We start from the raw sequence: 57,671 nt of genomic DNA, 5'->3' as shown, positions 1-57,671 counted from the left end.
GCAGCAAGCCGAAGGTCGTGCTGGGAGTCAGCGGTGGGATCGCCGCCTACAAGGCCTGCGAGCTGCTGCGGCGGCTGACCGAGTCGGGCCACGACGTCCGCGTCGTGCCGACCGCGTCCGCCCTGAACTTCGTCGGCGAGGCGACCTGGGCCGCGCTCTCGGGCAACCCCGCCTCCACCGAGGTCTGGGAGGCCGTCCACGAGGTGCCGCACGTACGGATCGGCCAGGAGGCCGACCTGGTGGTGGTGGCCCCGGCCACCGCCGACACGCTCGCCAGGGCCGCCCACGGCCTCGCGGACGACCTGCTGACGAACACCCTGCTCACAGCCCGCTGCCCGGTGGTCTTCGCCCCCGCCATGCACACCGAGATGTGGGAGCACCCCGCCACCCAGGAGAACGTGGCCACCCTGCGCCGCCGCGGCGCCGTGGTCGTCGAGCCCGCCGTCGGCCGGCTCACCGGCAAGGACACCGGCAAGGGCCGGCTGCCCGACCCGGACGAGATCTTCGAGGTCTGCCGCAGGGTCCTCGCCCGCGGGGCCGAAGCCCCCGACCTGGCCGGCCGGCACGTGGTCATCAGCGCCGGCGGCACCCGCGAGCCGCTCGACCCGGTCCGCTTCCTCGGCAACCGCTCCTCCGGCAAGCAGGGCTACGCCCTGGCCCGTACCGCCGTGGCCCGCGGCGCACGCGTCACGCTGATCGCGGCGAACACCGCGCTGCCCGACCCGGCCGGCGCCGACGTGGTCCGCGTGGGCACCGCCGTGCAGCTGCGCGAGGCCGTGCTCAAGGCGTCCGGCGACGCCGACGCGGTGGTCATGGCCGCGGCCGTCGCCGACTTCCGCCCGGCCGAGTACGCCACCGGGAAGATCAAGAAGAAGGACGGCGAGGAGCCCGCGCCGGTCGCCCTGGTGCGCAACCCCGACGTGCTCGCCGAGATCTCCGCCGAACGCGCCCGGACCGGCCAGATCGTGGTCGGGTTCGCCGCCGAGACCGACGACGTCCTCGCCAACGGCCGCAGCAAGCTGCTCCGCAAGGGCTGCGACCTCCTCGTCGTCAACGAGGTCGGCGAGCGCAAGACCTTCGGTTCCGAGGAGAACGAGGCGGTCGTCCTCGCGACCGACGGCACCGAGGTGCCCGTTCCGTACGGGCCGAAGGAAGCCCTGGCGGACGTGGTCTGGGACCAGGTCGCGGCCCGCCTCGCACCGCGGCGCGCCTGAGCCGGGAGCCCTTGTTCACCGGCCGCACCGGACGCCAGAATGGAGTGCCGCAGGTCACAGAGCTCCCAGAAGGCGAGACGGGTGCTCTCGTCGGCGGCCGGGCCCGATAAGCTGAACCTGGAACGTGACCGGGCGCAGCCCCCGGGTCGTACCGCCCAATGATCAGCCAGCAGCCGCTGCAACCCCAGGGAGCGATGTGTCCCGCCGTCTCTTCACCTCGGAGTCCGTCACCGAGGGTCACCCCGACAAGATCGCCGACCAGATCAGCGACACCATCCTCGACGCCCTGCTGCGCGAGGACCCCACGTCCCGCGTCGCCGTGGAGACCATGATCACCACTGGTCTGGTGCACGTCGCGGGCGAGGTGACCACCAAGGCGTACGCGCCGATCGCCCAGCTCGTGCGCGACAAGATCCTGGAGATCGGCTACGACTCCTCGAAGAAGGGCTTCGACGGCGCCTCCTGCGGCGTGTCGGTGTCCATCGGCGCCCAGTCCCCGGACATCGCCCAGGGTGTCGACACCGCCTACGAGACCCGCGTCGAGGGCGACGAGGACGAGCTGGACAAGCAGGGCGCCGGCGACCAGGGCCTGATGTTCGGTTACGCCACCGACGAGACCCCCGAGCTGATGCCGCTGCCGATCCACCTCGCGCACCGGCTCTCCCGCCGCCTGACCGAGGTCCGCAAGAACGGGACCATCCCGTACCTGCGCCCGGACGGCAAGACCCAGGTCACCATCGAGTACGACGGCGACAAGGCGGTCCGCCTGGACACCGTCGTCGTGTCCTCGCAGCACGCGGCCGACATCGACCTCGACTCGCTGCTCGCCCCGGACATCCGCGAGTTCGTCGTCGAGCACGTGCTCAAGGAGCTCGTCGAGGACGGCATCAAGCTGGACACCGAGGGCTACCGGCTGCTGGTCAACCCGACCGGCCGGTTCGAGATCGGCGGTCCGATGGGTGACGCCGGCCTGACCGGACGCAAGATCATCATCGACACGTACGGCGGCATGGCCCGCCACGGTGGCGGTGCCTTCTCCGGCAAGGACCCGTCCAAGGTCGACCGTTCGGCCGCCTACGCCATGCGCTGGGTCGCCAAGAACGTCGTGGCCGCGGGCCTGGCCTCCCGCTGCGAGGTGCAGGTCGCGTACGCGATCGGCAAGGCCGAGCCGGTCGGCCTGTTCGTGGAGACCTTCGGCACCGAGAAGACCGACGTGGCGAAGATCGAGAACGCCATCGCCGAGGTGTTCGACCTCCGCCCGGCCGCGATCATCCGCGACCTCGACCTGCTCCGTCCGATCTACGCCCAGACCGCCGCCTACGGCCACTTCGGCCGCGAGCTGCCGGACTTCACCTGGGAGCGCACCGACCGGGTGGACGCCCTGCGCGCCGCCGCGGGCCTGTAGGCCCCGGCACCACACGAGGCCTCCAACGAGGGCCCGGACCGTTCGCGGTCCGGGCCCTCGCCGCGTCCCGGGACGCAGGCAGCGCTGTCAGCGGTGCCTGCGAGAATGCAGCTGTGAGCAGCGAGAACGAACCCGAGGCAGCCGGCGGACCGCCCGAGCAGCTCGCGCTCATCCGGGAGATGGTCGCCGAAGCCAAGGCCAAGGCCCCCAAGGCCAAACCGCGGACCTGGCGCGGAGCCGCCCTGGCCAAGGAGCTCCCGGTCGCCAGGGTCCTGGTCAACAAGGGCGTCCTCCACCTGGACCGGCCCTGGGACTACGCCGTCCCGGAAGAGCTCGCCGAGGCGGCCCAGCCGGGCGTCCGGGTCCGGGTCCGGTTCGGCGCCGGGACGAACCGCGTCCACGGCGGACGCCGCGAGGGCGGCGGGCTCATCGACGGCTTCATCGTGGAACGCCGCGCCGACACCGACTACAACGGCCCGCTGGCCGCCCTCGCCCAGGTGGTCTCGCCCGAGGTCGTGCTCAGCCCGCGCATGCTGGCCCTCGCCAAGGCCGTCGCCGACCGGTACGCCGGCTCGCTGGCCGACGTGCTCCAGCTGGCCCTGCCACCGCGCAACGCCCGCGCCGAGTCCCGGCCCTCCCCGGCACCGCTGCCACCACCGCCCGCCCCCGACCCCGGCGGCTGGAGCCGCTACGCCGCCGGACCCGGCTTCCTCCGGGCCCTGGCCGACGGGAGCAGCCCCCGGGCCGTGTGGACCGCCCTGCCCGGGCCCGGCTGGGCCGGGGAACTGGCCCGCGCCATGGCGGCCGCGCTGGCCTCGGGCCGCGGCGCGCTCGCCGTCCTGCCCGACGGGCGGACCGCCGCCCGCGTCGACGCCGAGCTCACCGCCCTCCTCGGCGAAGGGCGGCACGCCCTGCTGACCGCCGAATCCGGACCCGAGAAGCGCTACGCGCAGTGGCTCGCCGTGCACCGCGGTTCGGTCCGGGCCGTGATCGGCACCCGGGCCGCCATGTTCGCGCCCGTCCGCGACCTCGGCCTCGTCGCCGTATGGGACGACGGCGATTCCAGCCACTCCGACGACCACGCCCCCTTCCCGCACGTCCGGGAGGTCCTGGAACTGCGCTCCGTCAGCGAGGGCTGCGGCTTCCTGGCCGGCGGCACCAGCTGCACGGTGGAGGCCGCCCAGCTCGTGGAGTCCGGCTGGGCCAGGCCGCTGGCCGCCGACCGCGAGACCGTCCGGGCGGTCGCCCCCCGCATCCGCACCGTCGGCGACGAACTCCTGGCCCGCGACGAGGCCGCCCGCGCGGCCCGCCTGCCCAGCCTGGCCTGGGAGACCGTACGGGAAGGGCTGGGGACCGGTCCGGTACTGGTCCAGGTGCCCCGGCGCGGCTACGTGCCGCGGCTGGCCTGCGAACGCTGCCGCACCCCGGCCCGCTGCCGGCACTGCGCCGGACCGCTCCAGGCCCCCGGCGAGCGGGACCTCGCCTGCGCCTGGTGCGGCCGCGCCGAGTCCTCCTGGCACTGCGAGGAGTGCGGCTCGTTCCGGCTCCGCGCCAGCGTGGTCGGCGCCCGCCGCACCGCCGAGGAACTCGGCCGCGCCTTCCCCGCCGTCCCGGTGCGCACCTCCGGGCGCGACCACGTCCTGGACCTGGTCCCCGACCGGCCCGCACTGGTCGTCTCCACCCCCGGCGCCGAACCGGTCGCCGCCGGCGACGGCTACGCGGCCGCCCTGCTGCTGGACGGCTGGGCCATGCTCGGCCGCCCCGACCTGCGGGCCGGGGAGGACGCCCTGCGCCGCTGGATCGGCGCCGCCTCCCTGGTCCGCTCCGACGGCACCGTGGTCGTGGTCGCCGAGCCCACGGAGCGCCCCGTCCAGGCCCTGGTGCGCTGGGACCCGGTGGGCCACGCCCTGCGGGAGCTCGCCGAACGCGCGCAGCTGGGGTTCCCGCCGGTGTCCCGGATGGCCTCCGTCGCGGGCCGGGCCGAAGCCCTGGAGTCCTTCCTGGCCGCCGCCGGACTCCCGCCCGACGCGGAGGTGCTGGGCCCGGTCCCGCTCCCCGGCCGGCGCGGGGAACCCTCGCCCGGCGAACGGGCGCTGATCCGGGTGCCCCCGGGCAGCGGGGCCGCCCTGGCCGCCGCGCTCAAGACCGCGCAGGCCGCCCGGCTGGCCCGGGGCGTCCCGGCGGCCGACGCCGTACGCGTCCGGATCGACCCGCTGGACATCGGCTGATCCGGGGATAGGCTTCGGCGCACGCCGTCGCACGGGCGCGACGCGCGAACCGGACCGGGCACACGGGGGTGGCCGCATGGAACCGAGGGACGACTTACCGAACGACGCCGGTCCGGTCCCCGCGCCGGCCCCGTCCGACCCGGCCGCGCCGCGCGACGCCTCGGTGGCCCGGGTGCTGAACGCGGACGGCGTGCCCGAAGGCGCCGGCTTCCGGGCCGGGCAGAACGAAGTGATCACCTGCGCCCACGTGGTCGCCCGGGTGCTCGGAGTGCCCGACGACACCGAAGCGGCGCCCGACGGCCGATTATGGGTGGACTTCCCGCTGGCCGCGCCCGGCGCCCGGGTGCCCGCCGAAGTCCGCTCCTGGAGCCCCGTCCGCGCCGACGGCTCCGGCGACATCGCCGTCCTCGCCCTCCTCGCCGACCCGCCGGCCAGGGCCCCCGTGGCCCGACTCGTCGAGGCCGACGGCACCGACCGGCGGGTGCGCTCCTTCGGCTTCCCCCGGGACCACGACGACGGGGCCTGGAGCGTCGGCTGGCTGCGCGGTGCGACCGGCGCCGGCTGGTACCAGTACGACACCGACCCCGCCAGCCAGCACCGGGTGGAGCTCGGTTTCTCCGGCGCACCGGTCTGGGACGTCGCCGAGGGCGGAGTCGTCGGCATGGTCGTCGGCGCCGACCGCCGCCCCGACGTCCGCACCGGCTACGTCATCCCCACCGCGACCCTCCGCGCCCAGTGGTCCACGCTCGCCGAGACGGCCCTGCCCGCCTGCCCGTTCCGCTCCCTGGAACCCTTCGAGGAACGCGACGGCGACGTCTTCCACGGCCGGGACGAACCCGCCCGCAGGGTCGCCGACCTCCTCCGCCACGCCCCCGCCGTCACCCTCGTGGGGCCCTCCGGCTGCGGCAAGTCCTCCCTCCTCCACGCGGGCGTGCTGCCCCTGCTGCGGCAGCGGGAGGAGCTGGAGATCGCCGTGTTCCGCCCGGGCAGGGTCGGCCGCACCCCGCTCGACGCCCTCGCCCTGGCCCTGCTGCCCCGCCTGGAACCCGAGCTGACCGAGACCGCCCGGCTGGCCGGACTTCCCGCCCTCACGGGCCTGCTGCGCGACGGAGGGCTCCCCGCCGTCGCGGACCGGCTGCTCGCCCGGCAGGGCAAGGACCGCCTGCTGCTCGTCGCCGACCAGTTCGAGGAGGCCCTGACCGGCGCCGGCCCGGCCGAACAGGACGAGCTGGCCGCCGCCCTCGGGCACTGCCTCGACCCGGGCTCCCGCGTCCGGGTGCTCGCCGCCCTGCGCGCCGACTTCCTCACCCCGGCCCTCGCACACCCCGGCCTCGCCGGGCTCCTCTCCGGGGACCGCCTGTTCACCGTGGGCGCCATGTCCGACCAGGAGCTCCGGGCGGCCGTCGAGCGGCCGCTGGGCAGTACCGGCGTCGCCTACGAGCCGGGACTGGTGGACCGGATCCTCGGCGACCTCGGCAGCGACCCGGCCCGGCTGCCCCTGCTGGAGTTCACCCTCACCCAGCTGTGGGAGCGCCAGCGGCACGGCCGGATCGGCCACGACGCGTACGAGTCGCTCGGCCGGGTCCACGACGCCCTGGCCACCCACGCCGAGCAGATCTGGACCGGCGCCCTCAGCGAACCGGAACGGGCCGCCGCCCGGGGCCTGCTGGTCCAGCTCGTCCACCCCGGCGACGAAGGCACCGAGCCCACCCGCCGCACCCTGGCCCGCTCCGAACTCCGCCCGGAGCAGTGGCGGTTGGCCCAGCGCCTCATGACCACCCGGCTGCTGGTCCCCGGCGAGGACTACCGGCCCGGAGCCGGCCCGCCCCAGGAGACCGTCGAACTGGCCCACGAGACCCTGCTGACCCACTGGCCGCGGCTGCGCCGCTTCGTCGAGCAGGACCGCGCCTTCCGCACCTGGCAGGAGGGCCTGCGCCGGCGCATCGCCGAGTGGTCCGCCGACCCGCGCCCGGCCCGCCGCCTGCTGCGCGGCCAGGACCTGCGCGACGCCCGCGGCTGGAGCAGGGCCCGGCCGCAGGACCTGCGCCCCGCCGAGTCGGAGTTCATCGCCGCCAGCGGCCGGGGCGCCCGCCGCCGGCTGACCGCCCTGACGGCGCTGGGGCTGGTGCTGGCGCTGCTGGTGGGGGGCGGCTCGTGGCTCTGGCGGGAGGACGTGCGGGACGACGCCGCGGCCAGGGCCGCCGACGTGCTGGTCCAGCAGTCCCGGGACATGAGGGCCCTGGCCCTCACGGGCGACCCCGGCATGGCGTACTCCGAGCTGCTCCTGGCGCTGCGGGCCTACCGCACCCACGACAACCCCCGCACGCGGGCCCGTCTCGCCGAGATGCACGCCCAGTACGGCTTCGCCGACCTGATCGCGCCCAACTACCTCCAGCGGGCGACGGCCTCGATGTCCCTCATCCCGCACACCCCGTCGAACGCCGACGGCGAGGCGAAGGTGGTGGCGTCCCGGAACGGCGCGGGCGAACTCGTGCTCGTGAGGGCGGAGGGCGACGGCGTCCGCCGCACCGCCACCGGCCGGCGGGCGGACGTCATGGGCGTCAGCCCGGACGGCACGATGGTGGCCCTCGCCGGCAACGTCCTACCGACACCGGCGGAGGTCGCGGAGGGCACCTTCACGGCGCCGGACCCGGCCGTCCTCGCACCCCGGCTGTACGACGTCGCCACCGGGCGGTTCCGCGACCTCCAGCCGCCCGAGGGCGGCGACCCGCCCCCGGACATCGGGGGAGAGCTGCTGCCCGGTGTGGAGATGCCGGAGTTCCCCGAGATCCCCGGTCTCACGATGCCCACCCAGTTCGCACGGTTCGCCTTCTCCCCGGACTCGAAGACGCTGCTCGGCCTGACGGGGATCCTCGGGCAGGGCGGCCGGCTCGTCCTGTGGGACGTGCCCGGCGGCACGATCAGGAAGGTGATGCCCGGGCTGAAGGACGCGGTGGACGCCCTGTGGCTGGACACCGGCGGCACGCGGATGATCACCGTGTCGACCCGGACGGTGTCCTTCACGGAACACACCCTGGTGCTGCACGTGTGGGACCTGACCGGGGCCGCTCCCGCGCCACGGGAGGTCGCCGCCCTGCCCGCCAGGGACGACGGGACGGTGCACCTCGACGTCAGCCCGGACCTCACCCGGTTCGCGACCCTGGAGTCCGGCTTCCGAACCGAAGGGCGGAACCCCGTGTTCACGCACCGGGTCGCCCTCCACGAGCTGCCCGGCGGCAGGCTGCTGCGGGAGGAACGCAGCGGGCAGGCGGTCGTCACCGCCGGGCTCGCGGTGGGGCCCGGGGGCAGTCCGCTGCTGCCGTACTCGCTGGTCGAGCGGAAGGTGCCCGGGAGGCCGGACCCGCCGTCTCCCGGCCCGGGGCCGGTGCGGCCCGTCGGCGGGGCCGAGACCTGGTCCGCTGTCGACCTGACCGGCCCGCAGGGCCGGCCGGTGGTGGTACTGCACTCCCTCGGCCTGATGGCCGTCGTCCGGGACGCGGGCGGCGACCCGCTGGGCCGGATCCCGGCCGAAGCCGCCGCGCCGGACCCGGATCCCCCGGCGGCCGCTGCACGGAAATGGATGGACCGGTTCTGCCGGGTGCTGGGCGACGAGACACTGCCCCCGGCCCTGGCCGGGGAGTGGCCGCCCGGAACGTACCGGGGGCCCCTGTGCGAGGAGAGGAAGGGAACGCGTGGCTGACGGGACACAGCTCATCGGCGTGCCGCTGGCGGACGGGGACGAGCAGGTGGTGATGGAGGTGGAGCGGTCCGGCTCGGGCATCGCCCGGGCGGCCCGCCCCGGGGAGGTCGCGGGCACCGCCGCCCGGACCCTCAGCGAGAGCTTCGACCAGGTGCGGGCCGCCGCGGCGGTACTGCTGGACCGGATGACCACCCTGCCCAGCCCGCCGAGCAGCGTGGAGGTGGAACTCGGCGTGAAGATCAACGCGGAGGCGGGGGCGATCATCGCCAAGACCGCGGCCGAGGGGAACTTCGTCGTACGCCTCACCTGGGAACGAGACCCCGCCACTGGCACCGGAACCGGCACCGGCACGGGCGCGGGCACCGGTTCCGCCGCCGGCGAGCAGCCCTCGCTCCAGGGCGGCTGACCCCGCACACGGTGGACGCCCGGCACCCGTCATCACGGGTGCCGGGCGTCCGGCCGCCGCGGCCGTCGGCGTGGCGCGGCGGTTCAGCCGTTGCGCGGGCCGGGGAAGGCCGCGGAGCGGGCGGGGGCCGCGGCCGCGGCGGTCTCCTCGCGCAGGGGCTGCGGCGGCATGGAACGAGCGGCCGGCACGGTCGGCAGCCCGATCGTGCGGGTGGCCGTGCCCTCGGCGGGCGGCTCCGCGGTCTCCGCGGACTGGGCCCGGCGGGACCCGTAACGGCGGTGCACCGCCTGCTTGGTGACGCCGAGCGCGGAACCCACCGCGTCCCACGAGAAGCCGAGCGAGCGGTCGAAGTCCACCGCGGCGGTGACCAGCGTCTCGACGCTGTCCCGGAGTTCCTGCGCGAGGCGGACGGTGGGCGCGGGCGCCCGGCCGTAGACGACGAACCCCGTGGAGGGACCGGAGCGGCGCGGGCGGTAGACGTTGCCGAGCTGCGCGGTCAGCGTACGCAGAGCGTCCACCTGCCGGCGGACCCGCTCGATGTCCCGCACCAGAAGGTGCAGACTGGCCCGTGCCTGGGCGTCGTGGGTGGCGTGGTCGGCCATGAACAAGCCTCTCGAACCGGTGCTGAAGAGCGGATCGGGCCGCACACACCGTTCACCGCGCGGCCCGTTTCGGTCAATCTCTCTTGACCAACGCTCCATGCGGCAAGGAAGTCACGCTCCCGGGGCGTGTCGGCATATGCGAGAGGCGCGCGTATGTGCGTACGCCCCCTCACCGGCCGCCGCATAGACTGGTGCGCTGCTGACAACAAAGCCGCACCAGCGCCGGGGCGGCGCCGAGATAGCGAGGTAGGACCCCAGTGAAGCTCGTCTTCGCAGGCACCCCCGAGGTCGCCGTGCCCGCCCTGGACGCCCTGATCGCTTCCGGACGGCACGAGGTCGCCGCCGTCGTCACCCGCCCCGACGCACCCGCCGGCCGCGGCCGCCGCCTGGTCGCGAGTCCCGTCGCCGAGCGCGCCGAGGAAGCCGGCATCGAGGTCCTCAAGCCGGAACGCCCGGGCGATGCGGAGTTCCAGGCCCGGCTCCGCGAGATCGCCCCCGACTGCTGCCCGGTGGTCGCCTACGGCGCCCTCATCCCGCAGAGCGCCCTCGACATCCCCGCGCGCGGCTGGGTCAACCTGCACTTCTCGCTGCTGCCCGCCTGGCGCGGGGCCGCCCCCGTACAGCACTCGATCATGGCCGGGGACTCCGTCACCGGCGCCTCCACCTTCCAGATCGAGAAGGGCCTCGACTCCGGACCGGTCTACGGGGTGCTCACCGAGGAGGTCCGCCCCACCGACACCAGCGGCGACCTGCTGACCCGCCTGGCCTTCGCCGGCGCCGGCCTGCTCGCCGCCACCATGGACGGCATCGAGGACGGCACGCTCCGTGCCGTGCCCCAGCCGGCCGAGGGCGTCTCCCTCGCCCCCAAGATCACCGTCGAGGACGCCCGGATCGACTGGGCCGCGCCCGCCCTGCGCGCCGACCGCGTCGTCCGCGGCTGCACCCCGGCCCCCGGTGCCTGGACCACGTTCCGCGGGGAGCGGCTCAAGCTGGTCTCGGTCGGTCTCGCCGCCGACCGCACCGACCTGGCCCCGGGCGAGCTCGGCGCCGGCAAGAACAGCGTCCACGTCGGCACCGGCTCGCACGCGGTCGAGCTGCTCTGGGTCCAGCCGCAGGGCAAGAAGCCGATGCGCGGCGCCGACTGGGCGCGCGGCGTGCGGATCGCCGCCGGCGAGCGCCTGGCCTGAGCCGACGTAGGCTGAACCCGACGGACCGCGCCGCGCCCCCGACGGGTCCCCGCGGCGCCGTCCGTACCTCTCACCTCTGACACCCCTCCGCCCGTACCCTCGCACCTCCCGTAACCCCCGGAGCACCTTCCACGTGAGCCAGAAGCAGGCCAAGCCGTACCGTCGCCCGAAGAAGGACCCCGTCCGGATCCTCGCCTTCGAGGCCCTGCGCGCGGTCGACGAGCGCGACGCCTACGCCAACCTCGTCCTGCCGCCGCTGCTGCGCAAGGCCCGCCAGCAGCCCGGCTTCGAGGCCCGCGACGCCGCCCTCGCCACCGAGCTGGTCTACGGCACCCTGCGCCGCCAGGGCACCTACGACGCGATCATCTCCGCCTGCGTCGACCGCCCGCTCCGGGAGGTCGACCCGCCCGTCCTCGACGTGCTCTCGCTCGGCGCGCACCAGCTGCTCGGCACCCGCATCCCCACCCACGCGGCCGTCTCGGCCAGCGTGGAACTGGCCCGCGTGGTGCTCGGCGACGGACGCGCCAAGTTCGTCAACGCCGTGCTCCGCAAGATCGCCGCGCACGACCTGGACGGCTGGCTGGAGCGGGTCGCCCCGCCCTACGAGGAGGACGCCGAGGACCACCTCGCGGTGGTCCACTCCCACCCCCGCTGGGTGGTCTCCGCCCTCTGGGACTCCCTGGGCGGCGGCCGGGCCGGCATCGAGGAGCTGCTGGAGGCGGACAACGAGCGCCCCGAGGTCACCCTGGTGGCCCGCCCCGGCCGCGCCACCACCGAGGAGCTGACGGCCGCGGTCGGCGAGGGCGCGGCGCTGCCCGGCCGCTGGTCCCCGTACGCCGTGCGGCTCGCCGAGGGCGGCGAGCCCGGCGCGCTGGACGCCGTCCGCGAGGGCCGGGCCGGTGTCCAGGACGAGGGCAGCCAGCTGGTCGCCCTGGCCCTGGCGAACGCACCCCTGGAGGGCGGCGACGCCCGCTGGCTCGACGGATGCGCCGGCCCCGGCGGCAAGGCGGCCCTGCTGGGCGCCCTCGCGGCCGAGCGCGGCGCCTTCCTGCTGGCCTCCGAGAAGCAGCCGCACCGCGCCCGGCTGGTCGAGCGCGCGCTGGCCGGCAACCCCGGCCCGTACCAGGTCATCACCGCCGACGGCACCCGTCCCGCCTGGCGCCCGGGCTCCTTCGACCGGGTCCTGATGGACGTCCCCTGCACCGGCCTGGGCGCGCTCCGCCGCCGTCCCGAGGCCCGCTGGCGGCGCCGCCCCGAGGACCTCGACGGCTTCGCCCCGCTCCAGCGGGCGCTGCTGCGCGAGGCCCTCTCCGCGGTCCGGGTGGGCGGCGTCGTCGGGTACGCCACCTGCTCCCCGCACCTGGCGGAGACCCGGGTCGTTGTGGACGACGTCCTCACCGGCCGCGGCGGGGCCGCCCCGGCCGCCGCGGAACTGATCGACGCCCGCCCGCTGCTGCCCGGCGTCCCCGCCCTCGGCGACGGCCCGGACGTCCAGCTGTGGCCCCACGTCCACGGCACCGACGCGATGTACCTGGCCCTGCTGCGCCGGACCGCGTGACCCGGCGGGCCGGGCGCCGGGAGCCCGGCCCGCGGCCGGTCGTACCGAGGGCGCCCCGGCGCGCGGGCCGTACCGGCGGGCATGGCACGCTTGGGGCATGGCCGTTCAGATCAATCCCAGCATCCTGTCCGCGGACTTCTCCCGACTCGCCGAAGAGGCGAAGGCGGTGGAGGGTGCCGACTGGCTGCACGTCGACGTCATGGACAACCACTTCGTTCCGAACCTGACGCTCGGGATGCCGGTCGTGGAGTCCCTCAGCCGCGCCACGGACATCCCGCTGGACCTGCATCTGATGATCGCGGACCCCGACCGCTGGGCCCCGCAGTACATCGAGGCGGGCGCCGGTTCGGTGACCTTCCACGCCGAGGCCGCCGCCGCGCCGGTGCGCCTGGCGCGCGAGATCCGGGCCAAGGGGGCCCGGGCGTCGATGGCGCTGAAGCCCGCCACGCCGATCGAGCAGTACGAGGACATCCTTCCCGAACTCGACATGCTGCTCATCATGACCGTGGAGCCCGGCTTCGGCGGGCAGCCGTTCCTCGACGTGATGCTGCCGAAGATCCGCCGGACCCGGGAGCTGATCGCCAAGCACGGCCTCGAACTGTGGCTCCAGGTGGACGGCGGGGTGTCGGCCTCGACCATCGAGCGGTGCGCCGAGGCCGGCGCGGACGTCTTCGTGGCCGGCAGCGCCGTCTACGGGGCCGTCGACCCGGCGGCCGCGGTGCGTACCCTGCGGGAGCAGGCGGGTGCCGCGATCGCCGCGGCCCCGTGGGCGTGCGACCACTGAACCGAGCATTGGTGAACGGCTCGGTGAACGCCTGTCTTCCGGGCTGATCAGCGGCCGCCGGATCTGACAGGATGAACGGCGAGTCGAGAATGTGAACAGCAGTGAGGAGAACGCGGTGTCGGCAATGTCGGCGGGACGGTCAGCCCTGCGGATGGGACCCGCGGAGCTGGTGCAGGCGGCTGCCATGGCGCGCCGCTTCTACCTCGAGGGCAAGTCCAAGATCCAGATCGCCGAGGAGTTCGGCGTGAGCCGCTTCAAGGTGGCCCGGGTCCTGGAGACCGCCCTGGAGCGCGATCTCGTGCGCATCGAGATCCGGGTGCCGGCCGAGCTGGACGCGGAGCGCTCCGACGCGCTCCGCGCCCGGTACGGGCTGCGCCACGCCGTGGTCGTCGAGTCGCCCGCCGAGGTGACCGAGGACGCGCCCGACCCCGAGAACCTGGGCGCGGTCGCCGCGGACCTCCTCGGCGAGCTGGTCAACGAGGGGGACGTGCTCGGCCTGGCCTGGGGCCGGTCGACCATCCACATGGCGGCCGCCCTGCACCGTCTGCCGCAGTGCACGGTGGTGCAGCTGACCGGCGTGTACGACGCGGGCACGGCGGAGCGCGGCTCGGTGGAGGCGGTCCGCCGCGCCGCCCAGGTGTCGGGCGGCGACGCGCACCCGATCTACGCGCCGATGCTGCTGCCGGACCCGGCGACCGCGGCGGCGCTGCGCAGCCAGACCGGTATCGCGCGGGCCTTCGAGTACTTCGACAAGGTGACCGTGGCGGCGGTGTCCATCGGCTCCTGGGAGCCCGGCATCTCCACGGTGCACGACATGCTGACCGACGAGGAGCGGGCTCACTACGCCTCGCTGGGCGTGGCGGCCGAGATGTCGGCCCACCTCTTCGACGCGCAGGGCCGGAGGGTGGGCCGGGACCTCGGCGAGCGGTGCATCACCGTGGAGGCCGACCGGCTGCGGCGGATCCCGGAGGTCGTGGCGATCGCGGGCGGGCTGCGCAAGGCCGCGGCGATCGGGGCGGTGCTCCGGTCCGGGCTGGTGACCAGCCTGGTGACGGACACCGCGGCGGCGGACTACCTTCTGACCGAGTCGGAGCCGGGGCTGCGGCCGGCGCTGGACCGGGCCGACCCGGACGCGTAGCGGCGGGACGCGCGGCCGCGGGCGAGTGGCGGCGGGACGCGGTGCCGTCCGGAGGCCGACAGGTCGCGGACGAAAGGGATGTTTGGCAGCATCGGGCGCATGATCTTCCGGAGCGTGCCCCGCCGGGTGCCGCGCGTACTCGGGGCGGTCCTGCTGTGCCTGGCCGTGGCCGCGGGAGCGGCGGCCTGTTCGGGGTCGGGCGGCTCCGGGGCGTCGACGCCGCGGGCTGCGGTGGCGAGTCCGGTCGTCACGCCGCAGTGGGCCCGGGGGATGCCCACCGTACGGGCGGACCGGCTGCCGCCGCAGGCCCGGGACACCCTCGCGCTGATCGACCGGGGCGGGCCGTACCCGTACCGACAGGACGGGACGGTCTTCGGCAACTTCGAGAGGGCGTTGCCCCGGCGCGAACGGGGCTACTACCGCGAGTACACGGTGCGGACGCCGGGGGAGCGGGACCGCGGTGCACGGCGGATCGTGACGGGCCGGGGCGGGGAGTTCTACTACACGGACGACCACTACCAGACCTTCGAGGCGGTTCTCCGATGACCCTGGACCCGCAGCCGCTCGCCCCCGCCCTGGCGGCCGCCGAGGCGGCGGGGTGGGCGACCGTACGGCTGGACCTGGACGGCGTACGGACCAAGTCCGGGCTGATGGACGCGTGCGCGGAGGCGTTCCGGCTGCCGGAGTGGTTCGGCCGGAACTGGGACGCGCTGGCCGACTGCCTGATCGACCTGTCGTGGCTGCCGGGGGCGCCGGGGCGGCTGGTGGCGGTGACCTCGTGGCGGGAGTGCGCGCGGGCACGGCCGGCCGACTGGGAGACGTTCGAGGAGGTGCTGGGCGAGGCGGAGGAGTACTGGCGGGGGACGTTCGAGGTGGTGCTGGCGGAGGGCTCCGGCGGGCGGCGCACCGGGCGGTAGGCGGGGCGGCTGCCGTGCCGTGGGTGCCGCTGCGCGGAGCCTTCGCCCACCCCACCCCGCTCCTTCCCGGAGCCGGAGCTCCGCCCCGGCCCCCGTTCGGGGGCTCCGCCCCCGGGCCCCCGCTCCTCGGACGCCGGCGGGGCCGGATCGGCCGGAGCGCCGGGAGCGCCGGAGGGCCGGGGGCTGGTCAGCCTTTCGGGATCCAGGGTGGGGTCTGGCCCCAGGACCAGACCGGGATCTCGGCCGCGTCCACCGGGGGAGGGTTCTCGCCCGAGTAGATGAGGGCCATCCGGGTGCCCCACTCGATGTAGTAGACGAAGACGGCCCGGAACTCGGGGTCGGTCGGGAGGCCGACCTCGTCGGCGGTGTCGAGCAGCAGGTCCACCCAGCGGCGGCGCTGTTTCTCGGTGATGCCGCGGCCCAGGTGTTTGGTGGCCATGTGCTGGTGGCCGCCGTGGTGCTCGGTGTAGCCGGCCGGGCCGCCGAAGACCTCGGCGAGCCAGACCGCCACGTGCCGGGGGTGCTCGGCGTCCATGCCCGCGAACACCGGGGCGAGGACCTCGTCCCGGAGGGCGTGGCCGTAGAAGGTCTCGGTGAGGCGGTCCATCGCCTCCTCGCCGCCCATCCACTCGTAGATCGTGGGGGTGCTCATGCGTGTCCCGCGGCCTTTCCCGTGCCCACCACGTCGGTGGCGTGGTAGTGCTGCATCTCCTCGATGGCCTTCACGTAGGGGCGGATGGCGCTGAAGAAGGCGGGGAAGTGCTCGCCCTTGCGGAAGCCCTGCAGGTGGTCCTCCACGGAGGTCCAGCGGATCCGCAGGACGTAGCGCTCGCGCTCCTCCTGGCAGCGCGTCAGCTCGTAGTCGATGCACTCCGGCGAGGCCGCCAGCGATTCGGCGGCGCGCCGGTAGGCGTCCTCGAACGCCGGCTGGTCGTCTAACGCGATGCGGTAGCGGATGTACTCGACGGTCGTGGTCATGGTCCCTCTTCCTGTGTCCGGCCGACGGGTGTGGGCGCCGGCCCGTCCCACCCTTCCGGATCAACGCTTCCCTGGCGTGCGATCCCTCATTCGGGGCCCGACTTCCGGGAGTCGCTGTCCGGTGTGCGTGGAGTGTGCGGTGTGTCCGTCACGTCCGGGCCCTGGGCGCGGACCCGCTGGACCCGGTCGAGGGAGTCGCGGAGCTCGGCCAGCCAGGACTCGGTGTTGCGGCCGACCAGGCGCACGCACCAGGCGAGGGCGTCGGCCCGGCTGCGGGCCACCCCGCCGGCGACCAGGAGGTCGAGCACCTGGCGTTCGGACTGGCGCAGGCGGGTCATGACGGGTACGGCGAGGTGGGTGAAGAGGACGCGCTCCTCACCCACCCGGACGCCCCAGGCGACCTTGCGGCGGTAGAGCCGCTCGGCCTCGCGGGCCACCTCGATCCGCTGCTCGCGGGTGCGCTCGCGGAAGGCCTCGACGGACTCGTTCGCCGGGATGCGGCCGACGACGGTGATCTCCTCGCGGTCGACCACGACCTCGACGAGTTCCTCGTAGACGTCCACCGGCAGGCGGCCGGCGAACCAGCCGCGGAGCTCTTCTCTCTGCTCGGCTGTAATCATGTAATCAACGTTGCATCCGTCGGGTGCTTGATCACAACCCCCGTTCGCCGTCAGCCCATCCCCGCTTCACCGAGCGGGTGCGCACGTCGCCCGCCGCGAACACGCCCGGCGCCGGCGTCGCCCATGCCGCGATGCTGCTCGGCGCCCCGCGACCGGCGCCCCACGCCGCCGACCAGCCCCCGGCGCCCGGCCCACCAGGCCGACCCGCCCGGTCCCGGCACCGGCCCCCGTCCTCCCGCCCCGGTCCACGAGCTGTGCCGCGACGCCTTCGCCGTCGGCCTGACCTGCGGCGGCGTCCTCGACGTGCTGGTCACCCCGGTCCGCGGCCGCGACCCCGTCCGCCCGGTCCTCGGCTCCGTCCTCGACACCACCACACACGGCGGCCGGGCCGCCTTCGCCCGGGTGGTGGCCGGCCCGCCCGCACACCTCGGCCGAGCCCTCGCCGTCCGCCCGGACGGCTCGTACGACGGTGGTCTCAGCGACGGGCCGGCCCTGGACCGGGCCGCCGCCGACCGGGCCCGCTCCCTGCTGCTCGCCGGCCGCACCGCCACCACCGAGCTCGGCACCGCCGGCGGACCCTGCGCGGAGTGACCCGCCGCACCCACGCCGAGCGCACCGCGCGGCTGCGCGCCGGGGGGCTGGAGCCCGCCGAGCTCGCCCGGCTGCGCTCGCCCATCGGCCTCGACCTCGGCCCGGCCACCCCCGAGGAGACCGCGCTGGCCATCGCGGCCGAGCTCACCGCCGTCCGCAACGGGGCCGGCGGGGCGCCCCTCACCGGCGGCAGCGACCCCATCCACCGCCGCCCGAGGACCCGCGTCCCGTAGGAACAGACCAACCTCGCCGAAATGTCTCGGACGATCGGCCCGGGCGGCGTAAACCCCCGGACATGGGAGAATGAAGTACGTGCGTTTTTCCTCGGCCGCCCTGTCCGAGGACACCATCGATCGACTGGGATTAAGCACGTGCGTTTCCTCAATGACCTGAAGCCGCCGTACGACCTGACGTACGACGACGTGTTCATGGTGCCGAGCCGCTCGGCAGTGGGTTCCCGCCAGGGCGTCGACCTCGCTTCGCCCGACGGCACGGGGACGACCATCCCCCTGGTCGTCGCCAACATGACCGCCATCGCCGGCCGCCGGATGGCCGAGACCGTCGCCCGCCGCGGCGGCCTGGTCGTCATCCCGCAGGACATCCCGATCGAGGTCGTCACCGACGTCATCTCCTGGGTGAAGACCCGCCACCACGTGCTCGACACCCCGATCACGCTGGCGCCCACCCAGACCGTCGCCGACGCCCTCTCCCTGCTCCCCAAGCGCGCCCACGGCGCCGGCGTCGTCGTCGACGCCGACAACCGCCCCATCGGCGTGGTCACCGAGCACGACCTGTCCGGCGTGGACCGATTCACCCAGCTCTCCGAGGTCATGTCGAAGGAGCTCCTGCTCATCGACGCCGACGTCGACCCCCGCGAGGCCTTCAACAAGCTGGACGCCGGCCACCGCAAGCTGGCCCCCGCCGTCGACGCGGACGGCAGGCTCGTCGGCATCCTCACCCGCAAGGGCGCCCTCCGCGCCACCCTGTACACCCCGGCCGTCGACGCGAACGGCGGCCTGCGCATCGCCGCCGCCGTCGGCATCAACGGCGACTACGTGGGCAAGGCCAAGCAGCTGCTCGACGCCGGCGTGGACACGCTGGTCATCGACACCGCGCACGGCCACCAGGAGTCGATGATCACCGCGATCAAGGCCGTCCGCGCGCTGGACCCGCAGGTCCCGATCGTCGCCGGCAACATCGTCGCGGCCGAGGGCGTCAAGGACCTCATCGACGCCGGCGCCGACATCATCAAGGTCGGCGTGGGCCCCGGCGCCATGTGCACCACCCGCATGATGACCGGCGTCGGCCGCCCGCAGTTCTCCGCGGTGCTGGAGTGTGCCGCCGAGGCCGCCAAGTACGGCAAGCACGTCTGGGCCGACGGCGGTGTCCGCCACCCGCGCGACGTCGCCATGGCCCTGGCCGCCGGCGCCTCCAACGTGATGATCGGCTCCTGGTTCGCCGGCACCTACGAGTCCCCGGGCGACCTCCAGCAGTCCGCCGACGGCCGCCTGTACAAGGAGTCCTTCGGCATGGCCTCCGCCCGCGCCGTGCAGAACCGCACCGCCGAGGAGTCCGCCTACGACCGGGCCCGCAAGGGCCTGTTCGAGGAGGGCATCTCCACCTCCCGCATGTTCCTGGACCCGGCCCGCCCCGGCGTCGAGGACCTGATCGACTCGATCATCGCGGGCGTCCGCTCCTCCTGCACCTACGCGGGCGCCGGCTCCCTCGCGGAGTTCGCCGAGCGCGCCGTGGTCGGCGTCCAGTCCGCCGCCGGCTACGCCGAGGGCAAGCCGCTGCACGCCAGCTGGAGCTGACCGGCCCACCGGCCGGCGCGACCCACGCCGACGGAGCCCCCCGGACACCGGTCCGGGGGGCTCCGCCCGTTCCCGGGCACGGCCCCGGCCTAGGAGTGGACGCCCGGCCGGTACTTCGGGAAGCGCATGGTGATCTTCATCCCGGCGCCGACGCCCGTCTCGATCACCAGCGCGTGCCCGTCGCCGTACACCTGCCGCATCCGTTCGTCCACGTTCGTCAGCCCGATCCCCGACGAGGACCCGTTCCGCTCGCCCGCCAGGATCCGTCGGAGCAGCGCCGGGTCCATGCCCACCCCGTTGTCCTCGACGGTCAGCACCGCCTCGGAACCGGCGTCCCGGGCCACGATGCCGATCCGGCACTCCCCGGCGGAGTCCTCGAGCCCGTGCTTGACGGCGTTCTCCACCAGGGGCTGGAGGCACAGGAACGGCATCGCCACCGGCAGCACCTCCGGCGCGACCTGGAGGGTGACCTTGAGCCGGTCCCCGAAACGCGCCCCCGCCAGCGCCAAGTACTGCTCGATGGAACGAAGTTCGTCCGCGAGGGTGGTGAACTCCCCGTGCCGCCGGAACGAGTAGCGAGTGAAGTCCGCGAACTCCAGCAGCAGGTCCCGCGCCCGCTCCGGGTCCGTCCGCACGAACGAGGCGATCGCCGCGAGGGAGTTGAAGATGAAGTGCGGCGAGATCTGCGCCCGCAGCGCCTTGATCTCGGCCTCCATCAGCCGGGTCCGGGACCGGTCCAGCTCCGACAGCTCCAGCTGCACCGACACCCAGCGCGCCACCTCGGTCGCGGCCCGCACCAGCACCGCCGACTCCCGGGAACCGTAGGCGACCAGCGCCCCCAGCATCCCGTCCTCACCGGTCAACGGGGCTATCACCGCCCACTTCAGCGGACAGTCCGGCCGCTGGCAGTCGGTCCGCACGCTCGCGCTGCGCCCCGACGCGAGCATCTCGTGCACCCGGGCCATCGCCCGCCGCTCGTGGTGGTCCGCCCCCGGCCCGTCCCAGGCCAGCACCCGCTCCCGGTCGGTCAGCGACAGCGCCTCCGTGCCCAGCAGCGACCGCAGCCGCCGCGCCGCCTTGCGGGCCGCGTCCTCGGTCAGGCCCGCCCGCAGCGGGGGAGCGGCCAGCGAGGCGGTGTGCAGCGTGTGGAAGGTGGCCCGCTCCACCGGAGTGCCCAGGTCCAGCCCGGAACGCCCGGCCCGGCGCGCCTCCAGCCGCCCCAGGACGAAACCCAGGGCCAGCAGCGCGGCGGCCGCCGGCACCGCCACCGCGGCGAGGAGCCCCGCGTTCACCGGACACTCCCTTCCGGGGTCCAGCCGGGCGGCGCCGCCGTGTCCTCCGGCAGGTGCAGCCGGGCCAGGGTGGCCGCCGTCCCCGCCGGCACCCGGGACCGCGTCGCCAGCGACACCAGCACCATCGTCAGGAAGCCCAGCGGCACCGACCAGGCGGCCGGCCACGCCAGCAGCGCGTGCGCCCACCCCTCCGGCGCCGCCCCGGCCCGCGTCGCCAGCACCGCGCCCAGTGCCGCCCCGCCACCCGTCACCAGTCCCGCCACCGCGCCCGGCGGCGTGAGCCCGCGCCACCAGATGCCGAGCACCAGCAGCGGACAGAACGAGGACGCCGACACCGCGAACGCCAGCCCCACCGCGTCCGCCACCGGCACCTCGGCGGTCAGCACGCTCCCGGCCAGCGGCACCAGCATCGCCACCAGCACCGCGATCCGGAACGTCCCCGTTCCCGAGGCCCGCGGCCGCGCCAGCACGTCCTGGTGCAGCACCCCGGCCACCGCCATCGTCAGCCCCGAGGCCGTGGACAGGAACGCCGCGAAGGCGCCCCCGGCCAGCAACGCCCCCAGCACGTCGCCCAGGACACCGCCCAGCATCCGCTCCGGCAGCACCAGCACGGCCGCGTCCGCGTCGCCGGTCAGCGACAGCTCCGGCGCGTAGATCCGGCCCAGCGCGCCGTAGACCGGCGGCAGCAGGTAGAACGCCCCGACCAGCCCCAGCACCACCAGCGTGGTGCGCCGGGCGGTCCGGCCGTCGGGGCTGGTGTAGAAGCGGACGGCCACGTGCGGCAGCCCCATCGTGCCCAGGAAGGTCGCCAGGATCAGCCCGTACGTCGCGTACAGCCGGTGCCCGCCCTCGTCGCCCGCGAGCGGCCGGGACCAGCCCGACCCCCCCGGCCCCGCCTCGGTACGGGTGTCCGGGACGGGACTGCCCGCGGCGAACTCCAGCCGGGTGTCCGCCCGTACGGAGTGCTGCCCGGCCGCCAGGACCACCGCTTCGCCCCCGTACGTCCGGCCGTCCACCTGCCCGGTCACCGCCACGGTCAGCGGCGCCTCCAGGCTGACGCGGACGTCCTGGGCGAGGCGTACGGCGGTGTGCTCGCGGAACACCGCGCGGGCGTCGAAGGAGGCGCGCGGGGCGCCGTCCCCGGCCCAGGCCGTGATCAGGAAGAAGGCCGGGACCAGCAGGGCGGTGAGCTTCAGCCAGTACTGGAAGGCCTGCACGAAGGTGATGCTCCGCATCCCGCCGGCCGCCACCGCCGCGGTGACCACGCACGCGACGACCAGCCCGCCCACCCAGTACGGCGCCCCCGTCATCACCTCCAGCGTGAGCCCGGCGCCCTGCAACTGCGGCACCAGGTACAGCCAGCCCACCCCGACCACGAACAGCACCGCCAGCCGCCGCACCGCCCGGGACTCCAGCCGGGCCTCCGCGAAGTCCGGCAGGGTGTACGCCCCGGACCGCCGCAGCGGCGCCGCCACCAGCACCAGCAGCACCAGGTACCCCGCGGTGTACCCCACCGGGTACCACAGCATCTCCGGCCCCTGGAGCAGCACCAGCCCCGCGACGCCCAGGAAGGACGCGGCGGACAGGTACTCCCCGCTGATGGCCGCGGCGTTCAGGCGCGGCCCCACGGTCCGGGAGGCGACGTAGAAGTCGGAGGTGGTGCGGGATATCCGCAGGCCCAGCGCGCCGACCAGGACGGTGGCCACGACGACGGCGGTGACCGCGGTCAGCGCGTACGTCTGGTTCACCGGCACGTCCTTCGGCAGGGGTTGGCTGGCACGGGAGTCTATGCGGGGCCCGCGGACGCCGGCAGGCGCCCCTTCGGCCACCGCCGGTCAGACCACCGAGCCCCGGTGCTCGGCGCAGTCCCGCAGCGCGATCTCCAGTTCCACGTAGGACTCCTCGGCCCGCCGGAAGGCCAGCGTCAGCGCCGCCCCGGCCCGGGGCGGGAGGTGCTGCTGGGAGGTCTCGTTGGTCTCCAGGAGCACGTCCGCCCAGCGCGCGGCGGCGCTCCGCAGCCGCGCCAGCAGCCGCTCGGCCTCGGCCGGATCCGCCGGCCGCGTCCGCGGCATCGCCCGCAGTTCGTCGAGCAGCGCCTGTATGTCGGACATGTCGCTCCTCCCACGGCCGAAGATCCACGATAGGCGGGTACGGGTCCGCGGCCGACCGTTCGGCGGCCCCCTGCGCCGTACGCCCGGCGCGGCGCGGCGAACGGCGCCCGGCACGCGGCGAGCGGCCCGGAACCCCGCCCGCCGTCCCCGGTCCGGAGCGGACGGTCCGGGGGCGCGGGGGCCGGCGGGGAGTCAGCCCGTCGCCTGGCGCATCAGCAGGTCGCGCAGCTGGCGCGCGTGCCGCCGGCTCACCTGGAGGTCGGCCGAGCCCACCCGCACGCTGGTGGTCCCCGCGTCCATGCGGAGCTCGTCGATCCGGCCCAGGGCCACCAGGTGCCGGCGGTGGATGCGGACGAACCCGCGCGGACCCCAGCGTTCCTCCAGCGTGGACAGCGGGATCCGCACCAGGTGGCTGCCCTCGTCGGTGTGCAGCCGCGCGTAGTCCCCCTGGGCCTCCACGTACGCGATGTCGGCGATGGCCACGAACCGGGTCACCCCGCCCAGTTCGACCGCGATCTGGTCCGGGCCGCGGTCGCCGCCGCGGCCCGCCGGCCCCACCGGTGCCGGTACCTCCGTGGCCCGTGCGCCCGCGGGCCGGCGCGGAACCGGCACCCGCTCCGCGGCGGGGGCCGGTTCCGGCGCGGCCCGGTCCAGCAGGTCGCGGGCCCGGCGCACCGCCTCCGCCAGCCGCTCCGGCCGGACCGGCTTGAGCACGTAGTCCACCGCCTTCAGGTCGAAGGCCTGCACGGCGAACCCCTCGTGCGCGGTGACGAACACGATCAGCGGCGGCCGCGCGAACCCGGCCAGCAGCCGGGCGATGTCCAGTCCGGTCAGCCCCGCCATGTGGATGTCGAGGAACACCACGTCGATGCCGTCCGGCCCGTCCGGACCGGACTCCAGTGCCAGGGTGATCCGGCGCAGCGCCTCGGTGGCGTCGGAGGCCCCCTCGGCGCTGCGCACCCGGGGGTCCGAGCGCAGCAGGTAGAGCAGCTCCTCCAGCAGGGGCTTCTCGTCGTCCACGGCCAGTACGCGCAACATGGGACGGAGTGTAGGGACCGCCGGGGCGCCGGAACAGGAAGGTTCCGGCCGGTCAGGCCCGGTCAGGCCCGGTCAGGCCGCGCGTCGGCCCCGGCCGCGCCCGGTCTGGCCCGGCCAGGCCTGCGTCGGGCTCCGGTCGCGGCCGGCCGGCCCCGTCAGGCCCGCGGCCGGGCCGCGGTCGCGCCCTGCGGTCGCGGGTCGAACCCGGCCCGCCGTACGGCGGCCGCCACGGCGAGGCCGAGCAGGTGGTGCCCGGCGTCGTCGGGGTGCAGCCCGTCCGCCAGGTGCTCCGGGCCCAGTACGTCGCGGCCGGGCAGCAACGCCAGCCGTCCGTCCCCGGCGGCGATCCGGTCCCGTACGGCCCGTTCCATCGCGTCCCGCAGCGCGCCCAGGGTCGCGCCCAGCTGGTTCGGCGTGCGTTCGGCGTCCGGTCGCAGCACGGGGGAGACCAGCAGCAGCGGTGTGTCCGGGTGGCCGCGCCGGACCAGGTCCAGGAAGGCGCGGGTGGTCTCGTACAGCAGCGGCGCGGAGAAGGGCACCCGGGACCAGCAGTTGGTGCCGAAGGCGAGGGTGAGGGCGTCGGCCTCCAGGCCCGCCAGCTGTTCGGCGGTGGCGAGCTCGCCGCGCGCGGCACCGGCGTAGCCGAGGTTGACGGTGTCCCAGCCGAGGGCACGGCCGGCGACGGCGGGCCAGCCGTGCGCCGGCCGGGTCGACCACCAGCCCTCCGTGATCGAGTCGCCGTGCACCACCCAGCGCGGCGCGGCGGGGGCGGGGGAGAGCGGGCCGCCGATCCCGCGCAGCCCGAGCAGCAGCGGGGACTGGGCCTCGGGCGGGTACACCGTGTAGGGGCCGCGGCCGGGCGGCAGCTCGATCCGTACGACGGCCTCGGCGGCGGGCTCGGTGAAGACCTCGGAGAGCAGCCCGTCCCGGTTCCACAGCGCGAAGCCGTGCGCCAGGTCGCGCAGCGCGTCCGTGGGCCCGGGCACGGCCGCCCGGTAGCGGATCTCCACGGCGTGCGCGGTGCCCGCGCCGTCCGCGCCGTCCGCGGCGAACTCCAGCCGCACCCCGATGGGCAGCGTGGCCCGCTCCCCGGTGTCCCAGGGCAGCCGCATGGTGTCCGCGGGGTCGGCGCGGACCGGCCGGCCCCGGTCCAGCCAGGCCACCCCGCGCAGGAACGGCCCGGGGTCCAGCCACTGCTCGTCCGCCCTCATTCCGCCCCTCCGGTCGTCGGGTCCGCCGAACTCCACGCTCGTAGGGGCTACCCCGGCCGGGCGGGTTCCACCGCGGCCGGCCGCAGCGTTCCGCTGGGGCACGCTGCGATATGTCTGACGAACTGTCAAGGATGGTTGCCCAGGGTGACCGGCGCAGCGATCGATCGCGACCGCGCAACAAACGGCCATCCCGGACAGATCCGTGCAACGATCGTGCGCGAACATGCAAGGATGGTGCATTACGGGCGGGAACCCCCAGCCCTTAGGCTCACTCGCTGTACGTGGAGTGGCGCGACCGCCTCCCCCGGCGGTCCCCCTGCCCGGCCTGTCCCAGGCCTGCTCCTGCTCGGAACCGCTGCGGTCGACGCCTGTACCCCCGATCCGCAGTGTCAAAGGAGTCCCCCTCGTGCTGGACCACGGCCAGGCGCCGCCGCTCACCTCGCGGCCCGCCAACCCGCTGTTTCGCCGCAAGCCCGTAGAGCGCCTCGTCACCGAGGCGGGCCAGGGCGAGGGCGGTGCACTCAAGCGCTCCCTCACCATGTGGCAGCTGACCATGATCAGCATCGGTGCCACCCTCGGCACCGGCATCTTCGTGGTCCTCGGCGAAGCCACCCCGATCGCCGGCCCGGCCGTCTGGATCGCCTTCATCGTCGCCGGCCTGACCGCCCTGTTCTCGGCCCTGTCCTACGCCGAGCTGGCGGGCTCCATCCCGGTCTCCGGCTCCTCGTACTCCTACGCCTACGCCACCATGGGCGAGCTCGTGGCCTGGATCTGCGGCTGGTGCCTCGTCCTCGAGTACGGCGTCTCCGTCGCCGCCGTGGCCGTCGGCTGGGGCCAGTACCTCAACGAGCTGCTCGACGGCACCATCGGCATCACCATCCCCGAGACCTTCTCCGCCCCGCTGGGCGAGGGCGGCTACATCAACATGCCCGCCCTGGTCGTCGTCCTGCTCTGCATGGTCTTCCTGCTGCGCGGCGCCAAGGAGAGCGCCCGCATCAACTCGATCATGGTCGCCGTCAAGATCGTCACGCTGGTCCTCTTCTGCGTGATCGGCTTCATGGGCGTCAAGGCCGGCAACTACACCCCGCTGGCCCCGCTGGGCATCACCGCCATCAGCACCGCCGCCTCCATGCTCTTCTTCTCCTACATCGGCTTCGACGCCGCCTCCACGGCCGGCGAGGAGGCCAAGAACCCCAAGCGGGACCTGCCGCGCGCGATCATGCTCTCGCTGCTGATCGTCACCGGCCTGTACTGCCTGGTCGCGCTGGTCGCCGTCGGCGCGATGCCCTGGCAGGACTTCGAGGGCACCGAGGCCGCCCTGGCCCAGATCATGGAGAACGTCACCGGCCACGCCTTCTGGAGCATCGTCCTGGCCGCCGGCGCCGTCGTCGCCATCGCCAGCGTCGTCTTCGCCGTGCTCTACGGCCAGACCCGCATCCTCTTCGCGATGTCCCGCGACGGCCTCGTGCCGAAGGCGTTCGCCAAGGTCGACGAGAAGACCGGCACCCCGCGCGTCAACACGATCATCGTCTGCCTCTTCTGCGGGGTGCTCGCCGCCTTCATCCCGCTGGGCGAGCTCGCCAACGCCACCAGCATCGGCACGCTCTTCGCGTTCGCGCTGGTCAACGCCGCCGTGGTGATCCTCCGCTACAGCCGCCCCGAGATGAACCGCACCTTCAAGGTCGCGCTCTTCCCGGTCACCCCGATCCTCGGCTTCGTCTTCTGCGCCTACCTGATGTGGGAGCTGCCGTGGCTCACCTGGGCGTACTTCGGTGGCTGGATGGCCGCCGGACTCGTGATCTACTTCCTCTACGGAATGCGCCGCTCCAGCCTCGCCGAGGCGGCGGCCGAGGTACCGACAGAGAAGTGACCCACCCCCCGTGCGACTGAACGATCTCGACGAACGCATCGTGCACGCCCTGGCCGAGGACGCCCGCCGCTCCTACGCGGACATCGGCTCCGAGGTCGGCCTGTCCGCGCCCGCGGTGAAGCGGCGCGTGGACAGGCTCCGGGCCGAAGGCGCCATCACGGGCTTCACCGTCCGGGTGGACCCGGCCGCGATGGGCTGGGAGACCGAGGGCTTCATCGAGATCTACTGTCGGCACAACACCTCGCCGGACGACATCCGGCGCGGGCTGGAGCGGTACCCCGAGGTGGTGTCCGCGTCGACCGTCACGGGCGACGCGGACGCCCTCGTCCAGGTCTTCGCCTCGGACATGCGGCACTTCGAGCGGGTGCTGGAGCGCATCGCCGGCGAACCGTTCGTCGAGCGCACCAAGTCCGTCCTGGTCCTCTCCCCCCTCCTCCGCCGCTTCACCTCCGGCGCCCCCGCGTAGCCCCACCGCGCGCGGTGGGGGCCGTGCTCCCGCGCGGCGGGCTGCCCCCACGGCGGTCGCAGCCCGGCGGCCGCACCGTGGCGGGCGCGGCTTCACCGGAGCGGCGGCGGGCCCCGGGGTGAGGAGGGGACGCCGCGCCGGACGGCGCCGCCGTCGGGCCGCGTGGGCGCCGCAAAGCCGGGGCGCAACGAATCGACGTTTCGGGGGCGGAACGCGCAACGAATCGCACCATCGCGCGCAACATCGGCGCCTTGTTGCGCCAAGGCGCAAAACCGTACCGTCTATAGGACCGCACCCACCCCACCCGCCACAGAGGTACGCCCATGCCCCCGCTGCGCACCGCCCTCCTCCAGAGCTCCGGCCGACTCGGCGACGTCGCCGAGAACCTCAAGGCGCTCGACGAGGCCGCCGAGCGCGCCGCACAGGCGGGGGCCGGACTGCTCGTGGCGCCGGAGATGTTCCTCACCGGCTACGCGCTGGACCTGGACGACATCCCCGGCCTCGCCGAGGCCCGGGACGGCATGTCCGCCCGGGCCATCGGCGAGATCGCCCGCCGCCACGGCCTCGCCGTCCTCTACGGCTACCCCGAGCGCGACCCCGGCACCGGCACGGTCTACAACTCGGCCCAGCTCGTCGGGCCCGACGGCGAGTCCCTCGCGAACTACCGCAAGACCCACCTCTTCGGCTGCTTCGAGCAGGACGCCTTCACCCCGGGCGACACCCCCGTCGTCCAGGCCGAGTACGCGGGCCTGACCATCGGCATCCTGATCTGCTACGACGTGGAGTTCCCCGAGAACGTCCGCGCCCACGCGCTCGCCGGCACCGACCTCCTCCTGGTGCCGACGGCCCAGATGCACCCGTTCCAGTTCGTCGCCGAGCAGCTCGTCCCCGTGCGGGCCTTCGAGAACCAGATGTACGTCGCGTACGTCAACCGCACCGGCCCCGAGGGCGAGTTCGAGTTCGTCGGCCTCAGCTGCCTCGCCGCCCCCGACGGCACCACCCGCACCCGCGCCGGCCGCGGCGAGGAGCTGGTGTTCGGCGAGGCGGACCCCGTCCTGCTGGCCGACTCGCGCAAGAACAACCCCTACCTGCGCGACCGCCGCCCCGGGCTCTACGCCTCGCTCGTCTGACGCCCCCGTCGGACCCCCTTCCTCCCCTCCCCGCCCCCGCTCCACCCCCTGAGCCCTGCCCGCAAGGAGTCGTCCCCCATGACGTCCACGGTGCCCACCACCGCCGTCCCGCACAGCGACGGTCAGCCGCCGATCACCATGTTCGGCCCGGACTTCCCGTACGCCTACGACGACTTCCTCGCGCACCCGGCGGGCCTGGGCCAGATACCGGCGACCGAGCTCGGCACCGAGGTCGCCGTCATCGGCGGCGGCCTGTCCGGCATCATCTCCGCCTACGAGCTGATGAAGATGGGCCTCAAGCCCGTCGTCTACGAGGCCGACCAGATCGGCGGCCGGCTCCGCACCGTCGGCTTCGACGGCCCGGAGGCCGAGGGCCTCACCGCCGAGATGGGCGCCATGCGCTTCCCGCCGTCCTCCACGGCCCTCCAGCACTACATCGACCTGGTCGGCCTGGAGACGGAGCCGTTCCCGAACCCGCTCGCCGAGGCCACCCCCTCCACGGTCGTCGACCTCAAGGGCGAGTCCCACTACGCCGAGACCATCGCCGACCTCCCGCAGGTCTACCGCGACGTCGCCGCCGCGTGGAACGCCTGCCTCGAAGAGGGCGCCGACTTCTCCGACATGAACCAGGCCATGCGCGAGCGCGACGTACCGCGCATCCGCGAGATCTGGGCCAAGCTCGTCGAGAAGCTCGACAACCAGACCTTCTACGGCTTCCTCTGCGACTCCACCGCCTTCAAGTCCTTCCGCCACCGCGAGATCTTCGGCCAGGTCGGCTTCGGCACCGGCGGCTGGGACACCGACTTCCCGAACTCCATCCTGGAGATCCTCCGCGTCGTCTACACCGAGGCCGACGACCACCACCGCGGCATCGTCGGCGGCTCGCAGCAGCTGCCGCTGCGGCTGTGGGAGCGCGAGCCGGAGAAGATCGTCCACTGGGCGCAGGGCACGTCCCTGTCCTCCCTGCACGACGGCACCCCGCGCCCGGCCGTGACCCGCCTGCACCGCACCGCCGGCAACCGGATCACCGTCACCGACGCCTCCGGCGACATCCGCACCTACCGCGCCGCGATCTTCACCGCGCAGTCCTGGATGCTGCTGTCCAAGATCGAGTGCGACGACTCGCTGTTCCCGATCGACCACTGGACGGCGATCGAGCGCACCCACTACATGGAGTCCAGCAAGCTCTTCATCCCCGTGGACCGGCCCTTCTGGCTGGACAAGGACGAGGAGACCGGCCGCGACGTCATGTCGATGACCCTCACCGACCGGATGACCCGCGGCACCTACCTGCTGGACAACGGTCCGGACCAGCCGGCCGTCATCTGCCTGTCGTACACCTGGTGCGACGACAGCCTGAAGTGGCTGCCGCTGTCCGCGAACGAGCGGATGGAGGTCATGCTGAAGTCCCTCGGCGAGATCTACCCCAAGGTCGACATCCGCCGTCACATCATCGGCAACCCCGTCACCGTCTCCTGGGAGAACGAGCCCTACTTCATGGGCGCGTTCAAGGCGAACCTGCCCGGCCACTACCGCTACCAGCGCCGCCTGTTCACCCACTTCATGCAGGACCGCCTGCCCGAGGACAAGCGGGGCATCTTCCTCGCCGGCGACGACATCTCCTGGACCGCGGGCTGGGCCGAGGGCGCCGTCCAGACCGCCCTCAACGCGGTCTGGGGCGTCATGCACCACCTCGGCGGCTCCACCGACGCCACCAACCCGGGCCCGGGCGACGTCTACGACGACATCGCCCCGGTCGAGCTCCCCGAGGACTGACCCGCCCGGCCCGCCCTCCCGGGGCGGGCCCGCCCAAGCCCCGGCCGGTGCCGCGCGGTCCCCCGCGTGCGGCACCGGCCGGTCTCAACTCCCGGCCCCGTCCGGAGCGCCCCCGCCCGCAGGGCCGGTCAGCGCCAGGGCACCGGGGCCGCGGTGACGGCCCGCGGCCGGGGCGCCGGTACGGCCAGCGGGGTCAGCAGGCAGCGCCCGACCAGGCCCACGCTCGCGTCCAGCGACTGAGCGAACTCCGCCGCCAGCTCCGGCGTCCTCCGCAGCGTCCACAGCAGCCGCGCCGCCGCCCACGCCCCGTCCCTGGCCCGTTGCAGGCTCCACGAGCCGAGCAGGTGCGTGACCGGGTCCGCGACCTCCAGCAGGTCGGGGCCGGGCATCAGGTCCTCGCGGATCCGCTCCTCCAGCGCCACCAGCGTGTCGCCGACCCGGTCGAAGTCGCCCTCCAGAGCCCGCGGCGGACAGTCCTGCGCCCGGCAGGTCGCGACCACGGCCAGCGCCAGGTCGTGCCCGATGTGCGCGTTGATCCCGGCCAGGGCGTACTGCAGCGGCCGGACGCCGGGGTGCCGGCGGTTCTGGAACAGCGGCCGCCAGCAGGCGGGAGTGCGGCGGCCCTCCGCGGCCGCGTCCACCGCCGCGAGGTAGCGCTCGGCGAACCGTACGGTCAGGGCCTCGGCCCGCCGGGGTTCGGGGAACTCCCCGGCCCCGAACCCGTGGTGCAGGGCCTCCGTCACCGTCAGGTAGACCCGGTTGAACACCGCCACCCCGTCGTGCGCGGGCAGCCGCCGCTCCAGCGTGCGCATCCGCGCGAGTACCGCATCCATGGGGGGCAGGTTCCCAGCCGGGGCCCCGCACCGGGGGAACTTGGCCGTGTGCTTCCCCGGTTCGGGCGAACGTACGGTCAGGACCGCGTGTCGGGCTCCGGCCCGGTCCCCTCGTCCTCGTCGTACGCCGAGGTGCCCGAGTCCAGCAGTGGCTCCTCCGTCTTCATGTGCGCCGGGGCGAACGCGCGCAGCGCGTGGTAACCGGTGATCACCACCAGGGTGCCCAGCGCGATCCCGCCCAGCTCGAAACTGTCGGTGATCTTCAGGCTGACCCCGCCGACGCCGATGATGATGCCCGCCGCCGCCGGCACCAGGTTCAGCGGGTTCCGCAGGTCCACCCGGCCGTTGATCCAGATCTGGGCGCCCAGCAGGCCGATCATCCCGTACAGGATGACGGTGATCCCGCCCAGTACCCCGCCGGGGATCGCCGCGACCACCGCGCCGAACTTCGGGCACACGCCGAAGAGCAGGGCGAAGCAGGCCGCGGCCCAGTAGGCGGCGGTGGAGTACACCCGGGTGGCCGCCATCACGCCGATGTTCTCGGAGTACGTGGTGTTCGGCGGGCCGCCCACCGCCGTGGACAGCATGGAGGCCGCGCCGTCCGCCGCGATCGCCGTGCCCAGCTTGTCGTCCAGCGGGTCCCCGGTCATCTCGCCGACCGCCTTGACGTGTCCGGCGTTCTCCGCGATGAGCGCGATCACCACGGGCAGCGCGACCAGGACCGCCGACAACTCGAACGCGGGCGCGTGGAAGGAGGGCAGACCGATCCAGTCGGCCCCGGCGACCCCGGACAGGTCCAGCCGCCAGTGGTCCACCGCCTCGGAGCCGCCCGCCGGGGAGTGGATCTTCCCGAAGGCCAGGTCGGACAGCCAGGAGACCGCGTACCCGAACACCAGGCCGAGGAAGATCGCGATCCGGGACCAGAACCCGCGCAGGCAGACCACGGCCAGTCCCGTGAACAGCATCACCAGCAGCGCCGTCCACTGGTCCTGCGGCCAGTACGTGGCCGCCGTCACCGGCGCCAGGTTGAAGCCGATCAGCATCACCACCGCGCCGGTGACCACCGGGGGCATCGCCGCGTGGATGATCCGGGCGCCGAACCGCCGCACCACCAGGCCGGCCAGGAACAGCGCCGCGCCGACCACGAACACCGCGCCGGTGACCGTCGCACTGTCCCCGCCGCCCGCCCGGATCGCCGCCGCGACGCCCACGAAGGACAGCGAGCAGCCCAGGTAGGAGGGGATCCGGCCGCGGGTCGCCAGCAGGAAGACCACCGTGGCGATGCCGGACATCATGATCGCGAGGTTCGGGTCCAGACCCATGAGCACCGGTGCCACGAAGCTGGCGCCGAACATGGCGACCACGTGCTGGGCGCCGAGCCCGGCCGTCCGCGGCCACGAGAGCCGCTCGTCGGGTCGCACCACCGCGCCCGGGGCGGGGGTCCGCCCGTCGCCGTGCAGGGTCCAGCGCACGCCGAGGCCCATGTTCCACTCCGTTTCGCCGGCCGGGATGTGGGGATGATCGTTCCGGCCGTTCGACGGCCAGCGACATATTACGGGCCGATTGGCGCGGGTTCGTCCCGGTCGGCGCGGCCGGAACGACCCCGTGCGGCGGGCCGCCGCAGTGCCGCCGCCCCGGGGACCAGCACCAGGGCCAGAGCCGTGACCAGCCCGAACGACACCACCAGCGAGGTCGCGTCGGCCACCGCCCCGATCGCCGAGGGGGCGATCAGCCCCGAGGTGTACGTGATCGTCGCGACGCCCGCGATGGCCTGCGCCGGAGCCGGACCGCTGCGCCCGGCCGCCGCGAAGCACAGCGGGACGACCACGGCGATGCCCAGCCCGATCAGCCCGAACCCGGCCAGCGCGCCGGCCGGGTGGTGCGCCGTCACCACCAGCAGCCCGCCCGCGGTGGCCAGTACGCCGCCCACCCGGACCGTGCGGACCGCGCCGAACCGGTCGACCACCCGGTCACCGGCCAGCCGGGCCACCGCCATGGTCAGGGCGAAGGCGGTGGTCGAGGCGGCCGCCAGGCCGGCGTCCGCGTCCAGCACGTCGCGCAGGTACACCGCCGACCAGTCCAGGCTCGCGCCCTCCGCGAACACCGCGCAGAAGCCGACCGCCCCGATCAGCAGGGCCGACCGCGGCGGCAGCGCGAAGCGCGGGGGAGCCTCGTCCTCGGCGCCGCCGCGCAGGTCGAGCACCCCGCCCGCCGCCACCAGTCCGGCGGCGGTCAGCGCCAGCGCGGCCAGCAGGTGGTGCAGCCGGGCGTCGGTACCCGCGTGCGCGGCCAGCGTGCCGGCGGCGGATCCGAGCAGGGCGCCCGCGCTCCACATGCCGTGCAGCGAGGACATGATGGACCGCCCCAGCCGGTTCTCGGTCTCCACGCCGAGCGCGTTCATCGCCACGTCGGACATGCCGGCGGTGGCGCCGTAGACGAACAGGGCGGCGCACAGGGCGAACAGGTTCGGCGCGAGGCTCGGCAGGATCAGGGACAGTGTCCACAGCACGAGCAGTCCGCGCAGGGCGGTCCGGGCCCCGAACCGGTGGTTGACCCGTCCGGCCAGCGGCATCGCCAGGGCCGCACCGATCGCGGGGAAGGCCAGGGCGACGCCCAGGGTGCCGGCGCCCAGGCCGGCGTTCTCCTGGATCCACGGGATGCGGGTGGCGAAGCTTCCGGTGACGGCTCCGTGCACGCAGAAGACGGCCGCGACGGCGAAGCGGGCGCGGCCCAGCCGGCGCGGGCTGAGGTGGGGCTCCCCGGGTCCTGTCATGGCAGGGAAACTATCAGGAACCCTGCCTGATAAATAAGGGGACCGCCGCCTAGGATGACGCCGTGACCCGAGCCACCCCCACCGCGGCACCGGCCGCACCGGCCGTACGCGCGGCCCCCGCCTCGCCGAGCACGGCGCGCGCCATCAACGACCGGCTCGCCCTGCGGCTCCTCACGGACCGGGGCCCGCTGACGGCCGGGCAGCTCAAGGCCCTGACGGGCCTCTCCCGCCCCTCGGTCGCCGACCTCGTCGACCGGCTCACCACGGCCGGCCTGGTGGAGGTCGCGGGCGAGGCGGACGACCGCCGCCGCGGCCCCAACGCCAAGCTCTACGGCATCGTCGCCAACCGCGCGCACCTCGCCGCGCTCGACGTGCGCACGGACAGCGCCACGGCCGTGGTCACCGACCTGCTCGGCACCCCGCTGGCGGAGACCGCGCTCCCGGTCGACGCGCCCCGTGACGCCGTCGCCGCCCTGGACCGCGCCGCCCGCGAGGCCGGCGCGCAGGGGCTGCACACGGTGGTCGTGGGTGCGCCCGGCCTCGTCGCCCCGGCCACCGGGGAGCTCCGCGACACCACCGGCCTGCCCGCCTGGCACCGCGAACTCGTCGGCCTGCTCGGGCGGGAACTGCCGGCGCGGGTGCTGGTCGAGAACGAGACCAACCTGGCGGCGGTCGCCGAGCAGCGGCTGGGCGCGGCGCACGACCTCGACTCCTTCGTGCTGCTGTGGCTGGGCGCGGGGGTGGGCGCGGCCGTGGTCCTCGACGGGCGCCTGCGCCGGGGCGCGTCCGGCGGGGCCGGCGAGATCGGCTTCCTCCCCGTACCGGGTACGGGCGGCCTGCCGTCGGCGACGGACTGCGGGGGCGGGTTCCACGCGCTGGCCGGGGCGGAGGCGGTGGCCGGGCTGGCGGCCGCGCACGGCCTCGGCCTCGGTGCCGGTGCCGGTGCCGGAGCCGGAGCCGCGGCCGCGGTGTCGGCGGCGGTGGCCGGGGGCGGCGTCGGCGGGGCCTTCCTGGACGCCCTCGCCGAGCGCCTCGCCCTCGGCGCGGCGGCCGTCGCCGCGGTCCTGGACCCCGGCTGCGTGATCCTCGGCGGCGAGATCGGACTGGCCGGCGGGTCCGCGCTGGCCGAGCGGGTGGCCCGCCGGCTGGCCACCCTCACCCCGGTGCCGACCGAGGTCCGCGCCACCGCGCTGGGCGGGGCGGCGGTCCTCACCGGGGCGCGGCTCGCAGCGCGCGAAGCCGCCCAGGACCTCCTCTTCGGCCCCACCCCCCACCCCTGACCCACCCCGCGCCCGAGCGCCGGCGGGGCTGGGTTTCCCCGCCCGGAGCCGTCCCGCGGGGCGGCACCCCGCTCGGGCCGAGCCCGAGCGGCGTTTGAGCGGGCCCGGGCGGAGCCTCCGGCGCGCGTGGCCCGGGCGGCTCAGTGGACGGCGGGAAGGTCGCCGGGGCGGGAGAGTTGGCGGGTCAGGAACGCCAGCTTCTCCGGGTTGACCACGGTCCGCACCGCCGTGACCCGCCCCTCCTCGAAGTCGAAGTCGAACTGGACCACCGCCACCCCCGCGAACACCAGCGACGGCGCCCCGTTGATCTCGGCCAGCGAGACCGGCACACCGGCCACGTACTTCCGCAGCGCGCCCACCAGGAACCGCGCCACCCTGTCCGGTCCCAGGATCGGCCGCCGGGCCGCGTTGACCACGCCGCCGCCGTCCGACACGTACACGACGTCCGCGGCGAGCAGCCGCTCCAGCCGGGCCAGGTCCCCGCTCTGCGCGGCCGCCATGAACCCGGCCACCAGGCCCTGCCACTCCTCGGGGTCGGGCCGGAACCGCGGCCGCGGGGCCGCCACCCGCTGCGAGGCCCGCCGGTACAGCTGGCGGCAGTTGGCCTCCGACTGGTCCAGCAGCGCTGCGATCTCCGCGTGGCCGTAGCCGAAGGCCTCGCGGAGCACGTACACGGCCCGCTCCGCCGGGCTCAGCTGCTCCAGCAGCACGAGCAGCGCCATGGACACCCCATCCCGTTGCTCGGCGGACTCCAGCGGGCCCAGGGTGCCGTCCCCGGTGAGCACCGGCTCGGGCAGCCAGGGCCCGACGTACTCCTCCCGGCGGACCCGCGCGGAGTCCAGCTGGTTGAGGCAGAGCCGCGTGACGGTCTTCGCCAGCCACGCCCCGGGGTGCCGGACGTCGCCGCGGTCGTCGGCGTTCCAGCGCAGCCAGGCGTCCTGGACCACGTCCTCGGCCTCGGCGGCCGAGCCGAGCATCCGGTAGGCGATCCCGAACATCCGGCCGCGGTGCGCCTCGAACACGTCCGTCGCATCGAAGGTATTGATCACCGTCCGAGCATGGCAGAGGGCCCGGCGGAACGATCCCGCCAGGCCCTCCTTCAGGTCACCCGATGGCCGCCAAGCTCAGCAGGCTCCCTGGTCCTTCCAGACACCCCATTCACCGGTGGTGCCGGGCTCCTCGTTCTGCGTCCACCACTGGGCCTTCCAGTTGCGGCCCTTGTGCGAGACGACCGTGCCGCCCGTGTACGTCTGGCCCGCCACGTACGCCGGGTTGGTGCACGTTCCGCCCGGCGGGGTGGTCGGCGGGGTGGTCGGGGGAGTGGTGGGCGGGGTCGTGGGGGGAGTCGTGGGCGGGGTGCTTCCGCCGCCCGGCTCGCCCACCGTGGTGCCGCGCGCCAGGTCGCCGGCGAGGGCGTACGTCGTACCCGAGATGTTCACCGTCCAGTTGGAGGGCGTGGACACCGGCAGGTAGTAGTTGAACGCCAGGTCGACCGAGGCGCCGGGGGCCAGCGACTGCCAGGCCGGGAGCTTCAGCGAGACCCGGTGGAAGTCGCCCTTCAGCCCGCCGACGTTGCTGCCGGTGTGGCCGCTGCTGATGACCTTGGTGCCGAAGCCGGACTGGTCCGAGGCGTTGTTCGGGGCCGAGGTCGAGTAGTCGAACTGGAACTCGGTGCCGCCGGGCAGCGTGGTCTTCGTGCCGTTGGTGATCTTGATCTTGGGGGTGAGCGGGTAGTTGGAGTCGCCCAGCTTGAACTCGGTGAACTCCGTCCTGATGTCCACGGCCCGCGACGGCAGCGCGGTGTCGGACTTCTTCGCGCCGTACGGCGCCGCCGCCTTGAACTTGTCGTACATCAGGGTGGTGAGCGTGGAGCCCATCTCGTACTGGCCCTTGGCGGCGTTCCAGCCGTAGTCGCCGGCCAGCTCCCAGACCATGGTCCCGCCGATGCCCCGGTCGACCACGTAGTCGGCCTTGGCCGCCACCGACTGCTCGTCCTCGGTGGAGAGGAAGACCTTCTTCTGCGCGTTCCACAGCCACGGCGCGACGAGGGTCGAGTCGTACTTGCGGGCGTAGGTGCCGGTCAGGGTGGTGTTCGCCGGGAACCCGTACTGGGTGAGGTAGTCGCCCGCGATCCCCTTCTCCAGGTTCTTGGCGTGCCACATCGGGTTCGAGCCCGCCGGGGACTCGTTGCCGTTGTCGTCCTTGTCGTGCCACAGGTTGTCGATGCCGACCGCGCCGTCACCGCACTTGGTCAGGCCCGCGCCGGCCGGGCAGCTGGTGGCCGCGGCCCTGCCCCACAGTCCGTCGGTGCCGCCCTGCACGTTCTTGTGGCCGCGGGTGTAGTACGGCAGGCCGATGTTGATCCGGCCGGCCGGCATGGAGCCGCGGAAGTAGTGGTAGGCCCAGTCGGTGTTGAGGTAACCGATGCCGCCGTACTGCGCGCTGCCGTAGACGTTGGCGGCGGCCAGCTCGGCGTCCTTGCCGTCGTCGAAGAGCGAGGCGTTCGGGCCGACGTACTCGTTCCACGCGCCGTGCAGGTCGTAGGACATGATGTTGACGTAGTCCAGGTACTTCTGCATCTGGTACGTCTCCATGCCGCGCAGCAGGTAGCCGGAGGAGGGGGCGGCCACGGTCAGCATGTAGTGCTTGCCGTCGGCGGCGCCGGCCCGGTCCAGCTTCTCGCGGAGGGACTTCATCAGGGCGTCGTAGCCCTTGACCAGCCCGGCCCGGCGCGGGTTGGCCAGCGACCAGTCGAGCGGGTTCCCCGCGTCCTTCATCGAGGTGGCGTACTCGTAGTCGATGTCGACCCCGTTGAAGCCGTACTTCTTCACGAAGGCGACGGCGGAGTCGGCGAAGGTGTCGATGCCCGCCTGGTTGACCGAGCCGTCGGCGTTGGTGGCCATCGAGTAGAACCCGCCGGAGTTCACCCGGGTGCCGTTGTCGTCGAAGTAGCCGCCGGTCTCGGCCCAGCCGCCGACCGAGATCAGCGTCTTCACGTCGGGGTGCTGCTTCTTGAACTTGTTCAGCAGGTTGAAGTGGCCCTTGTAGGGGAGGGCCGGGTCCATCTCGGCCCCGGCGACGCCCGGCCAGGTCATGCCCGTGGCCGCGTTCTGCGGGCCGTCCGTGCCCACCGAGATCCTGTTGTCGGCGCCGATGTGCGCGAAGGCGTAGTTGATGTGGGTGATCTTGTCCCACGGTATGTCTTTCGCGAGGTAGGCCGGCTGGCCGTTCTTGCCGGTGCGCCAGCCGGTGAAGTAGCCGATGACGCGCCGCTGGTGGTCGGCGCCCATCTTCTCGCGGCCCTCGGAGTCGTAGACGGAGCAGTACGGGACGTCGACCTGCGGGGTCTTGTAGAGCCCGTCGGGGCGGCAGGACTCGTTGTCGGCCGCGTGCGAGACGCCGGCCGAGAGGCCGCCGACCAGCAGGCCGGCGATGGCGGCGCCGGATGCCAGCAGCATCGCTCTCGTGCGGGTGGGGGACAGCATCGTGCCTCCTGGGGAGGGGAGGTGTGGCAGGACACAACGTGCTCGAAGGTGCTTGCGGATAACGCGAATCGCCCGTGACGTGCGCACATCTGACGGGCTGTCTCCCTGGGAATGTGAAGGAGACATTAAGAGGACTAGACCAACCCGTCAATAGGTCTGGACCAAAGCGGAAAGCCGAGGTCGCCGACCTGACGGAGAAGGCCGTTCCGGGCCCTCTTGTGAGCCAGGCCACAGCGGTTCACCCGCATGGCCGCAGATCGCCCGTGGCACACTGGCCCTAGTACCAGCAAGCAAGAACCAGCAAGCAGCGCACTCCGGGGTCGGTGTAATTCCGAACCGGCGGTAACAGTCCGCGACCCGTCCGCAGCCAGCGGCCGGTTGACCAGGTGGAATTCCTGGACCGACGGTGAAAGTCCGGATGGGAGGCAGTGCGCGGCGGGCAGTGCCACAGGTACGCCGCCGTCGGCGGTCCGCTCCGTATTCCACGGAGGGGTCCGTCCCACCGGCACAGGCGTCCCCCCGTGCGCTCGTCCCGCTTCTTCTGTCGTATCCCGACAGGCCCCGGAGTCCGTGCCCGACGAGGCAGGAGGACCCGGTGGCCACCACCGCCGACGCGAACACCGCACCCCAGGCGGACGTCCGTGCCATGCGCCGCGCCATCGCGCTGGCCGCCCGCGGACTCGGCGCCACCAGCCCCAACCCCGTCGTCGGCTGCGTCATCACCGGCCCCACCGGGGACGTCGTCGGCGAAGGCTGGCACCAGCGCGCCGGCGGCCCGCACGCCGAGGTCCACGCCCTGCGCGCGGCCGGCCCGGCCGCCCGCGGCGGCACCGCGTACGTCACCCTCGAACCCTGCAACCACACCGGCCGCACCGGACCCTGCGCACAGGCCCTGATCGACGCCGGCATCAGCCGCGTCGTCTACGCCGTCTCCGACCCGAACCCGCAGGCCAGCGGCGGTGCCGCCACCCTGCGCGACGCCGGTGTCGAGGCCGTCGGCGGCCTGCTCCAGGACGAGGCCGCCGCCGGGAACGCGGCCTGGCTCACCTCCGTCCGCACCGGCCGCCCCCACGTCCTGTGGAAGTACGCCGCCACCCTCGACGGCCGCATCGCCGCCGCCGACGGCAGCAGCCGCTGGATCAGCTCCCCGGAGTCCCGCGCCGACGTCCACCGCCTGCGCGCCGAGGCCGACGCCGTCGTCGTCGGCTCGGGCACCCTCCGCGCCGACGACCCGCACCTCGCGGTCCGCGGCGTCGACGGAGCCCGCCAGCCCCTCCGCGTCGTCCTCGACACCCGCGCCACCCTCCGGGCCGGCGCCCGGGTCCTCGACGACGCCGCACCCACCCTGATCGCCGTCGCCGAGGACGCCGACACCGGCGCCCTGCCCGACGTCGACCTCGTCCGGCTCCCGCGCGACGCCGCAGGCCGGCCCGGCCTCAGCATCGAGGCCCTCCTCGCCGAGCTCCACGCCCGCGGCGTCCGCTCCGTACTCCTGGAAGGCGGCCCCACCCTGGCCGGCGCCTTCCTCGCCGCCGGCGCCGTCGACAAGGTCGTCGGCTACCTGGCACCCGCCCTGCTCGGCGCCGGCCCGGCCGCACTCGCCGACGCCGGCATCGGCACCATCACCGAAGCGCTCCGCCTCGACATCACCGAGGCCGTCCGCATCGGCCCCGATCTCCGCATCACCGCCGTCCCCACCGCCCCCAAGGAGCACTGAGTGTTCACCGGAATCGTCGAAGAACTGGGCGAGGTCACCGCCGTCGAGCAGCTCGCGGACGCCTCCCGCTTCCGCCTGCGCGGCCCCGTCGTCACCGAAGGCGCCAAGCACGGCGACTCCATCGCCGTCAACGGCGTCTGCCTGACCGTCGTGGAGACCGCGGACGGCGAGTTCACCGCCGACGTGATGCGCGAGACCCTGCTCCGCTCCAGCCTCGGCGCCCTGGAGAAGGGCTCCCGCGTCAACCTGGAGCGCCCCATGGCCCTCGGCGGCCGCCTCGGCGGCCACCTGGTCCAGGGCCACGTGGACGGCACCGGCGAGATCCTCTCCCGCACCCCCTCCGAGAACTGGGAGATCGTCAAGGTCTCGCTGCCCGCCGCGCTCTCCCGCTACGTCGTCGAGAAGGGGTCCATCACGGTCGACGGCGTCAGCCTCACCGTGGTCGAGGCCGCCGCCGACTACTTCACCATCAGCCTCATCCCCACCACCCTCGCCCTGACCACGCTCGGGACCAAGCAGCCCGGCGACCCGGTCAACCTGGAGGTCGACGTCCTCGCCAAGTACGTCGAACGCCTCCTCGCAGCCGGAGTCGACCCCCTGCACGCCGAGGAGAACGCCCAGTGAGCGCCCTGACCTGGCTCAACGCCGAGGCCTTCACCGTCTTCGGCCAGAAGGTCATCTGGTCCGACATGATCGGCAACCTGATGGGCCTGGCCGCCCTCGCCCTCGGCTGGCGCCGCTCCATATGGACCTGGCCCGCCCAGCTGCTCTCCGGCCTGATCCTCGTCGCCGCCTACGCCTCCGCCCACCTCGCCGGCGGCATCGGCAAGCAGCTCCTCGTCATCGGCGTGGCCGTGTTCGGCTGGTACTCCTGGCAGCGCGGCCGCCGCCAGGCCCAGGACGGCTCCATCGCCGTGCGCACCGCGAGCGGGAAGGAACGCGGCCTGCTCCTCGGCGGCGCGGTCCTCGGCACCCTCGCCGTCGGCGGCCTGTTCACCCTCTACCCCAGCCTCTCCTGGAGCCCGTGGGCCGACGCCTACATCTTCGTCGGCACCATCGTCGCGATGGTCGCCCAGGCCCGCGGACTGGTCGAGTTCTGGTTCGCCTGGCTGCTCGTCGACCTCGTCGGCGTCCCGCTCGCCTTCAGCAGCGGCCTGGTCTTCTCCGGCCTCGTCTACGTCGTCTACTTCGCCCTGGTCCTGTGGGGCGCCCACGACTGGTACCAGCGCTCCCGCACCAACGCCACCGCCCCCGCGCCCGCCCTGGAAGGAGCGACCGCATGACCGCCGACGCGCCCCACGAGACCCTCCGCCTCGACCCCGTCGAGCAGGCCATCCGGGACATCGCGGCAGGCCGCCCGATCGTCGTCGTCGACGACGAGGACCGCGAGAACGAGGGCGACCTCGTCATCGCCGCCGAGATGGCCACCCCCGAGATCGTCGCCTTCATGATGAGCGAGTGCCGCGGCCTGATCTGCGCGCCCATGGAGGCCGACGAGCTGGACCGGCTCGAACTCCCGCAGATGGTCCAGAACAACACCGAGTCGATGCAGACCGCGTTCACCGTCTCCGTCGACGCGACCGCCGCCCACGGCGTCACCACCGGCATCTCCGCCGCCGACCGCGCCACCACCCTGCGCCTCCTGGCCGGCGGCACCACCGGCCCCGAGGACTTCGTCCGCCCCGGCCACATCTTCCCGCTGCGCGCCAAGCCCGGCGGCGTCCTGACCCGCCCCGGCCACACCGAGGCCGCGGTCGACCTGGCCCGCCTGGCGGGCCTGCGCCCGGCCGGCGCCATCGTGGAGATCGCCGGCGAGGACGGCGTCATGCTGCGACTGCCCGAACTGATCCCCTTCGCCCGCAAGCACGGCCTGACGATCATCTCCATCGAGGACCTGATCGCCTACCGGCGCGCAGCCGAGCCCACCGTCCGCCGCGAGGCCGAGGTCCGCCTGCCCACCGCCTTCGGCGAGTTCACCGCCTACGGCTACCGCTCCACCGTCGACGGCGTCGAGCACATCGCCCTCGTCCACGGCGAGATCGGCGAGGGCGACGAGGTCCTCGTCCGGATGCACTCCGAGTGCCTGACCGGCGACATCTTCGCCTCCCGCCGCTGCGACTGCGGACCCCAGCTCCAGGCCTCCATGGAACGCATCCAGGCGGAGGGCCGCGGCGTGGTCGTCTACCTGCGCGGCCACGAGGGCCGCGGCATCGGCCTGCTGTCCAAGCTCCGCGCGTACGAACTCCAGGAACGCGGCCGCGACACCCTGGACGCCAACCTGGAGCTCGGTCTGCCCGCCGACGCCCGCGACTACGGCGCCGGCGCCCAGATGCTCGCCGACCTCGGCATCCGCAGCGTCCGGCTGCTGACGAACAACCCCGACAAGTCCGCCGCCCTGATCCGGCACGGCATCGTGGTCGCCGGCCGCGAGCCCATGCCCGTGGAGGCGGGCGAGCACAACGCGCACTACCTGCGCACCAAGCGCGACCGGATGGGACACGACCTGCCCTGGCTGGACGCGGCCCTGACCGCGTCCGCCTGTGCGAGCCAGTGACCTGCACCACCCCGAGCACCACCCCGAGCACCACCCCCACCACCCCCGACACGTACGAAGCACGAGGAGAACAGTGAGCGGCAAGGGCGCACCCGAACTGAGCGTGAAGAACTGCGGCGACCTCCGGGTCGCGGTCATCGCGGCGCAGTGGCACGAGAAGGTCATGGACGGACTCGTGGACGGCGCCCTGCGCGCCCTGCACGAGCTCGGCATCGACGAGCCGACCCTGCTGCGCGTCCCCGGCAGCTTCGAGCTCCCCGTGGTGGCGAAGGTACTCGCCGGTCGCGGCTACGATGCCATCGTCGCCCTCGGCGTGGTCATCCGCGGCGGCACCCCCCACTTCGACTACGTGTGCCAGGGCGTCACCCAGGGCCTGGTGCAGGTGTCGGTAGAGACCGGAGTCCCCGTCGGCTTCGGTGTCCTGACCTGCGACAACGACGAGCAGGCGCTGGACCGCGCCGGCCTCGAAGGGTCGAACGAGGACAAGGGGCACGAAGCGGTCACCGCCGCCGTCTCCACCGCGATGACGCTGCGGACCGTCAGCGAACCCTGGCGCTGAGCGGCGCGGGGGAACCCCGTATTCTGAGGACCATCATGGCGAACCGAACCCCCAAGAGTTTCGAAGAGCTCTTCACCGAGCTCCAGCTCAAGGCCGCCAACGGCGACCCCGGCACCTCCCGCACCGCCGAGCTGGTCGGCAAGGGCGTCCATGCCATCGGCAAGAAGGTCGTCGAGGAGGCCGCCGAGGTCTGGATGGCCGCGGAGTACGAGGGCAAGGAAGCCGCCGCCGAGGAGATCTCGCAGCTGCTGTACCACGTCCAGGTGATGATGGTCGCGCGCGGGATCTCCCTCGACGACGTCTACAAGCACCTCTGAGCACCGCCACCCCTCACACCCCCGCCCCGCACAGCACCAACTACCCACGCGAACAAAGGAACCGTCCCCATGCTGCGCATCGCCGTCCCCAACAAGGGTTCACTCTCCGGACCTGCGTCGGAGATGCTCCATGAGGCCGGCTACCGCCAGCGCAAGGAGTCCAAGGAACTCGTCACCGTCGACCCCGAGAACGAGGTCGAGTTCTTCTACCTGCGCCCCAAGGACATCGCGATCTACGTCGCGTCCGGCAAGCTCGACATCGGCATCACCGGCCGCGACCTGCTGCTGGACTCCGGTGCCAACGCGGAGGAGATCCTCCCGCTGAACTTCGGCCGGTCCACCTTCCGCTACGCCACCAAGCCCGGCACGGCGAAGGGCCCCGAGGACTTCCACGGGATGACCATCGCGACCTCCTACGAGGGGATCGTCGCCAAGCACCTCGCCGACCACGGGATCGACGCCTCCGTCGTCCACCTCGACGGCGCCGTCGAGACGGCCATCCAGCTCGGCGTCGCCGAGATCATCGCGGACGTCGTCGAGACCGGCACCAGCCTGCGCAACGCCGGCCTGGAGGTCATCGGCGACCCCATCCTCAAGTCCGAGGCCGTGGTCATCCGGCGCAACGGCGCCGACGGCTCCCACCCCCAGGTCCAGCAGTTCCTGCGCCGCCTCCAGGGCGTCCTGGTCGCCAGGTCCTACGTGATGATGGACTACGACTGCCGCGCCGAGCACCTGGAGCGCGCCGTCGCCCTCACCCCCGGCCTGGAGTCCCCGACCGTCTCCCCCCTCCACAACGAGGGCTGGGTCGCGGTCCGCGCGATGGTCCCCGCCAGGGACGCCCAGCGGATCATGGACGACCTCTACGAGCTCGGGGCCCGGGCCATCCTGACCACCTCGATCCACGCCTGCCGCCTGTGATGACCACCGAACAGCCGGCCGCCCCGGCCCTGCCCCAGCTGCCCGTCACCTTCCGGCCCACCCGCACCCGGGTGATCCTGCTGACCATAGGCGCGGCCATGTTCGCCACCATCACCGCCGTCGCGGTGATGCTCGAACGGCTCAGCACCGGCGAGCGGATCAGCTTCGTCTTCACCGCCGCCCTGCTCAGCTCCGTCCTCGTCCTGCTCTCCCGCCCCAAGGTGGTCGCGGACGCCACCGGCGTCACCGTCGTCAACCTGACCACCACCCGCCGGCTGGAATGGGCGCAGATCCTCCGCGTCAACCTCCGCCCCGGCGACCCCTGGGTGTTCCTCGACCTCAGCGACGGCACCAGCCTCCCCGCCCTCGGCATCCAGCCCGGCGTGGCCAGGCAGCAGGCCATCGCCGACGCCCGCGCCCTGCGCGCCCTCGCCGAGGCACGCGGCACCGGCTCGCACGCGGCCTGAGCGCCGCCCGCGCCCGGCCGGACTCCGGCCGGGCCCGGGCCCGCACCGCGCCGCGCACGGCGCAGTCCCCGTTGCGGGGACGATCGCACTGACTACTCTGGTGCCGGGACGCGCCCCCGCGTCCCGCCACCGGCCCCGGACCCCGTGGCCCGTGGGCACCTGCGACCAGAGGAGTGACTCCTTCCAGCAATGGACGGATCGTCCGGCAGTACCCCCGGCAGTACACGCGCCGCCCTCCCCCCGGAGGCGGCGGCATCATGACCACCCCGCTACTCCTGCTCGCCGCGGCCTTCGCGCTCATCCTCGCCAACGGCTTCTTCGTGGCCGCCGAATTCGGCCTGGTCACCGTCGAGAAGCCCGAGGCGGAACGTGCCGCCGCCGACGGCGACCGCCGCGCCCGCACCCTCGTCGAGGTCCTGCGGGAGCTCTCCTTCCAGCTCTCCGGCACCCAGCTGGGCATCACCATCACCTCCCTCGTCGTCGGCATGCTGGCCCAGCCCGCCCTCGCGGCACTGCTGTCCGGGCCGCTCGCCGCGCTCGGACTGCCCCGGGCAGCCGTGCCCGGCGTCGCCGTGGTGACGGGCATGCTGCTCGCCTCCGCCGTCCAGATGGTCGTCGGCGAGCTCGTCCCCAAGAACTGGGCGGTGTCCCGCCCCCTCCAGGTCGCCCGCTTCACGGCCGGCCCGCAGCAGGCGTTCTCCCGGGTGTTCCGCCCGGTCATCGCCGGGCTCAACGCCGTGGCCAACCGCCTCGTCCGGGCCATGGGCGTCGAACCGGCCGAGGAGCTGGCCTCCGCCCGCACCCCCGGCGAGCTGGTCTCCCTGGTGCGTCACTCGGCCCTGGCCGGCGCCCTCGAACAGGACACCGCGGACCTGTTCGTCCGCACCCTCTCCCTCGGCGAACTCACCGCCCAGCACGTCATGACCCCCCGCGTGAAGGTCAGCGCCCTTCAGGCCACCGCCACCGCGGCGGACGTCCTCAACCTCACCCGCGCCACCGGCCTCTCCCGGTTCCCGGTCTACCGCGACCGCATCGACGAGGTCACCGGGGTCGTCCACCTCAAGGACGCCCTCGCCGTGCGCGAACCCGAACGGGCCCGCACCACCGTGGACCGCATCTGCCTGCCCCCGCTGCTGGTGCCCGGCACCCTGCCGGTCCAGCCGCTGCTGGAACTGCTCCGCAGCCAGCAGCCGATGGCCGTCGTCGTCGACGAGTACGGCGGCACCGCCGGCGTCGTCACCCTGGAGGACATCGTCGAGGAACTCGTCGGCGAGGTCCGCGACGAACACGACCGCGCCGAGGCCCGGCCCGAACTCGCCCCCGCACCGGCCGAGGACGGCCGGCCCTCCTGGGAGGCGGACGGCAGCTGCCGCGTGCACACCCTGCGCCGGATAGGCCTGGAGGTCCCCGAAGGCCCCTACGAGACCGTCGCCGGCCTCGTCGCCGACCTCCTCGGCCGCATCCCGGCCCCCGGCGACCGCGCGGAACTCCCCGGCTGGCGGGTCTCCGTACGCCAGGTCGGCCGCAACCGCGCCGAGCGGGTCCGCCTCGTGCGGCTCCTCCCCGCCCACGCCACGGTCCCGGCCTCCGCCCCGCCCCCGGAAGCGGCCGCGAGTCCCTGGGCCCACGCCCAGACGGACCGGATGGAGACGGCAGCCCGGTGAGCGCGCTCCAACTCCTCTTCGCCCTGCTCCTGGTCCTCGCCAACGGCTTCTTCGTCGGCGCCGAGTTCGCCCTCGTGTCGGTCCGCCGCAGCCAGATCGAACCCCTGGCCGCCGGCTCCAAACGGGCCCGGCAGGTCCTCCACGGCCTGGAGAACCTGCCCCGCATGATGGCCGCGGCCCAGTTCGGCATCACCGTCTGCTCCCTGACCCTGGGCGCCGTCGCCGAACCCACCGTCGCCCGCCTGCTGGAACCGGTGTTCCACGCCGCCCACGTCCCGCAGGGCCTCATCCACCCGCTCGGCTACGTCGTCGCGCTCGCCGCGGTGGTCTTCCTGCACCTGGTGATCGGCGAGATGGTGCCCAAGAACCTGGCGATGGCCGCGCCGGAACGGACCGCGCTCTGGCTCAGCCCCGGCCTGGTCGCCTTCGCCCGCCTGTGCGGGCCGGTCACCGCCGCGCTGGGCGCCTGCGCGCACCTCGTGCTCCGCCTGTTCGGCGTCGAACCCAAGGACGAGGTCGAAGCCGTCTACACCAGCAGCCAGCTGGGCCGGCTGGTCCAGGACTCCCGGCAGGCCGGCCTGCTGGAACCCCTGGAGCAGGAACGCCTGGAGGACGCCCTGGAACTGGGCAGCCGCCCCGTCACCGACGTCCTGCTGGCGCGCGACCGCCTGGTCACCGTCAGCCCGGCGGCCACGCCGCGGCAGATCGAACTCCTGACGGTCCGCACCGGGTACTCGCGCTTCCCCGTACGGTCGGTCACCGGGGCGTTCATGGGCTACGTGCACGTCAAGGACGTCCTGGACGCGGAGGACCGCGAACGGGCCGTGCCGCAGCAGCTCTGGCACCGGATGCCGACCCTGTCGGCGACGCTCCCGCTGGACGACGCGCTCACCGTGATGCGCCGCAAGGCCACCCACCTGGCGCAGGTCGCCGACGCGGCGGGCCGGGTCCTCGGCCTGGTCGCCCTGGAGGACGTCCTGGAGATGCTGGTGGGCGAAGTCCGCGACCCCGCCCACCGAACCCGCTGACCGCCCGCCCAGCGGGGCGAGGCTTGGGGGCGGCGTCGCGGGGCTCGGGGTTCGTGCCCGGCCGGGGGCACTTCTAGCCCGAGCGGCGTTTGAGCGGGCCGGGCCGGGCTTCGCCCGGGCTTCCGGGGCTCCGCCCCGGCCCGCAGGCGACCGCGGTTCAGGACAGGACCTGTCCTCTGCGGAGCGGATAGTGGTCGGGTGACCAGCGACACGACCTCCCGCATGCTCCGCCTCCTGTCCCTCCTCCAGACCCGCCGCGACTGGTCCGGCGCCGACCTCGCCGACCGGCTGGCGGTGACCGTGCGGACCGTCCGCCGCGACATCGACCGGCTCCGCGAGCTCGGCTACCCCGTGGACAGCGCCCGCGGCCACGCCGGCGGCTACCGGCTCGCCTCCGGCACCGACCTGCCCCCGCTGCTCCTCGACGACGACGAGGCCGTCGCCATCGCCGTCGCCCTGCGCACCGCCGCCGGCGGTCTCACCGGCATCGAGGAGACCGCCCTCCGCGCGCTCGCCAAGCTGGAGCAGGTCCTGCCGCGCCGCCTGCGCGGCCGGGTCGCCGCCGTCCAGGGGTCGCTCGCCGGGATCGTCTGGGACGAGGACCGCCGCGGACCCCGCGCCGACCCCGCCGTGCTGGCCACCCTCGCCGTCGCCTGCCGCGACCACGAGCTCCTCGCCTTCGACTACGCCACCCGCCACGGCACCACCTCCCGCCGCCGCGTCGAGCCGCAGCACCTCGTGGCCTCCGGCCCCCTCTGGTACCTGCTCGCCCACGACACCGACCGGGCGGACTGGCGGCTCTTCCGCCTGGACCGCGTCACCGACCCGCTCCCCACCGGCCGCCGCGTCCCGCCCCGCGAGGTGCCCGGCGGCGACCCCGCCGCCTTCGTGGCCGGCCGGCTGACCGCCGCCCCCGTGCGTCACCGGGCCGTCGCCACCGTACGGGCCCCCGCCGCGGAACTGCGCGCGGCGCACCCGGGCCTGGCCGGCCGGCTCCGGCCCGTCGACGACGCGACCTGCCGGCTCGACGCCTCCGACGACGCCCTGCCGCGCATCGCCCGGCTCCTGGCCGGACTCGACGCCGAGTACACCCTGGACGCCGACCCCGAGGTCCTCGACCACCTCCGGCACGCGGCCCGCCGCCTCGCGGACGCCGCCCGCTACACCGACGGCGGCTCCGGCGCGCGCCCCGAGAGCACCTCGCCGTAGGCCTGCATCAGGTCGGGCAGCCGCAGCGTCGCCAGGTCGTCCCGCGAGGGCGTCCCGCTGTACCCCGCCAGCCGCAGGTCCCGGTAGGCGCAGCTCTTCTCGTACAGCGTGCGCAGGAACCGCCCGTTGCCCAGCTCGTCGATCCAGCCCTGTTCCACGACGTGCCCGCTGATGCTGCGCAGCTCCTCCAGCGCCTCCTCGTCCCAGCGGTCCCCGTTCGCGTCCGCCAGGACGCCGCCGATCGCCGTCAGCTCCGCCGGCCGGTAGCTCGGGAAGTCCACCCGCGTGGTGAAACGGGAGGACAGCCCCGGGTTCGCCGCCAGCAGGCGGTCCATGCCCGCCGGGTACCCGGCCAGGATCACCACCAGCTGGTCCCGGTTGTCCTCCGCCCGCTTCAGCAGCACCTGCAGGGCCTCGTCGCCGTACGCGTCGCCCTTGCTGTAGCCCGAGTTCGACAGGCTGTACGCCTCGTCCACGAACAGCACCCCGCCGATCGCCGAGTCGATCAGCTCGTTCGCCTTCACCGCCGTCTGCCCGAGGAACTCACCGACAAGGTCCGCCCGTTGGGCCTCCACCAGGTGGTCCCCGCCCAGCAGCCCCAGCGCGTAGAACACCCGGCCGAGGATCCGCGCCACGGTGGTCTTGCCCGTGCCCGAGGGCCCCGAGAACACGAAGTGGCGTTTCGGCGGCTGCACGGGTAACCCCTGACCGGCCCGCAGCCGCGCCATGTGCAGCTGCGCCGACAACGCCTTGACCTGGCGTTTCACCGGCTCCAGGCCCACCATCCGCTCGAGCTCCGCCAACGCCTGCGCCAGCAGCTCGGGATCCGCCGGCCCGGACGGCAGCCCAGCCGGAGCCCCCTGCGGCGGCACCGGCGCCCGGTGCCGTACGCCGTCCAGCCGGCCCGCGCCCGCACCCGGCCCGGCCGGCGGCACCCGCGGCACGCCCGGCCCCGCAGCCGCCCCGCCGCCCGGCAGCGGCTCCGCCTCGGCCGGCGCCGGAGGGACGTCCACCGCGGCGGCCCCGCCCAGCGCGACCGCCGCGAAGTCACCGCCGACCGGCGTCAGGTCGTACCCCTCCAGACCGTCCGCCCCGTCCGCCTCCGCGATCGCGGTCAGCCGGGCCGCCGTGTCCATGAACGCCGGATCCACCCGGTGCACCGCCCGGTACAGCGGCAGCGCGGCCGCACTGCGCCCCGTCCCCTCGTGCGCCCGGGCCAGCCAGTACCGCAGCTCCTTGCGCTGCGGCTGCTCGCTGCGGCACCGCATCAGCGCCGCCGACAGCATCGGCTCGGCCTGCCCGTACATCTCCAGCCGGACCCGGGCCATGCCCCCGAACAGCCCCGACTCGATGCCCAGCACCGGGTCGTCCACCAGCGGCTCGGTGTGCCGGACCAGCTGCTCCCAGTCCTTCACCAGGTACGCCCGGCAGGCGTGCAGGAACCGCACCTGCGGGTCGGCGTCCACCGGCGGCAGCGCGGCCAGCGCCTGGTCCAGCTCCGGCACGTGCCGGCCGTCCAGCCAGTGCGAGGCGTGCGCCAGCAGCAGGTCGCGCCGGCTCTCCAGCACCGGCTGCACCCACCAGCCCAGCCAGTACCACGAGTTGAGGGTGCGGCGGTGCCGGGCCCGCTGCTCCCCGAACCGGTCCTGGTGGGTGTACATCCGCAGCAGCGCGTTGGTGGTGTCCACCCGCAGCGCGTGCAGGCCCAGCCAGGCGTCCGCCATCGTGGGGTCGAGGCGCACGGCCGTCCGGAACTCCTCCTCGGCCTGCGGGTACGCGCCCATCGTGCAGGCGTCCACCCCCCGCAGCCAGGCGAGTTCGGCGGGGGCGTGCGCGTTGCCGCTGCCCTGCGTGCCGAAGTCCATCACGTCCCCCACAGACTGCCCCCGTGGTGCGCGGCAACCTCCGCTTCGAAGAAGCGAGTTGCCCCTGCGCCGATGAATTCAGGCTGGCATCGTACCTGCGGTTACGGTCCTTACGCAGTGCGCCGAGGGCATCGATCGGGTGCATCACGGAAGCGCCGGACGTGACGCTGTGTGAGGAAGTGGAGGGGGCGGGAACGCCCCGAGGGCAGAACGAAGCCCCCGATCACGGGGGAACAACCGGGGGCTTCGTGTCCGCTGCGGCCCGTAGACCGCGCATTGAGAACGTAAGGCCGTCGTGGGGCCCAGGTCAAGCGATGCCGGGCGGCCCGGCGCCCCGCGCTCCGCCCCGGCCCCTCAGGCCCGGGGCAGGTCGTGACCCTCGGTGACGGAACTGCTCGTTCCCGCGGCCGCACCCGTCCCGGAAGTCCACTCGTATCCCGTACCGCACTGGCGCACCAGGACGTCGGCGAAGGGGCGTGAAGGATCACCGGCGAAGTGCGCGAGCTCCGCGCGCTCCCATCCGTCCCAGAATCCGGCGAGTTCGCGCCCGTCCCGGCTCCGCCCCCGCCGCCAGGACTCCTCCCGCGGCGTCTCCATCCACAGCAGCCGGGCCAGGTGCGGCCGCAGCGCCCGGCGGCCCGCGCCCACCCCTTCGACCAGCAGCAGCGGCACCGGCTCCTGCACCCGCTCGGCTCCGAACCGCCGCTCCACCCAGTCGTACGGGCGCCAGTGCGCGGCCCGGCCGGCGGCCAGCGGCTCCAGCAGCTGCGACCGGAACCGCCCCGTCCACCCGAACGGTTCCGCGTGGGTGGCCACGTCGTCCAGGTGCAGCACCGGGACCCCGCCCAGCGCCGTCGCCAGCCGCCCGGCGAAGGTGCTCTTCCCCGAGCCGGCGTGCCCGTCCACGCCGATCAGCCGCACCGGCCCCAGCGAGGGGGGCAGCGCGGCGAGCTCCCGGGCCAGCACTTCCAGCGTGTTCACCCGGTCAGGGTACGCAGGGCCGGTCCGGCGGCCGCACCCGCCACGGTTGCGGCCACCGCCACGCCACCGCCACGCACCGCCGAGCCGCCGCCACGCCACCGCCACGCACCGCCGAGCCGCCGCCACGCCACCGCCACCGGTGCCGGCCGGATCCGCCGCGCCGCCCCGACCCCGAAGGCGCCGGCTGACCCGAAAGGCGCCCCCTGCCCCGACACGCGCCCGGACCCTGGCCCCGCCCCCGCCGGAACTGGGAGGGTGGCAGGAGCCGCCGCCCCGACCGACCCGGGAGTCCGCCGATGACCGCACCCGCCCCGCGCCGGGCCCTGCTCGCCGCCGCCCTCGCGGCCGCCACCGCCGCCACCGCCGCCTCCGTGTCCGGCACGGCAGCCGAGGCGGCCCCGGCCCCCCAGGTGCCGGAGGGCGACGGCTCGCCCGCGTCCCTGCCGGAGGAAGACGCACAGGCCACGGCCGCCGCGGGCCCGACCGTGGACAACCTCTTCTGGTTCACCTACCGCGACTGGCGGGCCGGTACCCACCGCGGAACCGCCGCCGTGCCCGGCGCCCGGCCCGGTCTGACGCTGCGCACCCCGCAGGGGCGCACCGAGTACGCCGACCCGCACACCGGGCGGCGCAGCACCTGGGAGTACGCGTCCTGGACCTCGCCGGTGCACACCTCGACCGTGCCGGCCACGGAGGCCATCGCCTCCTGGAACGCGCACACCCCGGCGGGCACCTGGCTGCAGACGGAGATCCGCTGCACCTACACCGACGGCACCGCCACCCCCTGGTACGTGATGGGCCGCTGGGCCTCCGGCGACGCCGACATCCGCCGCACCTCGGTCGACGGCCAGACCGACGGCCGGTCGACGGTGTGGACCGACACCCTCGCCGTGGACGGTCCGGCCCGGGCCCGCGGCCTGCGGCTGCGCGACTGGCGGCTGCGGCTCACCCTCTACCGCCGGCCCGGCTCCGCCGGGGCGCCCCTGGTGTGGCTGGCCGGGGCCATGGCCTCGGCCGTCCCGGACCGGTTCACCGTCCCGGCCTCCGTGCCCGGCCGGGCACGCGAGCTGCCGGTGCCCCGGTACTCGCAGGAGGTCCACGTCGGCCGCTACCCGGAGTACGACAACGGGGGCGAGGCCTGGTGCAGCCCCAGCTCGTCCCAGATGGCCATCGAGTACTGGGGCCGGCGGGCCGGCGCCGAGGACGTGGCCTGGGTCGACTCCCGCTACACCGACCCGCAGGTCTGCCACGCGGCCCGGTCCACGTACGACTACGCGTACAAGGGCTGCGGCAACTGGCCCTTCAACGCCGCCTACGCCGCCACCTACCGGGGGCTGGGCGGCGTGGTGACCAGGCTGACCTCGCTCAACGAGCTGGAGACCCTGGTGGCGTCCGGGATCCCGGTGATCACCTCCCAGTCCTTCCGGGAGGGCGAGCTGACCGGCGCCGGTTACGGCACGGCCGGCCACCTGATGACCGTGGTCGGCTTCACCGCCTCCGGTGACGTGGTCGTGAACGACCCGCACGCCCCGACCAACCGCGCCGTCCGCCGGGTCTACCGCAGGCGCGAGTTCGAGAACGTCTGGCTGCGCACCAAGCGCCGCAACGCTGCGGGGAAGGTCCTCACCGGCAGCGGAGGCGTCTGCTACGTCTTCGGGCCGACCCGCCCGACGGCGGCCCACCTGACGGCGCTGAGGACCGTGGGAGTCCTGTGACGGGGCGCATGACCCGGTACGGAAGCGGGAATAAAGTGGACATAAAGGGCTGATCACACGTCTGCAGGAGGCGGCCCCCCATGACCACCCAACCGAGAATCGAACACCACCCCGACCTGGCCGAGATGCGCTCCCGGTTCGAGCGCGTGACCAGCACCCCCCGTGCGCAGGCCGTGGAGACCCTGGCGCTGATCACGGGCCTGTACCTGGCGGCCTCGCCGTGGATCGCCGGGTTCAGCGAGCTCGGCCCGCTGGCGATCAACAACCTGATCGCGGGCCTCGCGTTCTGCGTCTGCATGAGCGGCCTGGGCTCCGCCTACGAGCGGACGCACGCCATGGCCTGGACGGCCGTGGCGCTGGGCGCCTGGACGATCGTCGCCCCATGGGTGATCGCGGGTGAGATGGACACCACGCGCACCGTCGTCAACAACATCATCACGGGTGCCATCGCCCTCTGCCTCGGCCTGGCCATGGCGGCCATGGCGGGGAGGGGGGAGCGCCGCACCCGCTGACCGGGCGCGCGTGGCCCGCGCCCCGCGGCTCGCACGGATGATCCGGCAGTGACCCGGGCCCCGGCGGCAGTGACCAACGTCTCTACCGCCGGGGCCCTTCCGCTGGCACATTGGAGGGACGCCCCGGGGGGAGCGGCACCACCGTCCACCGCCAGACGAACCATGCGAGACCGCCCATGACTGCGAACACCGCCGCCTCCGCCCACGCCCGGAACCTCGTCCGCACCGGCGGCCCCGAGGACCGGTCCAAGTGGCTGGAGCACGTCCTCGGCTGGACCCTGGTGGTCGTGGTCGCCATGTTCGTCACCCAGGTCGGCTGGCTCTAGGTCCCGACCGGATCCGCCCGCTTCCGCACTTCCCCGCCCGCCCCGTGAGGGCGGCCGGGGGAGTGCGATACTGCGCTCGTCTTGGGCAGTTCGAGGGCGGGGCCGACAGTGGACGACAGCAAGCGACGGGGGGCCACCGGCCGCTCCCAGGCCCGCCGGGCCGAACTCATCGCGATCGGCCGCAGGCTGTTCGCGGACACCCCGTACGACGCGCTGAACATGGACGACATAGCCCGCCAGGCGGGCGTCGCCAAGGGCCTCATCTACTACTACTTCAAGAGCAAGCGGGGCTACTACCTCGCCATCGTGGAGGACTCCGTCTCCGCCTTCGTGGCCGGGGCCGCCGGTGACACCGGGCTGCCCCCCGCCGAGCGGGTCCGCCGCACCATCGACGGCTACCTCCACTACGCCGAGCACCACCAGGCCGCCTACCGGACCATCGTGACCGGCGGGGTCGGCTGCGACGCCGAGGTGCTCGCCCTCCGCGACGCCGTCCGCGAGGAACTCGCGCTCACCATCGCCGAGGGCGCCTACGGCCGCCGCGAGGTGCCTCCGCTCGCCCGGCTCGCCCTGATCGGCTGGCTGGCCGGGGTGGAGGCCGTCACCCTCGACTGGATCGGCGCCCCCGCCTCCGCCGGCCGGGACCGGCTCGCCGCCCTGCTCGTGCGCCAGCTGCGGGCCACGCTCACGGTCATCGGGGAATTCGTCCCCGAATGCCCCGCGCCGCCCCCGTCCGGACCGACCGATGATCTTGCGCCAGTGACGGGAAGCCGCTGATCGTGCATACTCGACCCGCCGCAGCCGCCCACCCGCGCCTCCCGTGATCCGGGAGGGCACGATCGGCTGCAAGAGCACCGAGACCCGGCGGCGCGTCCCACACCTCACGCGCTGCCCGTGCCCGACGAGGGAGGAAAGCGCCGCCATGACCGATCGCGCCCCGCAGCCGGTGGACCGTCAGCTGCCCACCGAGGAGTCCCGGGACCTCCTCGCGCTCGTACGAGAGATCGCCGCCCGGGAGATCCGCCCGCAGGCCGCCGAGCAGGAGGAGGCCGGCCGGTTCCCCCGCGAGGTCTTCCGCCTGCTGTCCGAGTCCGGTCTGCTCGGACTTCCCTACGACGGCGAGTTCGGCGGTGGTGAGCAGCCGTACGAGGTCTACCTCCAGGTGCTGGAAGAGCTCGCGGCGGCCCGGCTCACCGTCGGCCTCGGCGTCAGCGTGCACTCGCTCGCCTGCCACGGCCTCGCCGGCTACGGCACCAAGCAGCAGCAGGCCGAGCACCTGCCGGCCATGCTCGGCGGCGGCCTGCTGGGCGCCTACTGCCTCTCGGAGCCGTCCTCCGGCTCCGACGCGGCCTCCCTGACGACCAAGGCCGTCCGCGACGGCGACGACTGGCTGATCACCGGCACCAAGGCCTGGATCACCCACGGCGGCATCGCCGACTTCCACACCGTGCTCGCCCGCACCGGCGGCCCCGGCCCCAGGGGCATCACGGCCTTCCTGGTCCCCGGCGACGCCCCCGGCCTGTCGGCCGCCGCCCCCGAGAAGAAGATGGGCATGAAGGGCTCGCCCACCGCCCAGCTGCACTTCGACGGCGTGCGCGTGCCCGACTCCCGCCGCATCGGCGAGGAGGGCCAGGGCTTCACCATCGCCCTGTCGGCCCTGGACTCCGGCCGCCTCGGCATCGCGGCCTGCGCCATCGGCGTCGCCCAGGCGGCCCTCGACGAGGCCCTGGCGTACGCGCTGGACCGCAAGCAGTTCGGCCACCCGATCGCGGACTTCCAGGGCCTGCGCTTCATGCTGGCCGACATGGCCACCCGCATCGAGGCGGGCCGGTCGCTCTACCTGTCCGCCGCCCGCCTGCGCGACCAGGGCAAGCCGTTCTCCCGCGAGGCGGCGATGGCCAAGCTGTTCTGCACCGACACCGCCATGGCGGTGACCACGGACGCGGTCCAGGTGCTGGGCGGCTACGGCTACACCCAGGACTTCCCGGTCGAGCGGCTGATGCGCGAGGCGAAGGTCCTCCAGATCGTCGAGGGCACCAACCAGATCCAGCGCATGGTGATCGCCCGCCACCTGGCGGGGCCGGAAACCCGCGCCTGATCCGCTGCGGCGGCCTCCGGTCGCTCCGCGCCGGCCACGGCTCCCGGCCGCCGCCCTGCCCGCCCCACCCGCCCTGCCCGCCCCCCGGCCCCGTCCGCGCCGGGGGGCGGTCGCGCGCACGGGCGGCGTACGGGCCGGGCCGCGTGCCCCCGGGGCGGTGTGCGGCCGGGCGGCCCCGGCCCCGTACGGCGGGCGCGCGCCGCGCCCCCGTTCGGCGGGCGTGCGCCGCGCGGCGCGCGGGAGGCGCGTGAAGAGCAGGTCCGGGGCCCCCGCGTTAGGCTCGTACGGGTACGTACGGGGCGGCGAAAGGGAAGGCCCGTCATGTGCCGCTGGCTCGCCTACTCGGGATCGCCGATCCTGCTGGACACGGTCCTCTACCGGCCGGAGCACTCACTCATCAACCAGAGCCTGCACGCCCGGCTGGGCGTGGAGACCACCAACGGGGACGGCTTCGGCCTCGGCTGGTACAGCTCGGAGGGTGACGGGAGCCCGGCCGTCTTCCGGGACATCGGCCCGGCCTGGAACAACCGCAACCTGCTGGAGCTGGCCTCGCACGTCCGCTCGAGGCTGTTCTTCGCCCACGTCCGGGCGTCCACCGGCACCGCCATCCAGCAGACCAACTGCCACCCGTTCCGGCACGGCCGGTGGATGTGGATGCACAACGGGTCCATCTCCGACTTCCACCGGCTGCGACGGGACCTGTGCATGGCCGTGGACCCGGCCCTCTTCCCCTCGATCGAGGGCTCCACGGACTCCGAGGTGATGTTCTACCTCGCGGTCACCTACGGGCTGGACCAGGACGTGCCCACGGCCGTCGCCCGGATGGCCGGGCTGGTGGAGCGGCTCGGCAAGGAGCACGGGGTGGAGAACCCCCTCCAGATGACCGTGGCCGTATCGGACGGCGAGCGGCTGTGGGCGTTCCGCTACTCCAGCGTCGGCAAGTCCCGCTCGCTGTTCTACAGCAGCAAGGCGGAAACGGTTCGCCAGCTGCACCCGGAGCTGGACCTGCTGCGCGGCGTCTCCGACGCCACCCGACTGGTGGTGTCCGAGCCCCTGGGCAGCCTGCCGGGGGTCTGGAACCCGCTGCCCGAGGGGAGCTTCGTCGAGATCCCCTCCACCGGGAACACCGACTACCACACCTTCGTGCCCATCCAGTTCTGACGGTCAGGGCTCCGGGTCGCCGAAGAGCGGACCGCTCGGCCAGACCGGGGCCGGCCCCCCCCCCGGCCCCACCCGGGGGCGGGGGGCCCCCCCCGGGGGCCCCCCCCCCCCCCCCCGCGCGCGCAGCGCCCCGGTCATCCGGGGGTCCGGCAGCGGCGGAACCCCTTAGTGGC

General features: G+C 74.2%; 50 protein-coding genes, 1 pseudogene and 1 riboswitch (1 of these 52 running past the window's edge). Of the genes and pseudogenes, 35 read left to right on the top strand and 16 right to left on the bottom strand.

Features of this window, described 5'->3' with window-relative positions:
* The 5 genes from coaBC to ACFY61_RS30520 form a co-directional block, all read left to right on the top strand.
* A protein-coding gene (coaBC, locus tag ACFY61_RS30540) for a bifunctional phosphopantothenoylcysteine decarboxylase/phosphopantothenate--cysteine ligase CoaBC (RefSeq protein ID WP_389477354.1) crosses the window boundary here: on the top strand, nt 1–1,214 show its 3' portion. The gene continues 4 nt to the left of window position 1, outside the view; only the last 1,214 of its 1,218 coding nucleotides appear in the window; the start codon falls outside the window, past its left edge; its stop codon occupies nt 1,212–1,214.
* 196 nt (nt 1,215–1,410) lie between these two features.
* Complete coding sequence (gene metK / locus ACFY61_RS30535) at nt 1,411–2,619, top strand: methionine adenosyltransferase (RefSeq protein WP_389477352.1); 1,209 nt, start codon at nt 1,411–1,413, stop codon at nt 2,617–2,619.
* A 113-nt stretch (nt 2,620–2,732) separates the two neighbouring features.
* Nucleotides 2,733–4,847: a primosomal protein N' gene (locus ACFY61_RS30530; protein WP_389477350.1), complete on the top strand. Its 2,115-nt coding sequence runs from the start codon at nt 2,733–2,735 to the stop codon at nt 4,845–4,847.
* Nucleotides 4,848–4,923: 76 nt separating this feature from the next.
* Nucleotides 4,924–8,547 (top strand): trypsin-like peptidase domain-containing protein, encoded by a 3,624-nt coding sequence (locus tag ACFY61_RS30525; RefSeq protein ID WP_389477348.1) that lies wholly within the window; start codon nt 4,924–4,926, stop codon nt 8,545–8,547.
* Nucleotides 8,540–8,953 carry a CU044_2847 family protein gene (locus ACFY61_RS30520; RefSeq protein WP_389477346.1) on the top strand — a complete coding sequence of 138 codons (414 nt, stop codon included), beginning with the start codon at nt 8,540–8,542 and terminating at the stop codon, nt 8,951–8,953. Before ACFY61_RS30525 ends, ACFY61_RS30520 begins: the two co-directional genes overlap by 8 nt.
* Nucleotides 8,954–9,036: 83 nt before the next feature.
* Here ACFY61_RS30520 and ACFY61_RS30515 read toward each other — a convergent pair whose 3' ends face one another.
* Nucleotides 9,037–9,555, bottom strand: a complete 519-nt coding sequence (locus tag ACFY61_RS30515; protein ID WP_389477344.1) for a hypothetical protein — start codon at nt 9,553–9,555, stop codon at nt 9,037–9,039.
* Between the two features lie 257 nt (nt 9,556–9,812).
* On the opposite strand from ACFY61_RS30515, the gene fmt reads away from it, so the two are divergent.
* The 6 genes from fmt (at nt 9,813) to ACFY61_RS30485 (ending at nt 15,139) form a co-directional block, all read left to right on the top strand.
* Complete coding sequence (gene fmt, locus ACFY61_RS30510; protein ID WP_389477342.1) at nt 9,813–10,742, top strand: methionyl-tRNA formyltransferase; 930 nt, start codon at nt 9,813–9,815, stop codon at nt 10,740–10,742.
* Between the two features lie 133 nt (nt 10,743–10,875).
* Nucleotides 10,876–12,300: an RsmB/NOP family class I SAM-dependent RNA methyltransferase gene (locus ACFY61_RS30505; RefSeq protein ID WP_389477340.1), complete on the top strand. Its 1,425-nt coding sequence runs from the start codon at nt 10,876–10,878 to the stop codon at nt 12,298–12,300.
* A 97-nt stretch (nt 12,301–12,397) separates the two neighbouring features.
* A complete protein-coding gene (gene rpe / locus ACFY61_RS30500) occupies nt 12,398–13,084 on the top strand; it encodes a ribulose-phosphate 3-epimerase (protein ID WP_389477337.1) in 687 nt (228 codons plus the stop codon).
* A 91-nt stretch (nt 13,085–13,175) separates the two neighbouring features.
* Nucleotides 13,176–14,222, top strand: coding sequence for a sugar-binding transcriptional regulator (locus ACFY61_RS30495; RefSeq protein WP_389477335.1), 1,047 nt, complete (start codon nt 13,176–13,178; stop codon nt 14,220–14,222).
* A gap of 99 nt (nt 14,223–14,321) precedes the next feature.
* On the top strand, nt 14,322–14,768 hold the full coding sequence (locus tag ACFY61_RS30490) for a ribonuclease domain-containing protein (RefSeq protein ID WP_389477333.1): 447 nt from the start codon (nt 14,322–14,324) through the stop codon (nt 14,766–14,768).
* The gene (locus ACFY61_RS30485) at nt 14,765–15,139 is read left to right on the top strand and encodes a barstar family protein (protein ID WP_389477331.1); all 375 of its coding nucleotides are present in this window, start codon (nt 14,765–14,767) and stop codon (nt 15,137–15,139) included. The genes ACFY61_RS30490 and ACFY61_RS30485 overlap by 4 nt, the downstream gene beginning before the upstream one ends.
* 187 nt (nt 15,140–15,326) lie before the next feature.
* Here ACFY61_RS30485 and ACFY61_RS30480 read toward each other — a convergent pair whose 3' ends face one another.
* The 3 genes from ACFY61_RS30480 to ACFY61_RS30470 form a co-directional block, all read right to left on the bottom strand.
* Nucleotides 15,327–15,791, bottom strand: coding sequence for a group II truncated hemoglobin (locus tag ACFY61_RS30480; RefSeq protein ID WP_389477329.1), 465 nt, complete (start codon nt 15,789–15,791; stop codon nt 15,327–15,329).
* Nucleotides 15,788–16,117, bottom strand: coding sequence for a putative quinol monooxygenase (locus tag ACFY61_RS30475; protein WP_389477327.1), 330 nt, complete (start codon nt 16,115–16,117; stop codon nt 15,788–15,790). Before ACFY61_RS30475 ends, ACFY61_RS30480 begins: the two co-directional genes overlap by 4 nt.
* Before the next feature lie 86 nt (nt 16,118–16,203).
* Nucleotides 16,204–16,737 (bottom strand): hypothetical protein, encoded by a 534-nt coding sequence (locus tag ACFY61_RS30470; RefSeq protein ID WP_389477325.1) that lies wholly within the window; start codon nt 16,735–16,737, stop codon nt 16,204–16,206.
* 261 nt (nt 16,738–16,998) lie between these two features.
* On the opposite strand from ACFY61_RS30470, the pseudogene ACFY61_RS30465 reads away from it, so the two are divergent.
* A pseudogene (locus ACFY61_RS30465) lies at nt 16,999–17,561 on the top strand (XdhC family protein); the annotation flags it as partial.
* A gap of 129 nt (nt 17,562–17,690) precedes the next feature.
* Entirely contained in the window at nt 17,691–19,142 is a 1,452-nt protein-coding gene (locus ACFY61_RS30460; protein WP_389477398.1) for a GuaB1 family IMP dehydrogenase-related protein, read from the top strand.
* An 89-nt stretch (nt 19,143–19,231) separates the two neighbouring features.
* Here the strand turns inward: ACFY61_RS30460 and ACFY61_RS30455 are convergent, their stop codons facing one another.
* From ACFY61_RS30455 to ACFY61_RS30435, 5 genes are all read right to left on the bottom strand, one after another.
* Complete coding sequence (locus ACFY61_RS30455; RefSeq protein WP_389477323.1) at nt 19,232–20,434, bottom strand: histidine kinase; 1,203 nt, start codon at nt 20,432–20,434, stop codon at nt 19,232–19,234.
* The gene (locus ACFY61_RS30450) at nt 20,431–22,182 is read right to left on the bottom strand and encodes a cation acetate symporter (protein ID WP_389477321.1); all 1,752 of its coding nucleotides are present in this window, start codon (nt 22,180–22,182) and stop codon (nt 20,431–20,433) included. The genes ACFY61_RS30455 and ACFY61_RS30450 overlap by 4 nt, the downstream gene beginning before the upstream one ends.
* A gap of 87 nt (nt 22,183–22,269) precedes the next feature.
* Nucleotides 22,270–22,545: a hypothetical protein gene (locus ACFY61_RS30445; RefSeq protein WP_389477319.1), complete on the bottom strand. Its 276-nt coding sequence runs from the start codon at nt 22,543–22,545 to the stop codon at nt 22,270–22,272.
* Nucleotides 22,546–22,737: 192 nt separating this feature from the next.
* Nucleotides 22,738–23,583, bottom strand: coding sequence for a LytR/AlgR family response regulator transcription factor (locus ACFY61_RS30440; RefSeq protein WP_389477317.1), 846 nt, complete (start codon nt 23,581–23,583; stop codon nt 22,738–22,740).
* 155 nt (nt 23,584–23,738) lie between these two features.
* Entirely contained in the window at nt 23,739–24,794 is a 1,056-nt protein-coding gene (locus ACFY61_RS30435) for a GDSL-type esterase/lipase family protein (protein WP_389477315.1), read from the bottom strand.
* Between the two features lie 406 nt (nt 24,795–25,200).
* Between ACFY61_RS30435 and ACFY61_RS30430 the strand changes: the two genes are divergently transcribed.
* From ACFY61_RS30430 to ACFY61_RS30415, 4 genes are all read left to right on the top strand, one after another.
* On the top strand, nt 25,201–26,664 hold the full coding sequence (locus ACFY61_RS30430; protein ID WP_389477313.1) for an amino acid permease: 1,464 nt from the start codon (nt 25,201–25,203) through the stop codon (nt 26,662–26,664).
* A 10-nt stretch (nt 26,665–26,674) separates the two neighbouring features.
* Nucleotides 26,675–27,130 (top strand): Lrp/AsnC family transcriptional regulator, encoded by a 456-nt coding sequence (locus ACFY61_RS30425; RefSeq protein WP_007262967.1) that lies wholly within the window; start codon nt 26,675–26,677, stop codon nt 27,128–27,130.
* 323 nt (nt 27,131–27,453) lie between these two features.
* On the top strand, nt 27,454–28,260 hold the full coding sequence (locus tag ACFY61_RS30420) for a carbon-nitrogen hydrolase family protein (RefSeq protein ID WP_389477311.1): 807 nt from the start codon (nt 27,454–27,456) through the stop codon (nt 28,258–28,260).
* A gap of 78 nt (nt 28,261–28,338) precedes the next feature.
* Nucleotides 28,339–30,036, top strand: a complete 1,698-nt coding sequence (locus ACFY61_RS30415) for a flavin monoamine oxidase family protein (protein ID WP_389477309.1) — start codon at nt 28,339–28,341, stop codon at nt 30,034–30,036.
* A 128-nt stretch (nt 30,037–30,164) separates the two neighbouring features.
* On the opposite strand, the gene ACFY61_RS30410 is transcribed toward ACFY61_RS30415, so the two are convergent.
* The 3 genes from ACFY61_RS30410 to ACFY61_RS30400 form a co-directional block, all read right to left on the bottom strand.
* Nucleotides 30,165–30,869, bottom strand: coding sequence for a DUF5995 family protein (locus ACFY61_RS30410; RefSeq protein ID WP_389477307.1), 705 nt, complete (start codon nt 30,867–30,869; stop codon nt 30,165–30,167).
* A 77-nt stretch (nt 30,870–30,946) separates the two neighbouring features.
* Nucleotides 30,947–32,353 carry a uracil-xanthine permease family protein gene (locus ACFY61_RS30405; RefSeq protein ID WP_389477305.1) on the bottom strand — a complete coding sequence of 469 codons (1,407 nt, stop codon included), beginning with the start codon at nt 32,351–32,353 and terminating at the stop codon, nt 30,947–30,949.
* Nucleotides 32,354–32,421: 68 nt separating this feature from the next.
* Nucleotides 32,422–33,642: an MFS transporter gene (locus tag ACFY61_RS30400; RefSeq protein ID WP_389477303.1), complete on the bottom strand. Its 1,221-nt coding sequence runs from the start codon at nt 33,640–33,642 to the stop codon at nt 32,422–32,424.
* Between the two features lie 62 nt (nt 33,643–33,704).
* On the opposite strand from ACFY61_RS30400, the gene ACFY61_RS30395 reads away from it, so the two are divergent.
* Nucleotides 33,705–34,922 (top strand): ROK family transcriptional regulator, encoded by a 1,218-nt coding sequence (locus tag ACFY61_RS30395; RefSeq protein WP_389477301.1) that lies wholly within the window; start codon nt 33,705–33,707, stop codon nt 34,920–34,922.
* 140 nt (nt 34,923–35,062) lie between these two features.
* Here the strand turns inward: ACFY61_RS30395 and ACFY61_RS30390 are convergent, their stop codons facing one another.
* A complete protein-coding gene (locus tag ACFY61_RS30390; protein WP_389477299.1) occupies nt 35,063–35,971 on the bottom strand; it encodes an RNA polymerase sigma-70 factor in 909 nt (302 codons plus the stop codon).
* A gap of 75 nt (nt 35,972–36,046) precedes the next feature.
* Entirely contained in the window at nt 36,047–38,407 is a 2,361-nt protein-coding gene (locus ACFY61_RS30385) for a chitinase C-terminal domain-containing protein (protein WP_389477297.1), read from the bottom strand.
* A gap of 305 nt (nt 38,408–38,712) precedes the next feature.
* A riboswitch (FMN riboswitch) is annotated at nt 38,713–38,843 on the top strand.
* Nucleotides 38,844–39,002: 159 nt separating this feature from the next.
* Between ACFY61_RS30385 and ribD the strand changes: the two genes are divergently transcribed.
* From ribD to ACFY61_RS30330, 11 genes are all read left to right on the top strand, one after another.
* Nucleotides 39,003–40,124: a bifunctional diaminohydroxyphosphoribosylaminopyrimidine deaminase/5-amino-6-(5-phosphoribosylamino)uracil reductase RibD gene (gene ribD, locus ACFY61_RS30380; protein WP_389477295.1), complete on the top strand. Its 1,122-nt coding sequence runs from the start codon at nt 39,003–39,005 to the stop codon at nt 40,122–40,124.
* Nucleotides 40,125–40,748 carry a riboflavin synthase gene (locus ACFY61_RS30375; protein WP_389477293.1) on the top strand — a complete coding sequence of 208 codons (624 nt, stop codon included), beginning with the start codon at nt 40,125–40,127 and terminating at the stop codon, nt 40,746–40,748. It begins immediately after the preceding gene.
* The gene (gene pnuC / locus ACFY61_RS30370) at nt 40,745–41,407 is read left to right on the top strand and encodes a nicotinamide riboside transporter PnuC (RefSeq protein WP_389477291.1); all 663 of its coding nucleotides are present in this window, start codon (nt 40,745–40,747) and stop codon (nt 41,405–41,407) included. The genes ACFY61_RS30375 and pnuC overlap by 4 nt, the downstream gene beginning before the upstream one ends.
* The gene (locus ACFY61_RS30365; RefSeq protein WP_389477289.1) at nt 41,404–42,678 is read left to right on the top strand and encodes a bifunctional 3,4-dihydroxy-2-butanone-4-phosphate synthase/GTP cyclohydrolase II; all 1,275 of its coding nucleotides are present in this window, start codon (nt 41,404–41,406) and stop codon (nt 42,676–42,678) included. Before pnuC ends, ACFY61_RS30365 begins: the two co-directional genes overlap by 4 nt.
* 73 nt (nt 42,679–42,751) lie before the next feature.
* Complete coding sequence (gene ribH / locus ACFY61_RS30360) at nt 42,752–43,237, top strand: 6,7-dimethyl-8-ribityllumazine synthase (protein ID WP_365113712.1); 486 nt, start codon at nt 42,752–42,754, stop codon at nt 43,235–43,237.
* Nucleotides 43,238–43,272: 35 nt separating this feature from the next.
* Nucleotides 43,273–43,554, top strand: coding sequence for a phosphoribosyl-ATP diphosphatase (locus tag ACFY61_RS30355; protein WP_389477287.1), 282 nt, complete (start codon nt 43,273–43,275; stop codon nt 43,552–43,554).
* Nucleotides 43,555–43,623: 69 nt separating this feature from the next.
* Nucleotides 43,624–44,472 carry an ATP phosphoribosyltransferase gene (hisG, locus tag ACFY61_RS30350; protein WP_389477285.1) on the top strand — a complete coding sequence of 283 codons (849 nt, stop codon included), beginning with the start codon at nt 43,624–43,626 and terminating at the stop codon, nt 44,470–44,472.
* Entirely contained in the window at nt 44,472–44,939 is a 468-nt protein-coding gene (locus ACFY61_RS30345; protein ID WP_389477283.1) for a PH domain-containing protein, read from the top strand. Before hisG ends, ACFY61_RS30345 begins: the two co-directional genes overlap by 1 nt.
* 257 nt (nt 44,940–45,196) lie before the next feature.
* Complete coding sequence (locus tag ACFY61_RS30340) at nt 45,197–46,603, top strand: hemolysin family protein (protein ID WP_389477280.1); 1,407 nt, start codon at nt 45,197–45,199, stop codon at nt 46,601–46,603.
* The gene (locus tag ACFY61_RS30335) at nt 46,600–47,631 is read left to right on the top strand and encodes a hemolysin family protein (RefSeq protein WP_389477278.1); all 1,032 of its coding nucleotides are present in this window, start codon (nt 46,600–46,602) and stop codon (nt 47,629–47,631) included. The genes ACFY61_RS30340 and ACFY61_RS30335 overlap by 4 nt, the downstream gene beginning before the upstream one ends.
* Nucleotides 47,632–47,829: 198 nt before the next feature.
* Nucleotides 47,830–48,840, top strand: a complete 1,011-nt coding sequence (locus ACFY61_RS30330; RefSeq protein ID WP_389477276.1) for a helix-turn-helix transcriptional regulator — start codon at nt 47,830–47,832, stop codon at nt 48,838–48,840.
* On the opposite strand, the gene ACFY61_RS30325 is transcribed toward ACFY61_RS30330, so the two are convergent.
* Together ACFY61_RS30325 and ACFY61_RS30320 are read right to left on the bottom strand one after the other, a co-directional pair.
* Nucleotides 48,792–50,705, bottom strand: a complete 1,914-nt coding sequence (locus ACFY61_RS30325; RefSeq protein ID WP_389477274.1) for an AAA family ATPase — start codon at nt 50,703–50,705, stop codon at nt 48,792–48,794. The genes ACFY61_RS30330 and ACFY61_RS30325 overlap by 49 nt on opposite strands.
* A 354-nt stretch (nt 50,706–51,059) precedes the next feature.
* Nucleotides 51,060–51,686: a uridine kinase gene (locus ACFY61_RS30320; protein WP_389477272.1), complete on the bottom strand. Its 627-nt coding sequence runs from the start codon at nt 51,684–51,686 to the stop codon at nt 51,060–51,062.
* A gap of 296 nt (nt 51,687–51,982) precedes the next feature.
* Here ACFY61_RS30320 and ACFY61_RS30315 point away from each other — a divergent pair, with 296 nt between their 5' ends.
* From ACFY61_RS30315 to ACFY61_RS30290, 6 genes are all read left to right on the top strand, one after another.
* Nucleotides 51,983–53,401 (top strand): peptidase C39 family protein, encoded by a 1,419-nt coding sequence (locus tag ACFY61_RS30315; RefSeq protein WP_389477270.1) that lies wholly within the window; start codon nt 51,983–51,985, stop codon nt 53,399–53,401.
* A gap of 80 nt (nt 53,402–53,481) precedes the next feature.
* Nucleotides 53,482–53,913 (top strand): SPW repeat protein, encoded by a 432-nt coding sequence (locus ACFY61_RS30310; RefSeq protein WP_389477268.1) that lies wholly within the window; start codon nt 53,482–53,484, stop codon nt 53,911–53,913.
* A gap of 176 nt (nt 53,914–54,089) precedes the next feature.
* Entirely contained in the window at nt 54,090–54,239 is a 150-nt protein-coding gene (locus ACFY61_RS30305; RefSeq protein WP_389477266.1) for an SCO1431 family membrane protein, read from the top strand.
* 108 nt (nt 54,240–54,347) lie between these two features.
* The gene (locus tag ACFY61_RS30300) at nt 54,348–55,016 is read left to right on the top strand and encodes a TetR/AcrR family transcriptional regulator (protein ID WP_389477264.1); all 669 of its coding nucleotides are present in this window, start codon (nt 54,348–54,350) and stop codon (nt 55,014–55,016) included.
* A 145-nt stretch (nt 55,017–55,161) separates the two neighbouring features.
* Nucleotides 55,162–56,337 (top strand): acyl-CoA dehydrogenase family protein, encoded by a 1,176-nt coding sequence (locus ACFY61_RS30295; RefSeq protein ID WP_389477262.1) that lies wholly within the window; start codon nt 55,162–55,164, stop codon nt 56,335–56,337.
* Nucleotides 56,338–56,658: 321 nt separating this feature from the next.
* On the top strand, nt 56,659–57,498 hold the full coding sequence (locus ACFY61_RS30290) for a class II glutamine amidotransferase (RefSeq protein ID WP_389477260.1): 840 nt from the start codon (nt 56,659–56,661) through the stop codon (nt 57,496–57,498).
* The last annotated feature ends 173 nt before the right edge of the window (nt 57,499–57,671 follow it).

The organism is Streptomyces sp. NPDC012888, from assembly GCF_042900645.1.
Classification (GTDB): domain Bacteria; phylum Actinomycetota; class Actinomycetes; order Streptomycetales; family Streptomycetaceae; genus Streptomyces.
This window is presented reverse-complemented; position numbering and strand designations above follow the sequence as displayed.

Coding starts and splice junctions, on each gene's coding strand:
- ACFY61_RS30525 (WP_389477348.1), top strand. CDS start 4,924: ATGGAACCGAGGGACGACTTACCGAACGACGCCGGTCCGGTCCCCGCG.
- ACFY61_RS30515 (WP_389477344.1), bottom strand. CDS start 9,555: ATGGCCGACCACGCCACCCACGACGCCCAGGCACGGGCCAGTCTGCAC.
- rpe (WP_389477337.1), top strand. CDS start 12,398: ATGGCCGTTCAGATCAATCCCAGCATCCTGTCCGCGGACTTCTCCCGA.
- ACFY61_RS30490 (WP_389477333.1), top strand. CDS start 14,322: ATGATCTTCCGGAGCGTGCCCCGCCGGGTGCCGCGCGTACTCGGGGCG.
- ACFY61_RS30485 (WP_389477331.1), top strand. CDS start 14,765: ATGACCCTGGACCCGCAGCCGCTCGCCCCCGCCCTGGCGGCCGCCGAG.
- ACFY61_RS30480 (WP_389477329.1), bottom strand. CDS start 15,791: ATGAGCACCCCCACGATCTACGAGTGGATGGGCGGCGAGGAGGCGATG.
- ACFY61_RS30475 (WP_389477327.1), bottom strand. CDS start 16,117: ATGACCACGACCGTCGAGTACATCCGCTACCGCATCGCGTTAGACGAC.
- ACFY61_RS30470 (WP_389477325.1), bottom strand. CDS start 16,737: ATGATTACAGCCGAGCAGAGAGAAGAGCTCCGCGGCTGGTTCGCCGGC.
- ACFY61_RS30445 (WP_389477319.1), bottom strand. CDS start 22,545: ATGTCCGACATACAGGCGCTGCTCGACGAACTGCGGGCGATGCCGCGG.
- ACFY61_RS30440 (WP_389477317.1), bottom strand. CDS start 23,583: ATGTTGCGCGTACTGGCCGTGGACGACGAGAAGCCCCTGCTGGAGGAG.
- ACFY61_RS30435 (WP_389477315.1), bottom strand. CDS start 24,794: ATGAGGGCGGACGAGCAGTGGCTGGACCCCGGGCCGTTCCTGCGCGGG.
- ACFY61_RS30420 (WP_389477311.1), top strand. CDS start 27,454: ATGCCCCCGCTGCGCACCGCCCTCCTCCAGAGCTCCGGCCGACTCGGC.
- ACFY61_RS30415 (WP_389477309.1), top strand. CDS start 28,339: ATGACGTCCACGGTGCCCACCACCGCCGTCCCGCACAGCGACGGTCAG.
- ACFY61_RS30410 (WP_389477307.1), bottom strand. CDS start 30,869: ATGGATGCGGTACTCGCGCGGATGCGCACGCTGGAGCGGCGGCTGCCC.
- ACFY61_RS30405 (WP_389477305.1), bottom strand. CDS start 32,353: ATGGGCCTCGGCGTGCGCTGGACCCTGCACGGCGACGGGCGGACCCCC.
- ACFY61_RS30400 (WP_389477303.1), bottom strand. CDS start 33,642: ATGACAGGACCCGGGGAGCCCCACCTCAGCCCGCGCCGGCTGGGCCGC.
- ACFY61_RS30385 (WP_389477297.1), bottom strand. CDS start 38,407: ATGCTGTCCCCCACCCGCACGAGAGCGATGCTGCTGGCATCCGGCGCC.
- ACFY61_RS30365 (WP_389477289.1), top strand. CDS start 41,404: ATGACCGCCGACGCGCCCCACGAGACCCTCCGCCTCGACCCCGTCGAG.
- ACFY61_RS30355 (WP_389477287.1), top strand. CDS start 43,273: ATGGCGAACCGAACCCCCAAGAGTTTCGAAGAGCTCTTCACCGAGCTC.
- hisG (WP_389477285.1), top strand. CDS start 43,624: ATGCTGCGCATCGCCGTCCCCAACAAGGGTTCACTCTCCGGACCTGCG.
- ACFY61_RS30345 (WP_389477283.1), top strand. CDS start 44,472: ATGACCACCGAACAGCCGGCCGCCCCGGCCCTGCCCCAGCTGCCCGTC.
- ACFY61_RS30340 (WP_389477280.1), top strand. CDS start 45,197: ATGACCACCCCGCTACTCCTGCTCGCCGCGGCCTTCGCGCTCATCCTC.
- ACFY61_RS30325 (WP_389477274.1), bottom strand. CDS start 50,705: ATGGACTTCGGCACGCAGGGCAGCGGCAACGCGCACGCCCCCGCCGAA.
- ACFY61_RS30315 (WP_389477270.1), top strand. CDS start 51,983: ATGACCGCACCCGCCCCGCGCCGGGCCCTGCTCGCCGCCGCCCTCGCG.
- ACFY61_RS30310 (WP_389477268.1), top strand. CDS start 53,482: ATGACCACCCAACCGAGAATCGAACACCACCCCGACCTGGCCGAGATG.
- ACFY61_RS30305 (WP_389477266.1), top strand. CDS start 54,090: ATGACTGCGAACACCGCCGCCTCCGCCCACGCCCGGAACCTCGTCCGC.
- ACFY61_RS30295 (WP_389477262.1), top strand. CDS start 55,162: ATGACCGATCGCGCCCCGCAGCCGGTGGACCGTCAGCTGCCCACCGAG.
- ACFY61_RS30290 (WP_389477260.1), top strand. CDS start 56,659: ATGTGCCGCTGGCTCGCCTACTCGGGATCGCCGATCCTGCTGGACACG.